The organism is Marinobacter sp. VGCF2001, from assembly GCF_049943275.1.
Classification (GTDB): domain Bacteria; phylum Pseudomonadota; class Gammaproteobacteria; order Pseudomonadales; family Oleiphilaceae; genus Marinobacter.
On the sequence record NZ_JBNFVX010000001.1, the window covers coordinates 629,453 to 686,959 of the forward strand.

Sequence of the window (57,507 nt, forward strand, 5' to 3'; positions counted from 1 at the left end):
CGACAGGCGCTGAGCGTGCGCCAGTTGAGACTGGAGTTGACGGGTTTCCGTCAGATCGGTGAGCAGAATCAACTGGCCGGGCTGGTTTTCCATGGTGCGAATTTCAATACTGACCCGGCGTCCGTCCTTGAGTGACACTTCATGGCCGTCGTCGTTTCGGGGAGCGAAACAGCGTCGGATAACATCAACCCAGCGCTCGCCCTCAAGAGGCTCGCCCAGAAGGGCGATGGCCGCCGGGTTACTCTGGCTGACGATGCCATGCTTATCCAGCACCACCACACCCGCCGGCAGGGCATTCAACAGCGTCGACAGACGGTCTGCCAACTGCTCTTTCTGCTCCAGTTCTTGCTGACGCTGGCGCGATTCCCAGGAAAGCTCACCGGACAATTGATTCACTCTGGATTCCAGTGTCCGGTAGGAGTCGGTAATCTGGCGGGACATTCGATTGAAAAGCTCCAGCGCAGAGTCTACGGCCTCGTCGTCCTGCTGTGGAAACAGCGCCGCCACCTTGTCGTTGACATCAGCGGCCGCGTTAGCGTCCGCCTGCTGGCTGGATCCCATAACGACATGTGCGTGACTCATAACCTATTCCCCCTGACCGGTCCGTGGGACCATCAACACTTTGGTTCAGGGGGAATAAAGCCAACACCATGCCAACATCAACTAATCCTTTAATTTCAGCGCTTAAGAATAACCGGAGAGAAATGCGTGACGGATTATCGTCATTCAGAAACAACAATGGCGCCAAAGGCTACAAACCTTTGACGCCATTCCGTCGCCCTAACCCGGTTTTCCCTCAGGACTCCTCAGAGTCGTCCCTCAAGCCATACTTGCGCACTTTCTCCACCAGAGTGGTGCGCCTGATGCGGAGCTTCTCTGCGGCACGGGCAACGACGCCACTGGCCTCGTCCAATGCCTGCTGGATGAGCTGCCTTTCAAGGTTAGACAGGTAATCTTTCAGATCGATTCCGTTTACCGGTAACAAAGCCGGTGCATCCAGCCCGATCAGCCCGGGTATGGCTGACGGCATACCGGAATCCTCAACCGGGCGATTTTCGTCGTAGTCATCCACGTAGCGGAATTTCTTCGGCAATTCCTGAACGCCAATCACCCCGTAGGGATGCATGATCGCCAAACGCTCCACAAGGTTGGCCAGTTCGCGAACATTACCCGGCCAGTCGTGACGGCAAAGGCTCATGATGGCGGCAGAGTTCATTCTCAGTGAGCCCCGCTTTTCCTTTTCCATGCGCGAGATGAGCTCGTTAATCAGCAGAGGAATATCCTCCACTCGCTCCCGCAGCGCTGGCATCTCGATGGGGAACACGTTCAGGCGATAATAAAGATCTTCCCGGAAATTTCCGGCTTCAATCATATCTTCCAGGTGTTTATGGGTTGCAGCGATCACACGGACATCGGCGGTCTGGGTCCGGTTGCCCCCCACCCGTTCAAATGTACGCTCTTGCAACACCCGCAAAATTTTTACCTGCATATTCAGCGGCATATCCCCGATTTCATCAAGGAACAGCGTGCCGCCCTCGGCCATTTCGAACCGGCCCACACGTGCGGTTATCGCTCCCGTGAATGCGCCCTTCTCATGCCCGAACAGTTCACTCTCCAGAAGTTCGGCCGGAATGGCACCGCAGTTCACCGGCACAAACGGTTTGTCGCGGCGCGAGGAATGGTAGTGCAGATTGCGAGCGACCACTTCTTTGCCGGTGCCGGATTCGCCGGTTATCAGAACACTGACGTCTTTATCCGCCACCTGCTCCATCAACTGGCGCACCTGCTGCACCTTGCGACTGGTACCCACCAGGCTCCGGAAAAGTTGCACGCCCCGCTGCTGGCCCCGTTGCTGGTTACGACTGAACTGGTCCCGGTATATCTGGGCCCGATACAGGGAATCAACAAACTTGGTGTAGTTCAGGGGCCACTCCATCCGCGCAATTACTCGGGCAGCGTCATCGTCGGACAGTTTTTTCAGGTCCGGATCTCCCACCACCAGAACCGGCACGCCGGTCATGGACTGGCACACCTGCTCGATGGCGGAACAGGCAGCAGGCTCGGTTCCGTTGACCACCGCCACGGCAACGCTGTCTCTGACCCCTTCGTCATCACTCGCCAAAAGCGCCAAAGCCTCGTTGCCGGCAGTTACCTGCTCTTCGCCGATAAACTCCAGAATAGTGATCAGATCACGCTGCCTGGATTCATCCTCACTCAGCACCAGCACTTTGTTATTTTTGGACATTCACAGGAATCTCTTCATGAATTTGTGCGGTATTTAAGACCGTATACAGTCTCGAGTCAATTTTATGACGCTATCTTTGACGATTGGATGAAACGTTCTGGTAGGTTTTCGCCGCGTTTCGATTCTGGCTCATGCCTTTCAGGGAAGCCCGCGCTTCGTTCCGGGCTTCCGTGGCCGCCGCATCGGCTTCCTCAACAAAGCGATTGAGCGCTTGCAGCCGCTCACGCACCAGGACAGCATCAATTGTCCCTTTCTCCAGCTCGGTCATCAGCGGCTCAATCGAAGGACGCACCCGGGCATTCAGTTGACTCAAGCGTTCCCAGTCCTGATGTTCCAGAGCTTCCCTGAGTTGATTTTCGAGCTGGTCCAGGTCGGACAGGAGGGTTTCGGGGGTGGCCATCAGCGATCTCCAGAATCTTCGAGGGAGGGGCTGGCCAACGAGACAACGCCACCGACAGGCGATGGCGTTGTCATCATGAACGACTACCGCCGCGCAGCGCGACGGGCCGCAGAGGCGGTAAATTCGTTACCACGATACCCCGGGGCAAAATCGTAAGCGGGATAACCGTTGTCCAGACCATCAATATAATAACGGTTCGCCTTCAGATCATACGTCATTTCCATGGTCGTCCAGAAGACCGGCTCACTGTAATAACTGATGTTGTGAGCTTCCGAGACGCGCCACAGCTCTCCCTGCTCGTTGTACTCTTCAGACACCAGAATCTGCCAGCTGTCTTCATCCAGATACAACACCCGGCGATCGTAAATGTGCCCGATGCCGGTGCGGCGGGTCGCTTCCACTACCCAAACCCGATGCAGCTCGTAACGGGCCAGAGTCTGATCGATATGGTTCGGTTGAATGATATCGTCAGGACGCACATCCGAGTCATGGAGCTTGTAGGCGTTGTAGGGCACCAGCAGCTCGCGCTTGCCCTTGAGCTCCCAGTCATACTGGTTGGGTGCGCCGTTGTACATATCCTTTTGGTCAACCGAGCGCAACGACGAGGAGTTCGGCAGGTCGGTTTCATAAGCCAGGTTCGGAGACCGGCGCAGCCGCCGTGAGCCTGCGTCGTAACGCCATGCCAGACGGGGCGAACGCACCTGATCCAGGGTCTCATGCACCAGAGTAATCGTGCCGGCCAGGGTTGTTGGCGCAATGGTCTCGGTTTTCAGATAAAAAATCTTGTTGTCGATATTCGCCAGATCCGCTCCCACCTGGCTGTAGGCAAAGAAATAATCGTAATGGTTAACCACAGGATTAAAGGAACCATCTTCCTGTGGTGTGGCCGCTGCACTCCGGAACGATACCTCCTCACCACGATAACGGAGGATGTGGTTCCAGATTGCCTCAAGGCCGTTCTGAGGAATGGGGAAAGGGCTGGTCATAATGGTGTCTCGCACCCCATTGCCGTTATCCAGCAGTTCAGCAGTCAGTGCATTCTGACGAAACTTTTCGTAAACGTGCTCGGGAAACGCTGCAGTGCGACGGGTCTCGTACACGGGCATAAAAAAGTCTGGACCGTACTGGTCCAGCAACTGGATATGGCCATCCGACAATTTGTCGCGATACAGGTCCAGGTTGTCCGCCGTTACCACATACAAAGCGCTGTCTTCAGGAAACGGATTGATTTCTACCGTGCCTTTGCGCCAGTTGGCCGGGGGGGTATCAAGACCGCCATCCCAGGCAGGTATCGTGCCGACTTCATTACCGGCACGTTCCGCCCCTACCGGGGTGAGATCGTTATTCAGACGTGCGGCTTCAGCCTGGGTTACCTTCGCGTGCAGCGGAGTGGAAGCTCCCATAACAGCAACTGCGATGGCAGCAATTAATCGGTTTCGCATCCTTTACCTCCAGCGTGAGTCTTTTGAGTGGTTATTACTCACCCAATCTGCCGACCTTTTTGCCAGTTTCAAACGATCGTTTCAAGTGGTTGTTTGTAGTTTCTTGTGAAAGCGTTTTTACCGAGGCTTCCAGGGCGGGAAATAATCCGCTGGAAATGGTACACTGGCCGGCTTTACTCAACCGCTCGTAGACAGTGATCTGACCACAGGTTTTCCAATGGCCTCTCAATGGCACTCTCTCGTTTGTCAAAAGCTGTTTCTTGCCAAGACCTTGGTGGCCAGAACGGAACACGCAGAGGAACTCCCGGCAGCCGACCGTGAGGCGCTGATCCAGGGCGCGGTGGAACTTATGCTGAGGGCTCGCCAGCTATTGCTGACGATGATTGCCCGATGTCATCAGAACAAAGCGGCAACGCCAACGACGGTAGACGAGCTTGAGACCCTGTTCAGCTACCCGATTGCAGAAATCGGAACACTGCGGGAGTTGATTGATACAACAGGGAGTTGGTGGCAACACCTGGACCAGTTGGAGAGGGCGCTCTCAGAGCCGCCGAAACCGCGAAAAACTGTTACCGACGAAAACATCATCGCGATTTCCGCAGAGCAGGGCCCCGATCGGTCTGCCGAAGCCTTGAAAAGCACACTGGCTGCAATCAGCGCCACAGCCAGAGCCATCGACGATCAGCACAGCGAGTGGTAACTCGCTACCCGACTTACACCATTAACGCATACAGACAGCAAATAAAGGTTGAATGAATGTCACCTTCGTTTTTTGAAATCGTACAACTTGCCGATGGCGACTATGCGCTTCGCCGTATCGATGACGACGCTGCGCCTCTGGTGCGAATTTCGTTCTCTGAAGAAGCCCGCGAAATGCTTGAAGACCGCGACATGAGCGTTGCCAAAGCCATGATCGCAGCAGGCATAGAGGCTGCAGGCAATATCAGCCATGACATTGACTGGGAAGACGACGAGAGTGACTTCGTAGACAGTCAGCCCCGCTACACCCTGCACTGATCGCTCTTTATCGCTGGCGCAGCACCACACCATGGCTGTTACCCCGGGCTGAAGCCGTCTGCAAGGTCTCCAGCGCTGCGCGCCCCAACTTCTGAGTCCAGAGTACCACTGCGTGGCAGGTTCCTGCCCCCAGAGCACGCTCCGCCAGATCCTGAGCCGGAAACTCGGTTGTCGACCGCAGCACCAGGATTTCGCCAGCAACAATGCCGTGCATCTTTTGCCATTTGGCAACCAGCGACTGGGGAGGATCTATCCAGGCCAGCCAGCGCTTTTCCTGGTTCAGCTGAGTCAGCATTGGCAGCAGCAACTGGAAGTTCTCCACCTGTTCTTCAGGCAGAATAATTTCGGTCACATTACCGCCAAAGCCCGTCGACGCATGACGCCCCGACACTACGCCGACGGTCGATACCTTCGTTCCTGCTGAAACCGCAGTTGCCGAAGCAACAGCCGACGGCTGAAACGCCATGTTCTGGGAGAAGCTCAACTGTTCCATTACTCACCTACCTGCGCTGCGCGCCTGTGAACACTGTTCTCAATGAAGATCTGACCGGCGGATAACCCCCACCCCAAGCCCTTCAATAAACAATTCCTGCTCCGTGAGATCGACTTCTATCGGAGCGAACTCTTCATTTTCTGCAATCAACCAGACCTTGCTGCCTTCCTTTCGGAACCGTTTTACGGTGACTTCCTCACCAACACGGGCGACGACAATCTGGCCGTTGTGAACGTCCTGGGTGCTGTGGACGGCCAGCAAGTCTCCGTCCAGAATCCCGACATCCTTCATGCTCATACCCCGAACCCGCAACAGATAATCTGCCGAGGGCGAGAAAAAACCGGGCTGCAGGGTACAGTGATCTTCAATATGCTCCTGCGCCAGTATCGGGCTGCCCGCCGCAACCTGCCCGATGACAGGCAACCCCGGATCTTCCTCAGCTTCCGGCAGCCGAATGCCCCGGCTTGCCCCAGGAACCATTTCGATGGCCCCTTTGCGGGCCAGGGCCCGCAGGTGTTCTTCTGCGGCATTGGCAGAACGGAACCCAAGCTCTGCCGCGATCTCTGCCCGCGTAGGCGGATAGCCAGTCTCATCCACATAACGGCGGATAATATCCAGTACCTGTGATTGTCTTGCGGTTAACTTCATTGGTCGGGCTCCGGGATTTCGATCCTGTTTTTTTATACAGTGAACTGACTATATACAGTGTTTTATCCAGTGTAAAGCCCCCGGCGTTTTCGTGTCTGTGCTGTAACGGGAGAGCGACAACCTGTATATGTTAAGGTGACTTAGTCCAGACACAGGGAAGCCGAGAATGACATGACTGCACACAATCGCTGTAATATGCCGGAACAGCAGACTACTCAGGCCGGGCCGGAAAGAAAGGTCGGTGTTGAAATTGAGCTGTCGGGACTGGCCTACGAGTCCCTGGTGGCCCATGTAGCCCGCTTGCTGGATGGTGAGCCCAGACTCACATCCCGATACGTCACCCGGGTGGATACGGAAGCCGGCGCGTTTACCATCGAGCTCGACTCGGACCCGATCAAAGACCTGGATCTTGCCGACCAGAGGCTCCCGGAGTCCCTCAGAGAGCTTGGCACCCATGCCATGGATGTGATCGACTTTGCCGCAGAGAAGATTGTTCCCCTGGAAATTGTGGCACCGCCGCTGGCAATGTCAGCACTTGGAATGATCGAAGATCTGGTCGACGAGCTTCACAGGCTTGGAGCAGAGGGAAGCCGGGAAGCCATTTATTTCGCTTTCGGGCTTCAACTGAACCCCGAGTTACCCGACCTGGAGCCGGAGACGCTGGTGCGCTACCTGCAAGCGTTTGCCCTGCTGTATGACTGGCTTAAATCCCGGCATCAGCTGGACATCAGCAGGAAATTCACCACCTACATTGAACCCTGGAGCAGTCGGTATACCGATCGGCTCCTGGCAGCCGACTACTCACCGGACATTGAAACCCTGATGCGGGATTACCTGCGCTACAACCCTACCCGCAACAAAGCGCTGGACCTTCTGCCGCTGTTTGCGCATTTGAATAAACCGCTGCTGGAGGAGTATGTCCGGGACCCCAGAATTAAAAGCCGTCCCACGCTGCACTATCGCTTACCCGACTGCGACATAGACAACCCGGCATGGCATTTCTCCACCGTCTGGAACGACTGGGTAGTGCTTGAGCAGCTGGCGAACACCCCCCGGGACCTTGCAGATCTGCGCCAGGAGTTTCACAAGGCTCGGGAATTCAACTTCCACAATCTCACCCACTCCTGGCGCGAGACAACCGATAACTGGTTGCGCCTGCACGGTTATGTCTGAACAAACCGAAGCACCGGAAATTCCGGGCCTGACCATCGGCATCAGTGGTCCGGCGCGGCGCTCCATGGCTCACCGCCTGATTAGCCTGGGGCTGCGTTTGCACGGCGCAAGAACCCACTACATCAGGCCCGGTGACCGGACCAACGTCGCATTACTGGACGGACTGGTACTTTCCGGCGGCACCCATGTTCATCCACAGCGCTACCAGCAACAATCTCAGGTAACCGCACGGTACGACCTGAAGCGCGATGCAACCGACACCCATCTGCTGGAGCAGGCCGAAGCCATCAATATCCCGGTGCTCGGTATCTGCCGGGGCGCGCAGTTCATCAATGTCTTTCATGGCGGTTCCCTGTGCCAGAACGTTACCCCTTTGCGGGTCAATACGCGGCACCGGCCCTTACTCCTGCCCCTGCAAACCGTTCGCCTGGTGCAAGACAGCCGGCTCGGCCAGCTTATGTACAGTCATGTCATCGGCGCCAACCGGATCCACAGCCAGGCGATCAAACGCCTGGGCCGCAATCTGCGAGTTACCGCCGTAGATAATGATCTTTTTGTTCAGGCCATTGAGAACACTGGCCAGCAATGGCTGATGGGCGTGCAATGGCATCCGGAATACCTTCTGTACCACACCGGGCACCGCCGTATTTTTGGTCACTTTGTTCAGGCTGCACGAGCCCGGAAACTGGAACGGCTGGACAACCTCGAATCCCCTGACGCTCGCTTACAAGGAGAATAACCATGGTCAAATTCCGCTCCGTTATGGCGCTGACCGCTGCTCTTTCCGTGCTGCCGCTCACCGTCAACGCCGGCGAACTGAGCCTGAACGGCCAGGGCATTGTGCGTTATGAGCCTGACAGTGCCAGGCTACAATTCACCGCCATGGCCGAGCACGACAACGCCGCGACGGCGACTGAACAAGTGTCAGCCATGATGGCGCAGTGGCGCGAGGCCATTGCCGGGTACCGCGACGAGCTCAACGACTATTCCGACGCCAACCTCAGTGTCTACACCCGCACAGTGCCTTCGAGAGAGCAGAACCAACCGCCCGAACAACGGTCGGTAGCCCGGCAGACAGTGAGTTTTTCGGTGCAGAATCTGGAATTACTGAACCGCCTGATCAGTAGCGCAAACGAAGTGGGCCTGCAGTACCATCTGGGTAGCCAGATGTTTTTCCATTCCGATGAACCGGCGCTTGAGCGCGAAGCTCTGGCACGCGCGATCAAAGATGCCAGAAAGCGGTGTGACTTTGCGGCGGAGCAACTCGATATGCGCTGCGGCGATGTGGTTTCCATGAACATCAACGGCGGCCACCGCCCCGCGCCGGTGATGATGGCAGAATCCAAAATGGCCGGCGACGCCGTTTCCAGCGTAGGGCCAAGAGAAATTCAGGCCTCGGTCAGTGCAACCTTCGAACTGGATTGACCGCTCCGGTCAACCGCAGAGCGTGTCAGAAGTTTCGTGTGTAGAAGATATCCAGGGAAGCCGCCAGACCACTGGCGGCTTCCAGATAGAAATAGCGGCCCAGGTCATAGCGCAGTGCCACTGTGGTGATCGGTTCAAATATACCAACCCCGTAACGGATGCTGAGATCATCGGTAATGTAACCACTGGCAACTACTGACGCCTGGTCTCCCGAGCCCTCAGCTTCCAGGATCAAGTTACGTATTCCCAACTCATTGCCAATACCCTGGGTAATCTTGCTGGCCTGAGTAAGCCCCAGAGAGAGAGCCGCCTGGCTCATCTGCCCCTCATCGCCCTGGCCCCTGGGTGGCCGCCCGAGAATGACATAAGACAGCGCATCGCTCTGGGGCATCTCGGGCTCGGAAAACACACTGGTTTCGGGCTCGTCTACCGGACCGGTCAAGCGTATCCCGGCAACCACGGTATCCACTTCCCGGACCGCTTCGATATCCAGATACGGGCGCGTCAGCGCTCCCACGAAAAGAATCCGGGCACGACGCAATTCCAGCTCCTGACCAAACGCCTCGTAGCGGCCCTCGACCAACTGCAGCGCGCCCCGGGTATCCATGTTGTTGCCAACCCGCAAAGTGCCCTCAAGGTTGCCGGTTACACCAAAGGCATCAAACGTAACCTGATCTTCACCCACCACCACCGTTACATCCATGGACAACGCCCGGATCGCAGGCTCTTCCCGCTCCACCCCCACGATGACCTCGTCTTCAGAAACCGAAACCGCCGACGGTGGCACACTCTCTATTTCAATCCCGCCACGGGGCACATCAACGCGGCCGGAGACCGATAGCGCCCCCTCCTTAAAGGTAATATCAAGATCCGGCTCGACCTCAAGCTGTGCGTAAGGCTCAAGCGTAACGGGCAAACGTTCACCTTTGATATTCACCTCGAACTGCGGCTCTGTCGACCAGTTCAGGCTGCCGGCAAGCTCGCCCTGGCTCCGATCGTTGCTTTGCCAGCGTCCGCTGAGCCGAGCGGACTGACCCTGAAATTCAAGCACCGCGAGCAATTCCTCAAGCGGCAACGGCAGCGCGGGATCGAAGACGCGGCCGTCGCTCAGCACCAACTCACCATAGACCTCCGGCTTCATCAACGGGCCGGATAATCGCCCATTTCCGTTGACCTGGCCCTGAACGTCTTCCAGACCAGTCAGGGCGGAAAGGAAAGCGAGATCGAGGGTTTCAAGGCGGAAGTCCCCCTGTACCGTGCGAGCGCTGGCCAGCGGATCCACAGCAAGGTCCATAGCAAACCGCCCAAGTTCCGGGCCACTGAAATCCAGGGTAATCCTGGCATCATCGGGCTTCAGGCGAGCCTCAAGAACCAGCGTGTCAAAGTCGAGGGACTGCCAGTCGTCACGCGCCAGTACGGCAAATGAGCCGGCGTTAGCATCAACACGGATTCGGCCATCGGGCCCTGCATCGGTGAGCGCCAGACTGATATCGGCATCAATTGCCGATTGCCACTGGAGTGTCTCTGGCAGTAACGGCGCCAAAGCAGAGGCCGGAAAGCCACGGATTTCGTAGGCAATCACGGGATCAGGCCACAATCTCTGATCGCCGGCGCACACGGAGCTTCGCTGCCACCGCCAGCAATGCTGCCCGAACGCCAGCTTTCCGTCGACATAGGTAAGCGCGGCCGGCGATGCCAGTTGCCACACCTGCCCGGGCTCGGGAACCGTCAATTGCCCCCCGGCCAACTGGCCCTGCCAGTCGGCCCATGCCTCGGTAAAACCACCAGCAAACTCCAACTCTATCGCGGCTTCGGAGTGTTCGGCCTGTACCGACAGGGTATGGCGTTGCCGGGTCCCGCTGAGCGAAGCCAGCACGTTGTCCAGCTCCCGGCCCGCCAGTTGAAGATCTGTCCCGGAAAGCTCCGCGGTCAGGGCCCCTTGCTGATTCAGTTCAGCCTGAAGCTTGGCATCGGCCGCCAGGAACTGCTTCTGCCAGCTGAGATCCTTCCCCTCCAATACAAAGTTACCGCCCGGAGCGTCCGGGGTACCGGACAACTGCAACCGGCCATTGGCCCGGCCTTCAAGCGCCGCCATCAACTGTTCCGGGGCCAACAAATCGAAACTCAGATCCCCCTCAAGAGACTGGCCATAACGCCCCTGCCCCTGCAACCGGTTATCACCAACCGAGACCGACAGATTTTCGACAACCCAGTCCTGCCCTTTAGTCAGTAATTGCCCCTGCGCTTTGGCATTCTGGTGTCGCCACTGGCCGCTGATATCGAGCTCTGCAAACAGTTCTGGCAAAGCATCCGCCGACAACTGGCCGCGGGTGCGGACCGTGCCATTCAAGCGTGCCTCCAGCAGCGGCAGCCAGTACCCCGGATTGAACCGGTCGAGTTGCAGTTGGGCATCCCAGGCCAGAGGGCCGGCAAAGGCCAGCGTACCTTCACCGGACAGCGAGCCGGCGCCTGTGGTCATGTTCAGCCGGGTCACGTTCACTGACGCCAGGTCGCCCTCCAGGTTCGATGTCAGTTCAGCTTCACCCAAAGGGCCATCCACAGACGCCTCCAGCTCTGCCTGGTAACGATCATTGCTGTATCGAACCTGACCATCAAGGCGATGAAGGTCAACTGGTGGCTTCTCAAAATCCGGAATAAGCCCATACCACGGAAACCGGTCCAGCATGACATCGGCATTGGCGTTGATACCCTCGCTCCATGACACACTGCCGTTTGCGCTAAAGCGCCCTTCCGTCGTTTTATCCGGATTGCGTGCCAGCAGCGAGACGGAGACCCCGGAAGCTCCCTGTGTTGTAACCAGGCCCTCAACAACCGCCTCCACCGGCCCGGTCGACGCCGGCAATGTTGCCTGGGTACGCACGTCGAAGCCGCTCGCCAGCGTACCGTCAAGGGCCAGTTGCCACTGGCCCAGCGTGAGGGTTTCGGGAAGGGAACGAAGAGCCAGAAATTCTTTGGACTGAAGCTGGAGCCGCGCCGGCAGCTCAGGATCCAGAGGCTGCACAGTGCCGTTTACCCGAGCCTCAAGATAACCGGTGCTGGCGCCGTTCACCCGGAGATCCCTGGCGCTCCCGGAAAGGTCAAGGGCGAGTTGCCAGTCATCCCCCTCAGGCGGCGGCAACTGAACAGCCAGCGCGAGATTCAGCGGCCAGTCACGCCGCATCTCAACCCGACCGTCGGCCTTCACCCGAATATTGCCACGCTCGTAAACCAACTCGTCAATCCCGACAGCGGCACCGGACGCCCGTGACGACAGTTCAAAACGGTTCCAGACCAGGTTCTCGTTCACGGTCAGGCTCCCGAGACGGACCTCCGTGATATTGATCGCCACAGGCAAGTTGATGGTCGGCAACTGAATAGTGCCCCGGGCCTGGTCCCCGGCCTCCGCCGTATCCTGCAGAGTGACGTCAATACGGGCCGCCTTCAGCGTGTCCAGACACAACTCAAGTTCAAACAGGCAAGACGGGGACCAGTCAATTTCCGGCTGATCAACCTCCACACCGAGACCATACCCGTGCCAACGCACCTGTTCGGCCCGCCATGCGCCGAACAACGACCCTGTCGCCGCCTGCGTTTGCAGGCCGGGTATCTGATCAATCACCCACGCCGTTCCAGTCTCACTGCGCAACGCCAGCAGGATGATGGCCAGCAAAATCAATGGCAAAAAGACCAACACAAGCACAACCACCAGCGGCCAGAACCAACAGCGCCGTTTTTTCGGGCTGCCGGGCGCTTGCGGCTGATTATTCTGGCGGCTGGTCTCGGTCACAGTTCCGGCCCCATAGAGAAGTGAATACGCCAGCCGCCCCCCAGGTCGTCGTTCAATCCCCGGGCTACGTCCAGGCGCAACGGGCCAACCGGGCTGACCCAGCGAATGCCTACGCCCGCACCGGTTGCCAGCGGGTCAAAAAGATCGTCGACAGCGTTGCCCTCGTCGACAAAGGCGGCTACCCGCCAGTTGCTGACGAATTCATACTGATACTCGGCGCTGCCGACAATCAGATACCTGCCACCGATGGCGTTGCCACTGCTGTCCTTGGGCGAGAGCGTCTCATAACCATAGCCGCGGACGCTCTGATCACCACCAGCAAAGAAACGCAACGAGGGGGGAACATCAGCAAAACTGTTGGTGGCAACTCCCCCCAAATTAAAGCGGGCCAGAAAACGGTGTTTGTCGGCAAAGGTATACAAACCCTTGGCCAGCACATTGACGTGTAAAATATCGGCATCCGAGAGCACCGCGCGGTGAGCCCCGGTCAAATCCAGCTGCACACGGAAGCCCCGGGACGGATCCAGGGGGGAGTCGGCCTGAAGTTTGGAGTAGCTGACACCAGGCAACAGCAGGCTCGATGTTTCGCGCCTGTCGTCGCCAAATCTAAAGCGCTCGCCCTCCCAGCGCATCGATAGCACCTGCATCCAGCCATTATCAAGCTGATGATTCCATTGCTGCCCCAGGGTCAGCCGCTCGGACTCGACATCTTCCACGTGCTCCCTCTGGTAGCCCGTACCCAGACGAATAGAATCCGTCATGGGTGGGTCCAGCGGCAGTTCGTACCAGCCGCTGATGCTCTGGCGCAGTTCAGACAATTCGGTATCGGCGCCCCGCTTGTATCCCTCCGGGTTAATATAGTGTTCCCGCCAGTTGCCCCGAAACCGAGGCCCCACATCAGTCGAAAACCCGACACCTGCAGACACCGATCGTGGCGGCCGGGGATTCAGACCAATGCTAACCGGAATAACGCCATCTTCGGCCCGGGACGGTGAGGCGTTGATGTCTACGCTGGAAAAATACCCGCTGTTGGAGAGGTCCCGATTCAGTCGCGCGACTTTATCGGCATGAAACGGTTCACCCGGTTTAATGGTTACGAAGCGACGCAGCAACTGCTCGTCAAAACCATGCCCCTCCTGGAAGCTGACCTCCCCCAGCCGATAGCGCTCGCCGGTCTTGAAACCAATTCGTATATCCGCCGTCCTGGCATCCGGATCGACCGCCAGCCGGCGCTCTGTAAACTCACCATCAAAATACCCCAGACGGCCCGCCCGATTCCGAATGGCCTGGCGCAGACTGTCGTATTCTCCGTGATTCAGGATATCGCCCTCCCTGGGGGGCTCCGGGAGGCCCCGAATCAAGCCCGGATCGTCGGCGCCCGGGCCCTGGATGTCAATTTCCCGGGAACGCACCCGCACTGGCTCCCCGGGCACAACAGAGAGCACCAGTTCCGCTGGCGCTGCGTCTGGCTGATCAACCCGCCAGCGAATCTCCGGATTGTAATACCCCAATGCCCGGAAAGCCTCTCTCACAGTATCTACCGCACTGGAGGCATAACGACGGAGGCCATCTGCGGTCCTGTCCTCAACCTCACCCAGCAATATTTCGGCATTTTCCTGCAAAGGGCTGTAGTCACCCTCAACCTCCACCCGTACCTGATTGGCAAAAGCCAGCCCGGACTGCCAGAACAGTAGCCACACGCCCAATCTGATTACTGCCTGGCTGTGAGTCACGAATAACCGCATCTAAGGAAGGCCGCCCTGAGGTAAAAACATAAGAATTTCCGGTCGCGGACCCGGGGGCATCTCTCACAGCCCTGAACACTATCCACGCCCGCATTACCAAGACTAGCAGCATACTGCATCCGGCGATGCCCCGCCCACTCTCGCTCCGGTTCTGGAAATAGGCTAACCTGTCAGGCACTTATAGAGCTACAGACAGGCCTTACGGATGCTTCATGTAAACCGCGAAAATCTGAAATCCAGCCATCAATTAATCTGGTTTCTCATCGATTTTCTGATGCTTGGCCTGCTGATCATCAACCTTTCTTTCATCATCTGGGACTCTATCTACGGGTTTGTCGCCGTGCAGAACCTGCTCCGGGATTATACCCCGGCTCTTCAGGCGGCCTATCATCCCATCCACGAGCGATTTATCTTCTACGACCTGATCTTCGTGTCCATATTTCTGAGCGAGTTTGTGGTGCGCTGGGGCTATTCCATCAAAGCCGGGATCTATGACCGGTGGTATTTCTACCCGTTCATTCACTGGTACGATCTGGTCGGTTGTATTCCGGTCGGTAGCCTGCGATTCCTCAGAATCCTGCGCGTCATCTCGATCATATACCGGCTGCATCAGTACAAAATTATCGATTTCACCAAAACCCGGCTGTTCCAGTTTGTGAGCTTTTACTATGAGGCTTTCATGGAGGAGTTGTCTGACCGCATCGTGATCAAAGTCCTGACCGGAGTTCAGGAGGAGGTAAAAAAGGGCTCGCCTTTGTTCGATCGCATTCAGCAGGACATTCTTTACCCGCGCCGGGCAATGCTGGCCGATTGGCTATCGGAACGGGTAGCCTTGGCCGCTCAGGAGGGTTACGTACCGAATCGCGGTGCTTTGCGGGCCTACATGGAGAATCGGGTCGATGAAGCCCTGAAGCAGAATCTGGAGCTTTCCAGGCTGAAATACCTGCCGGTGGTGGGGCCCACCATACAGGATACCCTTGAGAACGCCGTCGGCGATATCGTCGCCAATGTCATTCACCAGATACTCGAAGACCTGGGTTCGACCAGTAATCACGCGTTCGTCGAGGACATCGTCAACGTCTTCCTGCCAGAGCCTGATCACGAATTACACGAGCAGTCCCGGAACGATGCTCTCATTCAATTGATCGTGGAAGTCGTCGATGTCATCAAGGACCAGGTTCGGGTAAAGCGCTGGCGGGAAAATCTTCCCTAACCCGCCAGGCCATCAATGACCGCCTGGCACACCTGTTCCTGATTCAGGCCCTGGCCATGAATGGTGAGGTCTGCGTAGCGGTTGTACAGCGCCAGGCGTTCGGCAAACAAGGCTTCCAGTGACTGATCCGGACGCCGGGAAATGCCGCGCAGACTGTAATCGCCAATACGCCGCTGAACCTCGTCCAGCGGAATGTCGAGGAAGACCACCGTACCATTCCGGCCCAGATGACTCATCGCCTGCTGGCTGTAGACGGCACTCCCTCCCGTACTGATAACCTGCCCCTCAACGTCGAGCCCCAGCAACACCCGCTCTTCAATTCGGCGCAGGGCCAGGTAACCATCCTCGTCAACAATCTCCTGAAGCGTTCGCCCGGCGGCTTCCTGAATCAGCAAATCCGTGTCTACGAACCCGAGCCCCAATCGCTTGGCGACCAGCACCCCAACCGTACTTTTTCCGCTACCGGGCATACCGATAAACACCAGATTCTGGCGGCCGGCGGTCATGATACTTCACGAGCCTCTGCCGAACGGCAGGCTGCTGCCGTGAACAACACATCGGTTGATGAGTTCAGTGCCGTTTCCGTCGAGTCCTGGACCACACTGATCACAAAGCCGATGGCAACGACTTGCATGGCCACCTCAGTGGAAATACCGAAAAGGCTGGTTGCTAGCGGGATCAGCAGCAAAGAGCCACCAGCCACGCCGGACACGCCACACGCTGCCACAGAGGAAACCACACACAGCAACAGCGCGGTCGGGAAGTCAACGGCAATGCCCAGCGTATGGGCCGCGGCCAGCGTGATAACGGAAATAGTGATGGCAGCGCCGGCCATATTGATGGTGGCACCCAGGGGAATGGAGATCGCATAAGTGTCAGGATCAAGGCCGAGGCGGTCACATAAATTCAGGTTGACCGGAATGTTTGCGGCCGAACTGCGGGTAAAAAAGGCGGTGATGGCACTGCCACGCAAACAGGCAAAAACCAGCGGGTATGGGTTCTGGCGGGTATGCAGAAAGACAATCAGAGGGTTGGTTACCAGCGCCACGAACAACATACAGCCGACAATCACACCCAGCAAACGACCGTATTCCAGAAGCGCAACAATACCGGTGTCAGCCAGTGTGTTGGCGACCAGCCCGAAAATCCCCAGAGGCGCAAACCGGATAACCGCCCGGACAATGCCGGAAATGGCATCAGACAGATCATTAACCACATCGCGGGTGCTCTCACTGCCATTGCGCAACGCCAGCCCCAAACCCACGGCCCAGGCCAGAATGGCGATGAAATTACCCTCCATCAATGCGTTGACCGGATTCGTCACCGCACTCAGCAAAAGATTTCGCAAGATCTCGAGCACCCCTTCGGGCGGGTTACCGCTCACTTCCGGCAACTCCAGTGTCAGCTCGGTCGGGAACGCAAAACTTGCGACTACGGCCACCACGGCCGCCACCAGAGTACCGATAACGTAGAGCAACAGAACACCACGGATATGGGTTGGTTGCCCCTGGCGATGATTGGCAATGGCCGCCGTCACCAGAGCAAATACCAGTATCGGAGCCACAGCTTTCAGGGCGGAGATAAACAGTTGCCCGAGAAGAGAAACCGAGTGGGCTGTACCAGGCAGGAAGACGGCCAGCAGTATGCCGGCCACAATGCCGATGGTAATCTGGGGGATCAGCCCCATCTGCAGCAGGGGGCGTACAACGCCAAGTAGCCGAGTGAACATCAGAGGGCTCCTTTTGCTCGTTCAGAAAGGGGCATCATCCAGCGACACTGGCCACAGAAAATATTTGCCACCCAGAAAGCAAAAAAGGCAGATCAGTGAAGTTGACTGACCTGCCTTTCTTTTTTTTGGTAGCGGGAGCTGGATTCGAACCAACGACCTTCGGGTTATGAGCCCGACGAGCTACCAGACTGCTCCATCCCGCATCAAACTTGTCATTAACCGGTAACTGCCCGATCAACGTGGCGCGAATAGTATAGACCTGACGCCTCGCTGTCAAAGCCTGCCTCGGTTATTACCTATCCTTTCAGAATCAGCGCTCCAGAATAGCCGTCACGCCCTGGCCACCGGCGGCACAGATCGAGATCAGGCCGCGGCCACTGCCCTTCTGCTCCAACAGCCTGGCCAGGGTGGCGACAATGCGCCCGCCAGTCGCGGCAAACGGGTGCCCCGTGGCAAGGCTGGAGCCTTTTACGTTCAGCTTGTCCCGGTCAATACTGCCCAGCGGCTTATCCAGCCCCAGCCGCTCCCGGCAAAAACCGGGATCCTCCCAGGCCTTGAGCGTAGACAACACCTGCGCCGCAAATGCCTCGTGAATTTCATAGAAGTCGAAGTCCTGCAAAGTCAGGCCGGCCTTTTCCAGCATTCGCGGCACGGCATAGGCCGGCGCCATCAACAACCCTTCTTTCTTATCAACGAAGTCCACAGCAGCCACCTCGGAGAAGGTCAGCCAGGCCTGCACCTCAAGATTGTTAGCCTTCACCCATTCTTCGCTGGCCAACAACACAGCCGATGCCCCATCAGTCAGCGCCGTGCTGTTGGCCGCTGTCATGGTGCCATTTTCACGGTCAAAACAGGGCTTGAGTGTCGCCAGCTTTTCCAACGTGGTGTCCGGGCGCAGAATGTTGTCTTTATTGAGACCCGCCATCGGCGTAACCAGATCCTCGAAGAACCCCTCATCGTATGCCCGCGCCAGCTTTTGATGACTCTCCAGCGCAAGACGATCCTGATCCTCCCGGGCAATATTCCACTCCTTGGCGGTGATCTGGCAGTGATCCCCCATGGACATTCCGGTACGCGGCTCTCCGTTCTCGGGAATTTCCGGCACCAGATGTCCTGGCCGGAAACGGCCCAGAATTTTCAGGCGCTCTGTCGTGGTTTTGGCCCGGTTGAGATCCAGCAGAATTTGCCGAAGACCCTCGCCTACTCCGATTGGCGCATCGGATGTCGTATCAGTGCCGCCGGCAATACCACACTCGATCTGACCCAGAGCAATTTTATTGGCCACCAGAATAGCGGCCTCGAGCCCGGTTCCACAGGCTTGCTGGATATCATAGGCCGGGGTTTCCGGCGCCAGGCCACAACTGAGCACAGCTTCACGGGTCAGATTGAAGTCACGGGAGTGCTTGATCACTGCCCCGGCAACCACTTCGCCCATTCGCTTTCCGTCCAGATTGAAACGATCAACCAAACCTCTGAGTGCCGCCGTTAACAGTTCCTGATTGCTGATCTTGCTGTAAGCGGTATTGGAACGGGCAAACGGAATCCGGTTGCCACCGACAACCGCCACTCGCCGTACGCCGGGGCTTGCCGCTGCCGGGGTTGCTGACGCTTTCTTTGTCTTTGCCTGTGCCATCGCAATGCTTCCTTGTGAGTCAGATAATTCTGTTTTGATAAGCCAATACTGTTAGTGAGTCTAGCGCCTGCCGGCGGTCTCTCATTGGCAACGCTGACAACGCACAACCTGCGTTCAGTCAATACAATAGCCAGCAGATCCCTTACCCTTTAGGCTAAGTTGCAAACAACCAGGTATACAAGGAAGAACATATGTCTGACCTCTATCTCAAGCTCGTGAATACCCCGGTAGGCAAAACCGCCGCCCAGTCCCTGGGCTTGCCTTCGCCCGCCCCACTGAAACGCCTCAAGCGTGTGGACCAGCCCTTTATTGAAGGAGATATCCTGGTGGGCGCCGGCCAGGGTGCGCGCGCCATCGCGAACCTTGGCAGTATTGTCAGCGCCAGCCCGGCGACCCTGCATCACGCGTCTGGCCCGGAGAACCTGTCAGAGTCGGCCAAGGCCAGCACGAGGGCCCAGGCACTCGATGTTACCGGCGATATCGATGGCCGGTTCTCGGCTCTGATTTTCGACGCATCGGGCCTCCAGAAACCCGGTGAGCTGCGCGCCCTGTATGACTTCTTCCATCCCACCATCCGCAAACTGGCCGCGAACGGCCGGGTACTGATTATCGGCCAGGACCCGCACACTTGCCGAAAAGCCCCGCAGGCTGCAGCACAACAAGCACTGGAGGGGTTTGTACGGGCCGTCGGCAAAGAGATCGGAAAAAAAGGATCCACCGCGAACCTTCTGTGGATTGCCCCCAACGCCGAAAACCAGCTCGACGCCTCTGTTCGCTTCTTCCTGTCTGCTCGCTCTGCCTACGTTTCCGGGCAGACGGTGCGCATCGGCAAGGCCAGCGACGCCAAAGCCGGCAACCCGGTCGCGCCGCTGGCAGGGAAAGTGGCCCTGGTCACCGGCGCCTCCCGCGGCATCGGCGCTGCCATTGCCAGCACCCTCGCCCGGGACGGCGCGACCATCATCGGGCTGGACATTCCACCGGCACTCGACGAACTCCAGAAAGTAACCGGCCCACTGAACGGTAAAGCACTGGCCTGTGATATAACCGATGAAAAAGCGCCCAAGCTGATCGCCGATTTCATTGAGAAAGAAACCGGCGGCGTAGACTTTGTCATTCACAACGCCGGCATTACCCGGGACAAGACTCTGGGCAATATGCCGGAGCACTTCTGGGATATGACCATTGCCGTCAACCTGACAGCAGAAGAGCTGATTGATGAAGAACTGGCAGAGCGCAATCTGATGCGGGAGAACGGCCGGATCGTGTGCATTTCCTCGATCAGCGGCATTGCCGGTAATTTTGGCCAGACCAACTATTCCTGCGCCAAAAGCGGGGTGATCGGTTACGTTGAATCCATGGCCCGACACCTGAAGAACGGCATCACCATCAATGCCGTCGCGCCAGGCTTTATCGAGACCCAGATGACCGCCGATATGCCGTTCACCATCCGAGAGGCCGGCCGGCGCATGAACAGCTTGTCTCAGGGCGGCCAACCGGTGGATGTCGCAGAGACCATTGCCTGGTATTGCAACCCGGCCTCGGCTGGCGTAAACGGAAACGTCGTCAGGGTGTGCGGCCAGTCCCTGATCGGCAAGTAGCCCAGGGAAGGCTGTTGGAGTAAAGGTCGGCGCACCATTCTGCTCTGCGTCGACCTTTCTGCAGGCAATCAGCGCCCGGCACTTTTTTCGAGGCACAAAAAAAGCAGACCGCGAAGGTCTGCTTTTTTCAAATCTGGTGGGTGGTGCAGGGATCGAACCTGCGACCCTCGCCTTGTAAGGGCGATGCTCTCCCAGCTGAGCTAACCACCCAGAATAAGGTGGCGGAGCGGACGGGACTCGAACCCGCGACCCCCGGCGTGACAGGCCGGTATTCTAACCAACTGAACTACCGCTCCGCATCGATTCAGAAAGACTGAACCTTGCTGCTGCTTTGAAAGTGGTGGGTGGTGCAGGGATCGAACCTGCGACCCTCGCCTTGTAAGGGCGATGCTCTCCCAGCTGAGCTAACCACCCACTTTCATGGCCTTACTCTTTTTCAGGCCCAAAACAGCCACTTGTTGCGCTTCGCGCTTGCTGATTCAGCGTTGCTGTCTCAACCAAGTGAGACGCGCATTTTAAGCATTTCGCTCACAGTGTCAAACGTTTTTCCGAAAATAATCAAAGTTTTTTTGGCGACACCACAAAGTGCACATTTATTGCTCAAAATCAGAGTCTTGTGACGCCTTTTCCTGCCCGGGAAAGGCGTGAATCTTTGCCGACCCCTGCCCCGCCTGCTGGCCTTTACTCCTCAAAGCCAGCTCGCTTACCCGGGCTCGGCGCTCACCGGGCACCGCCTGGCTGGCCAACGCCTGATTAAGGTCATCTATACGTTGGCGCGCATCTCGCCAGGATTCTTCAAGTAACGGACCCACTTGGCCCGCCAGTTTTTCAATACGAAGCAGGAACTGTTCTTTCAATGACATTGTTTTTATCTCACAGCACGGAACCTTCCCAGTGTAGACAGCACCTAGAAAATCCACCAGCCGGTCGATTCGGCTTCCTCCCGGCGTTCGCGCTCCCGCTCCAGCTGCGCGTATTCCTGCTCCAGCGCTTTCAATTTGCGATCCGCCTCCAGGGCGACCGCCGGCCCGCCGCCGAACGGCCAGAACCAGGAGGGCTCCTCATATTGGCCCGCTTGCTGCAGCCGTTCTAACTCAATCTGCCGCTCCTGCTCCAGCGCCTCTTTGCGCTTTTCATAATCGGTATCTTCGTTGACTTCAACGATAGAGGTAGCGGCGTGGTTGGGCGCCAGCAGGTCGCTGTTGAGAAATAACGTGGAAACAATCTCTTCAGCCTGCATGGCGTACTCCCGTGATACCAACTGCAGATCGCCTGCGGCCAAAGGATGTTCCGGGTCGAGATCCGGATGTGGTCGCGCGGGCTCAGCCAGTTCGTTGTACCGCAGGTAATAAATTTTGCCTGGCTCCACTTTCAGCGTGGCGTCTGCGATCAGGCTGAGACTGAAAGAGTTCAACCCTTCCAGCCCCAACAACGGCCGACGCATGGCAATATGGCGTTCGCCCGGGCTCACTTCCAGCCAGGTAAAACTGTTATTTCGTATATTGAAGTAATGCTTGTCGTCTATGTAAACGCTCGGAGATTCAATTTCGTCTGCCGCCCACTGGGAGTGGGTCCGATAAAAATAAAGCAGGGCGTTGTTCTGGTTCCACTGGTCAGTATCAATGTGAACAAAGTCATGACCAGACACCGGATGCAGGAAGCCGCCCACGCTCTTGCCGATGGACTGGTAAACCGTGCAGCCGGACAGCACCAGAAAACACGCGGCAACGGCAGCTTGTTTTGTGAAAGGCACTCGGATTTTCATTGTTATTCACTCTTCATCCCTTATCGAGTAGAGACGATCATAACAACTGACCACCGAGAGAAATGAGAGCTACCGCAAGGGATGAATACAAACCGTTACATTCACCCCTTCCGTCGCTACTGCCCCGGGCCAGACGCCCTGAGCTGATTGACCTCTTCCGACAGGCGGACCAGGCGCGACGTCAACTGGGCCCGGGAGGCATCAATAGACTCCACCGTTCTGGCCAATTCTGCCAATCGGTTTTGCAGCGCCCGGACATCGCTGGCACCAGCCAGGCTTTCACTGCGGGCTTCCAGCGCCGATAGACGGCTCTCAACGCCATCCATGCCCAGCGCCTGCTCTTGTTCGAAGCGGCGGAGACGCCCCTCCACCACCTGATCCACATCGCCAATCTGCCGGCTCAACTCCGCAAGTTGCGACTCGGCCTTCCTGTCTGCCTGTTCAAGGGCCGGCAGTGACGTATCCAGGCGCTGGCCCAACTGAGCGATATCATCACCCAGGCCGGTTTGAACCTTGTCGACCGTGGTGGCCAGATCAGACACGGATTTTCCGGTTTCCGCCAATTGCTGCTCCAGCACTGAAAGCCTCTGACCATGCTCGTCGAGCTTTTTCCGATTACGCTCATTGGCCACTACCCAGAGCTTCCGGATTTCGCTGTTGGCCACGCCCACCTTTTCCGCATTGGCTGCAATCTTTTCGTCCAGCGAAGCACCACGTTCCTGCAAGGATTCGCCGGTTTCCGACAATTCACCCTCGAAGCGCGCCAGTGCCAGCTTACTCTGCCGGGCCCAGTAATCGGCCTCTTCCAACTGGCTTTCCAGCACCGCAATCCGCTGCCCCTGGCCATACCAGCCCACGCCAGCCACCACGCCCAGCCCGAGAATTGCCACCCAGACCAGCATTCGCCCGCCGCCCTTACCCCCGGGCCGACCGCCGGAGGCTGCGGGCGGCCGGGAGCCACCATTGCCAACCCCGGGCTCGTTACCACCCCGAGGGGCGCGGGCTTCTGCAGCGCCTGCCGGAGTTTCTGCTCGCAGCTCGTCTTTGTCTGGGCGAATGGGTTCCATTACAGCTCCTGAGAATGGATAGTTGAATTGTATAACCTGCGATAATACCCGCACTTACGCACCGGTTAAAATGACGACCCGGAAAGAAAGCCCCCCGGTGCCAGACAGCGCGGCTTGTCGTGTTGCACGGCAACTGGGCAGAACATACAATGGCCGGCTTTCCAATTATCACAGGACTGTTGCTTATGCAGCCGCTTGTTGGACTTATCATGGGCTCGAAATCTGACTGGCCCACCATGGAACACGCCGCCAATATGCTCGATAAACTTGGCGTGCCCTACGAAACCCGGGTCGTCTCAGCCCACCGCACGCCGGATCTTTTATTTGACTACGCCAAAACGGCCGCTGAACGCGGGCTGAAAGTTATTATCGGTGGTGCCGGTGGCGCAGCGCATCTGCCGGGCATGGTGGCCTCACAAACGTCCTTGCCGGTGCTGGGTGTGCCTGTTCAGTCCAAGGCACTGAACGGGCTCGACTCGCTGCTCTCTATCGCACAAATGCCCGGCGGCATTGCCGTTGGCACTTTAGCCATCGGCAAGGCCGGTGCCACCAATGCCGGCCTGTTGGCGGCTCAGATTATCGGCGCCTTCGACGACAAGGTCCGCCAGGCTGTGGAAGAGTTCCGGAGCAATCAGACCCAGACGATTCTGGATAACCCTGACCCCAGAGACCAATAACACCTCGCTGACAGTCGGCGAGCCGTGATACAGCAGGAGATTTCGAATGAAAATCGGTGTGCTCGGAGCCGGGCAACTCGGGCGGATGCTGGCGCTCTCCGGATATCCTCTGGCCAAAGAATTCGTCTTTTACGATATGTCTGGCAACCCCAGCGCGGGCCTCGGTGAAGTGATCGTCGATCGCGACGGCCAATACCTGGAGGATTTTCTGTCCCGGGTTGACCGGGTGACCTACGAGTTTGAACATCTTCCCGTTGACGTTGCCGAACAACTCGCGCAACACAAGCCGGTTCACCCCTGCCCCCGTGCGCTGCAGGTTTGCCAGAACCGGGAGGCTGAAAAAACGCTCTTCGGGCAACTGGGCATCCCCACCCCGAAGTGGCAGGTGGCCGATAGTGCCGAGTCGCTTCAAGCCGCGGCGGAAACGCTGGGCTGCCCCGTGGTTGCCAAGTCCATCACCGAAGGTTATGACGGTAAAGGTCAGGCCGTGCTTAAAAACCCGGAACAGGCAGAAGAGGCCTGGGCCGCCATCGGGCATCCGAGGGTCATCGTCGAAAAATTCGTCAACTTCAGGCGCGAAGTCTCAATCATCGCGGTTCGCGGCGAAGATGGCGATGTGGCCTTTTACCCGATCGCCGAGAACACCCATCACGAGGGCATTCTGCGATACTCCATCGCACCGGCACCGGGCCTTCAGCCACACGTTCAGCAAGATGCCGAGAAATACATCAAGGGGCTACTGAACGAATTGGACTATGTCGGCGTACTGACACTTGAGCTGTTTGAAACAGACGACGGTCTGGTTGCAAATGAAATGGCACCCAGAGTTCACAACTCGGGCCACTGGACCATCGAAGGGGCCATGACCAGCCAGTTCGAGAATCACATCCGTGCCGTGAGCGGCCACCCGCTCGGCAACGTCGCCGCCCGGGGCGTAAGCTGCATGATCAACATCATCGGCGAGCATGGCGACATTGAACGGATACTGGAACTGCCCTACGCTCACCTCCACCTTTACAACAAAGGGGAGCGCCCGGGCAGGAAGCTCGGCCATGTAAATATACTGGCAGACAACTATCAGGAACTGGTCTGGCGGGTAAGGAACTGTGCCCAGTTCCTGCCCGGCAGCCCCGAGTTTAAAAGCTCTCTCACAACAAAGGGTTGATTTAGCTCAAACCGCCCTTATATTGCGAGAGAGTCAACACACATAAACAGAGAGAACCAGGGAGAACGACCTCATGGCATTTGAACTTCCCGCATTGCCTTACGAAAAAAACGCACTGGAACCGCATATCTCTCAGGAAACCCTGGAGTACCATTACGGTAAGCACCACAACACCTACGTAACCAAGCTGAATGGCCTGGTTGAAGGTACCGAGAATGCCAACAAGTCGCTGGAAGACATTATCAAAAGCGCCAGCGGCCCGCTGTTCAACAACGCGGCACAGGTATGGAACCACACCTTCTACTGGCACTGCCTGAGCCCGAACGGCGGCGGCGAGCCCACAGGCGCAGCCAAAGAAGCCATCGAGAAGGCTTTCGGCTCTTTCGAAGACTTCAAAAAAGAATTCAACGACAAGGCCGCCAACAACTTCGGTTCGGGCTGGACCTGGCTGGTCAAAAAGGCTGATGGCAGTGTTGCCATTGCCAACACCAGCAACGCTGAAACACCGCTGACCGGTGCCGACAAGCCGGTACTGACCGTTGATGTCTGGGAGCACGCCTACTACATCGACTACCGGAACAGCCGTCCGAACTATCTGGAAGCTTTCTGGAACCTGGTTAACTGGGACTTCGTTAACGAAAACCTGGCTTGATCCAAGTCCAGCAGAGGCAGGTGCAAGACGCGCCTGCCCGCACCGGAAACGCCCGCACGGTATGCCCTGCGGGCGTTTCTGTATCTGATGGCGACAAAGCGAAACAAATCAACACACGGCCAGGCACGATTCTCTGAAAAAATCGGCCATACTCCATGAACTTGAAAGGAATCTGAACCATACTGTCACTGGTGCCTGACCGAACCCTTCACGGCGTGCTAATGAATCAATCCGACAGATGAGCCAAAACAGCGGATGCAACAAGCATTTGAAGTAGAAAACCACCTTGGATCCCGCATTCTCCGATGGGTACTTATCGTGGCCTTGCTCAGCGGCACGCTGGTAAGCGCTATACAGGTGGTGCTCGATGCGGAACGCGTGTCGGAAGAGCTCGAGCGCGAGGCGGCACAAACCCTGTCGATGGTAGAAGACTCCGCCACCCAGGCCGTATTCAGCATCGACGACACACTGGCCCAGCAAGTGGTCGACGGGCTTTTTGCCCTTGAACCCATTCACATGGCCCGCATCACCCATCCGGACGGCGATGAACTCGGCGAGCGCCTGCGTCCTCTGCAGGACACGCCTTATCGACCTCTGACTGACCCGATTTTTGGGCAGGTCAGGGAATATCGTGAAACCCTGACCCGCAATAGCAACCCGGATCAGATTTACGGTTTCCTGGAGGTCCATTACGACACAGCGCCCTTCGCCCGCACCTGGTTGAATCGAGCGCTGGTGACCTTCGCCTCGGGAATTGCTCTGGCCATGATTCTTGGCATTGTCCTGTTCGTGGTCTTCCACCTGTTGCTCACCCGGCCGCTGCTGCGCATTGTGCAGTCGGTCAAGAAAGTCGATCCGGCACACCCGGACGATCGGCTGGTAACCATGCCTGACGGTCATCGTGCTGACGAACTGGGCCTTTGGGTAAATGCCACCAACAATATGCTGGTGGCCATTGGCGACACCCAGAAGAAGCACCGGGAGGCAGAAGACAGAATCAACCGGCTTGCCCGGTACGACACCCTCACCGGGCTGCCGAGCCGCGATGCCTTTATGGAAGAGCTTCAGCAAGCCATTGAACGCGCTCAGGAAAAACACGGCGCCCTGGCGCTGACTGTATGCGGCATCGACGATTTCAAATCCGTTAACGAACAGTGCGGCTTCCGCACCGGCGACACCATCCTACAGACCGTTGCCAGCCGCCTTCGGGCCAACCTTTGCTCTGACCGGTTCAACATTGCACGGTTAGGCAGCGATCAGTTCGTTGTTGTTGAAAAGCACCTTCGTGATGGTTTCCAGGCAGCAGAAACGGCGGAAAAACTCCTTGCCACAATCGGTTCGCCTATTAGCTCGGGAAATCACCGCATTTCGATGACCGCCACACTGGGCATCTCATTATTCCCCTCCGATGCAGACCAGGCGGACCGTCTGCTCCAGAGCGCGGAACAGACCATGGCACTGGCCAAGCAGGCCGGGCACAATCACTTCCAGTTTTACGTGGCCAGTATCGACCAGGAAATCCGCGAACGCAGGCAGATGGAGAAAGACCTGGCCCAGGCGCTGGTCAACCACGAATTCCATCTTGTGTACCAACCGCAAATCAACCTGGAAACGCGGCGCGTGATTGGCGCCGAGGCGCTGCTTCGCTGGGAGCACCCCGGTCGTGGCATGATCCCCCCGGACGATTTCATTCCGGTAGCCGAAGCCAACGGCTCCATTGTCGAGATCGGCCAGTGGGTACTGGATCAGGCTTGCTGGCAGGCCGCGCGCTGGGCCAGCGAAGGCAGGCATTTGCGCATTGCGGTGAACTTATCGGCGGTCCAGTTGCGCCAGGAATCCATTGTCGACGATATCCTGAACACCCTTGCACGGCATCGAATTCCTGCTGGCCGGCTGGAACTGGAAGTCACCGAAACCAGCTTTATGACCAATCTCGCGGATGCCGTTGCCAAGCTTCACCGACTGCACCGTGCCGGAATCAGTATTGCAGTTGACGATTTCGGTACCGGCTATTCCTCTCTGACATACCTGAAACAGATGCCGGTGCAGCATCTGAAAATCGACAAACAGTTCATCCGCGATCTCCTGATCAACGAGGAAGACACCCGCATAGCCAATACGATCATCGATCTGGGCAGAAGCCTGAATCTGACGGTGATCGCCGAAGGGGTGGAAACTGCAGAGCAGGAGTACTACCTCACCCAGCGGGGGTGCGCCCTTGCCCAGGGGTATTTCTTCTCCAGGCCGCTGCTGCCCAAAGATTTTGAGAATTTCATACAGACTTTTCACGCCCGAATCGTGGAAAATAACGCCTGAACCTTCAGCCCTTAGGAGTAGTCATGGGAACGACTGTTATCGGTCTCGTAGTTATTGCCGTCGTCATCCTCTATCTGGTGTTCATCTATAACCAGCTGGTTTCGTTGCGTAACCAGTTCAAAAACGGTTTCGCGCAGATTGACGTTCAGCTGCAACGCCGGCACGACCTGATTCCGAATCTTGTGGAGTCGGCCAAAGCGTATCTCGATCATGAAAAGTCTACGCTCACCCAAGTGATGGAAGCCCGCAACAATGCCGTCAGCGCCCAGAAAGATGCCGCCCGCGACCCCGGTGACGGCACCAAAATCCAGCGGCTGGGCAGTGCTGAAAACCTGCTGACCAAGGCCCTTGCCAATTTTTACGCCGTCGCCGAAAACTATCCGGAATTAAAAGCCAACGAGACCATTCAGCAATTAATGGAAGAGCTCTCCAGCACCGAAAACCGGGTAGCGTTTGCGCGCCAGGCCTATAACGACGGTGTGATGTCATACAACATCTTCCGGGAGAAATTCCCCAATAACGTGATTGCCGGGCTGTTCGCATTCAAGGAAACTGCGCAATTACAACTGGAGTCTCCGGAGGCTCGCCAGGCTCCCAAAGTCAGTTTCTGAGGCCTGATTCATGGCAAGCCCCGGTTTTTTCCAGCGCCAGGCCAGCGCCCGACGCAATACCGGCCTGTTAACCATTCTGTTCCTGACGGCCGTCACGCTCATTACGCTTGCCGTTTGCGTGGTGGCCTATATGGTTACCCGCAGCCAGACTTCCGGCCTTCCCTTTCAGCACTGGCTGCTCTCCAGCCATGGCCTGACCACCGCAGGAGCGGTCATTGCCCTTATCGGCGTCGGCTCGCTGGTGCGCTGGGTGGACCTGGCGGGCGGCGGCTCTCGTGTCGCCCGAATGGTCGGCGCACGCGCCATCGACCCGGATACAAACGACCCGGAGGAGCGCAAACTTCGCAATATCGTTGAAGAAATGTCGATTGCCAGTGGTGTGCCGGTGCCGGATCTTTACGTGATGGATCAGGAAACCGGAATCAACGCCTTTGTGGCCGGTTACACGCCGGGCGAAGCAGTGATGGTGGTCACCCATGGCGCATTGACACAACTCGACCGAGATGAACTGCAAGGCGTTGTGGGGCACGAGTTCAGCCATATACTGAATGGCGATATGCGCATCAACGTGCGGCTGATCGCCCTGCTGGCCGGTATCCTGATGATCGGGCAGATTGGCCAGTTTCTGCTTCGCGCCGGATTCTACAGCAGTGGCTACCGCCGCAACCGGGATGGCCGGGCTCAGGCCGCCATGGGGCTGATCGGCCTGGCCCTGATGATTATTGGCTACCTTGGCGTGTTTTTTGGCCGATTAATCCAGTCGGCTGTCTCCAGGCAGCGGGAGATGCTGGCAGACGCGTCTTCGGTTCAGTTCACCCGCAATCCGGAAGGGATCGGCTCGGCGTTATTCAAGATTGGCATGAAAGGCGGCTATCTCGATACCACCAGCCACGCCAGCGACATGAATCATATGTGCTTTGGCGAGGCCGCCCGGATGAAATTCACCTCGCTCCTCGCCTCCCATCCGCCGGTTGATGAACGAATCCAGGCAATCCAGCCCGGGCTGATCGCACGGCTGCGCAGCCGTTTGCGAGACACACACCCCGTATCGCGCGGGCAAGGGCACAACCAGAGCGCAAAGAAAGGCGGCTTCGCCGATCTGGTAGGCCAGGTTGTCGAGCCTGCACAAAGCACCGGCAAATACAGCCTTTCTCCGCTGTCGAGCCACGTTGCAGAACAACCTTCCGCCCCGACCGCCGCGCTGTCAGGCCGGGTGGGCACGGTGTCGGCAGACAGCGAACGCTTTGCCAGCGGCCTTCTGAAGCAGCTACCGGCCACCTTCCGCAACCTGCTCTATACCCGGGCCGGTGCGATTCAGCTTTGCTATGGCCTGATCATCCATGAATTGGACCCGGCCGAACAAAGTGAAAAGCTGACGTTGATCGACGAGCATCCAGTACTGGGCGCCCAGCCCGACCTGCTCGCCAAACTGGTGCCTGCCTTGCGCCGACTTGGCGAGCGGGCACGCTTTCCGGTGATGGAGCTGGCGATGCCGGCGCTGAGGAAACTGGATCCCGAGGAGCGCAAAGTTCTTCTCAGTAATGTGCAGATACTGGTTCAGGCCGACAATCGGGTGACGTTGTTTGAGCTGGCACTCACAACCTTTCTGTGGCGCCACCTTGGCAATGGCGCCGGGCAGGCTATTCCTGTGAAGTATCGCAGTTTCCGCCAGGTGAAACCCGCGGTGGAAAAGGTTCTGAGCCTGTTTGCCCGAGCCGGCACTGGCGCCCCGGACGCCGCTGAGCGGCTTTATCGGGAGGCCCTGTCAGGGTTTGGTGACGGGAAACAGGAAGCCATACACCCCCGGGTAACCCAGAAAGACCTCAGGCAGGCACTGAACACGCTGAATCAGCTTTCGCCGCTGCTGAAGCCCGCGATTATTGATGCCTGCGGGCATTGCATCAGCCACGACGGTAAAGTGGATGTAAAAGAATATGAACTGATGCGGCTGGTGGCCGATCAACTCGACTGCCCCATGCCTCCGCTGTAGCGGGACCTGATCTGGCAAATCATGAGCAGGCTGCCCGGGCAGCGTTCAACCACGCTACCCGGGCTGAGAACTTACTGTCGGCGCCCTTCGAACAGCATATCCACCGACGGATCGGCCGCTCCCGCGGGCAGGCCAAGTTTCTCACGCACTTCCAGATTGACGTTCCAGAGACGGTTAAACTTCTCGGTTGTGGCCGCCGTCGCCTCGGCCTTGCCCAGCATAATGGTGGGGCGCAGAAACACCAGCAGATTGCGCTTGACGCGGGTTTCGCTCTCCGATGAGAACAGTCGGCCCAGCACCGGGATGTCTCCCAGCAAAGGCACCTTGCTCTTGCTTACCTGATAATCGTCTTTGATCAAACCACCCAGCACGACCGTCTCGCCGTCATCGGCCAGCACCGTGGTCTTGATTTCGCGCTTGTTGGTAATCAAGTCCGATGCGTTGGCCACGGCCGTGGTGGAAATATCTTCCGTGGTTTGTTCAACCACCAACCGGACCAGACCATCGGCACTGATCGTCGGGGTCACTTTCAGGCTCAGGCCCACGTCACGCCGCTCAATCGTTGTGAATGGATTGGTGGTGCCATCGCCGGTCACTGTGGATTCACCGGTGCGGAAAGGCACATTCTGGCCAACGATAATCTCCGACTCCTGGTTGTCCAGGGTAATGATGCTTGGGGTAGACAGCAGGTTGGCCGCCGAGGAAGAGGAAAGCGCCTGAATCAGAACGCCCCAGGTAACGCCGTTTTCATCCCGTTGGCCAGCACCCACCGTCAGGCCTCCCCCGAGCTGGGGGATAGTGTCACCCACCAGAGCACCAATGACCGAATTCAGCCCCACCATCCCCTGACCGCTGGTCAGGTTGGTTCCCAATACCGGGAACGAGCCTGCAGACTCATCACCCGCCGCCAGCTGCACGCCAAGCTGGTCTCCCAGCTCATCACTGATTTCAACGATAGCAGCTTCAATCATCACCTGAGCGCGGCGCACATCGAGCTGCGCCACGATCTCTTCCGCTTCCTGCATCAGAGACGGATCACCGCGTACAACCAGAGCGTTCAGCCCCTCATCCGCGAAGACCGAAAAATTGCTGTTCGGGTTGCCAGCGGCCCCACTGGCAGCGCCGCCAGCACCGCCCTCTTTGGCCACCGCTCCCATCACGCCTTTGAGGATTTCAGTCAGCGCTTTGGCGTCTGCGTGGCGCAAACGAAGTACCTTGGTGGTCCCGCCACTGGCCGACGGTTGGTCCAACTGGCGGATCAGGCCGCGCATCTTGTCCCTGAAGGTCTGATCACCCCGCAGAATCAGGCGATTACTGCGCTCATCGGCGGTAACACTGTATTTGCGCGCGGCGTTGTCGCCACCGGCCCGCCCCAGTTCCTCGGGCGCCAATTCCTGAAGGAGGGTTACCATGTCGCCGACCCAGGCTTCGTCGAGCTGAATCACTTCCACTTCATACTTTGATGGGCTGTCCAGCTCGCGGACAATCTGTTCGATGCGGCCAATGTTGGAAGCGTGATCGCTGACAATCAGGGCATTCGCCGCCGCAACGCCCGCCAGGTGGCCGTATTTGGCGACCAGTGGCCGCAGAATCGGCACCAGTTCCAGCGCATTGGCGTTATCAATCTGGATAACCCGGGTGATCAGTTGTTCGGAAGGGGTTCGGGGAAACCGGTCGAGATTTTCCGCAGACTGTTTGGCATCTACCTGCTGGACAATTTTGACCACTTCTTCGCCCGGGATGGCCGTAAAACCATGCACATTGAGTACCGCGAGGAACAGGTCGTAAATCTCATCCTTGTTCATGGGTGCGCTGGACAGCACGGTAACCTTGCCTTTAACCCGGGGGTCGACCACAAAACTGTAACCGGTGATATCGGCCACCTGGGTGACAAAGGCCCGGATATCGGCATCTTTCAGGTTAAGTCTCCAGGTTTCACCCTGCGCCTGGGCCAAAGAGGCCAGCGGCAGCAACAGCGCAAACAGAAGGGCACGGAAAAGATGGATCTTATGATTGTACATCTGGAGGTTTCGTCCTGTTTGTTTTAAGTACCCCGTCAACGCCATTGCTCGGGTATGGCGTAACTGACTGTCAGCAGGGTTCCGTCACGTTCAATTTCAATATCCAACCGGGGCTGGCTACGCCAGCTGTCCAGCAATTGTTTATCCTGTTCAATATCACCCAGAGGCTGGCCGTTCACAGCCGTGATGACATCGCCCGGGCGTAGATTCACCGCGTTCAGCATGGCATTGGAGCCATCATACACATAGCCTGCCTGATTCTCGCCGGGTCTCAGGCCATAGGTTGCCAGCGCTGCCGCGCCCTCGCGTTCGAGCCGCGCCCTGGCATTTGCCAGGTAGGTATCCGGCGACTCAGCCTGCGGCGACGACGCTTCAGCAACCAGCGTTTCCATGTCGGCCTCTTCCTCGAAGGCCAGCGACTCGTAACGGCCCCCGCGGCGAAGCAGTATTCTGCCGGCCTCCACCTCCGCCAGCTCCGCGTTGCCGGGCAATTGTTCGCCGACACGGTAATATTCGGTTTCACCGTTGCTTCCGGCAACTATAGCACCGGAGTCCTCCGGCCGCTGCCCAACCAGCACACCTTCCAAGCGCAGCCGCAGGCCGGTCTCGGGCGCGGAACGCCGAACCACCTCCGCCACGCCCATCTGGTTCTCCGGTCGCCCGAAAAACTCATAGCCTGCAAGTGGGGCATCCACGAACCGGTTATCTGCCGCGATCACGCCCGAGGCCTGGCCGAAGACCTCCGGCACCGGCCGGTCATTCCAGGCAAACAGCCAGGTGACTCTGGCGAGCTCCACGGCCAGAAAAACCACCAGCACAACCAACAACAGATGGGCCAGTGTTCTCAACCGGCGTTCCAGACCATCCACAGAGCGCTTCGGCACCTTATAGCCCCCCTGGCAGCAAAGGCTGCCGGACACGGAACACCACATCCCCGGGCCTTGCGCTATCGGGCCAGGGCTGCTGTGCCAGATCAACCATACGCTTGTATACCCTGACCTCCATCATGCCATCCCAGAGAATACTGGCATCAGCAGCCGGCCCGTCACCCTCCTGCTCACTGACGATCAGGGCAACGCCGCCTTCGACGGTGTCCAGGTTGGCCTGCATGGGGGGAAATTCGGCCTGGCCCCTCCGGTTGCCCATTGGCCAGGTGACGGTACCCCCGCCCCAACGCCCGCGGCCATCGGCAGACTGCAGCCGGCCATCGGCCAAGGACAGGGTGAACCGATCAATTGTGACCGATCCCTCAATCATGGCCCCACCGCTCTGGCGAATCAGCGGTTCAAATTCGGCAACGGTGACCAAACCAGTGGCCCGGACATCCAGGCTGCCCGGCCAGCCAGCCAGAGCAGACCCTTCAACCCGGGATTGCGATGAGGAAACGGAAAACGCCAGCGGCATAGTCAGTCCAGATAACGATGGCCATTCAAGCTGCCATTGCACTCTGACAGGAAATCCCGCCAGAACAACCACGGCGGCGCCATCCCATAAACGCCCGGAGACCTGCTGAACGCTGACTTGCTCCGGCAATTGAACCCGCCCAGACGCCTGCTGCCAAAGCCAGCCCGCCGGAACCAGTGCGATCAGGGCACCCCCGTAAACCAATACGCCAAGCAGCAACAGGACAAACAGCCTGCCCGGGCCGGGAAACGATGTTGGTCGGGATTCAGTCATTGCAGCTGGCACGTTTAAAAACTGGTAGCCGAGTCTAACAAAGCCATGGCGCAAGTTCATGACAAAAAAACGAAAAACCCCGCGCCAGTGTGAACCAGCGCGGGGTTTTCAGGGTAGATCGGTCCAGGCCTCAAACATTGTGGGCTGGCCGGGATCTGGCCGGCATTACATCATGCCGCCCATGCCTCCCATTCCACCCATGCCGCCCATGTCCGGCATACCGCCGCCGGCAGACTCGTCCTGCGGCTCGTCCGCAACCATCGCCTCAGTGGTGATGATCAGGGACGCCACAGAAGCGGCCGCCTGCAGCGCGGAACGGGTCACCTTGGCAGGATCCAGGATACCCATGTCCAGCATATCGCCATAGGCTTCGGTCGCGGCGTTGTAACCGAAGGAACCTTCGCCTTCGCGAACCTTGGCAACCACAACGGAGGACTCACCACCTGCGTTGTAAACGATCTGACGCAGCGGAGCTTCCATGGCACGGCGCAGGATGTTCACACCGGCTTTCTGCTCTTCGTTGATCGCGTCTACGCCTTCCAGAGCCGCGATGGCACGAATCAGGGTGACACCACCGCCCGGTACGATGCCCTCTTCAACCGCGGCGCGGGTAGAGTGCAGTGCGTCTTCAACGCGGGCCTTCTTCTCTTTCATTTCCACTTCGGAACCGGCGCCTACCTTGATAACGGCAACACCGCCAGCCAGCTTGGCAACACGTTCCTGCAGTTTTTCCTTGTCGTAGTCGGAAGAACTGTCTTCGATCTGCTTGCGGATCTGCTCAACACGAGACTCGATGTCCGCCTGCGCACCGGCACCGCCAATGATGGTGGTGTTTTCCTTGGTGACGTTAACGCGCTTAGCCGTACCCAGGTCATCCAGGGTGGTGTTCTCAAGCGTCAGACCAACCTCTTCGGAAATCACGGTACCACCGGACAGAATCGCGATGTCCTGCAGCATTTCCTTGCGACGATCACCAAAGCCAGGCGCCTTCACGGCGTTGACCTTCACGATGCCACGCATATTGTTCACGACCAGAGTCGCCAGCGCTTCGCCTTCAATGTCTTCGGCGATGATCTGCAGCGGCTTGCCGGCTTTGGCAACGGATTCCAGCACCGGCAGCAGTTCGCGGATGTTGGAGATCTTCTTGTCGACCAGCAGAATGAACGGATCTTCCAACTCGGCAGACATATTGTCCTGGTTGTTGATGAAGTACGGAGACAGGAAGCCACGGTCGAACTGCATACCTTCGACTACGTCCAGCTCGTCTTCCAGGCCACGGCCTTCTTCAACCGTGATCACGCCTTCCTTGCCAACTTTCTGCATCGCATCGGCAATGATCTTACCAATGGTTTCGTCGCCGTTGGCAGAGATGGTGCCAACCTGGGCAATCATCTTGCTGTCATCGCAGGGCTTGGCCATCTCGCGGATTGCCTTCACCGCTTCAGTCGTAGCCTTGTCGATGCCGCGCTTCAGATCCATCGGGTTCATGCCGGCAGTCACCGCCTTTACGCCCTCGTTAACGATGGACTGGGCGAGAACCGTTGCGGTAGTAGTACCATCACCGGCCGTGTCGTTGGCCTGGGACGCTACTTCTTTCACCATCTGGGCGCCCATGTTCTCGAACTTGTCAGACAGTTCGATTTCCTTGGCGACGGAAACACCATCTTTAGTGATGGTCGGCGCGCCGAAGGACTTCTCCAGAACCACGTTACGGCCTTTCGGGCCGAGGGTCACTTTAACCGCGTCTGCCAGAACGTTGACGCCTGCGACCATACGCTTACGTGCGCTATCACCGAATTTAACGTCTTTTGCTGCCATGTCTTCTATTCCTGTTCGTTAAACCGAAATCGTTGAGTCAGTCGGAATAATGAGAGTTCGTGCCGGTCGCCTCAGCGATCACTCAAGCACGCCGTAGATGTCGTTCTCGCTCATGATCAGGAGCTCTTCGCCGTCAACCTTTACGGTGTTACCGGCGTACTGACCGAAAACCACGGTGTCACCCACCTTGACCGCCAGTGCACGGGTTTCGCCGTTATCGAGGATACGGCCATTGCCAACGGCAATTACCTCACCCTGGGACGGCTTTTCCTTGGCGTTGCCCGGCAGCACGATGCCACCTGCAGTTTTCTCTTCTTCTTCCTTACGGCGCACGACAACACGATCGTGTAGCGGACGAATTTTCATTGCTCGGTTTCTCCAATAGTCAGATTGATGTGGCAATGACAATTGCTGTTAAAAATGTCTGGCCGGATATCCGGACCCGACAAATTGCCTCTGCATCCAACCTACTGATAGTCAGTCGTTTTCAGCCTGAGGCGAATCTGTGGTGTGTAAATGGGGCTGGCCGGAAGGTTTTCAACACCCGCCCCCAAAAAAAATTCACTTTTTTTCGTCGTTATTCCAATCACCGGAACCGTGCTGAAGACGGTCGCGATCGCTCTGGGTCTGATCCTGATACTCGCCCTCGATAATGTCGCCGTTGGCATCCCGGTCGAACGGGCGCTGGGGGCCGAACGGACCGCCTCCGAATGGCCCGCCGGTACCTCCGGCACGGAAAAAGAAGCTCTGGCCCTGGCCCGCCACTTTCATCCTTTTCAGGGCCTGGGATGCCAGCCAATGCCTTGTACCAGGCAGCAAGCACAGGAACCCGAAGGTATCGGTGATAAAGCCCGGCGTGAGCAACATCGCTCCGCCCACCGCGAGGATCAGCCCTTCGGCCACCTCCTTGGCGGGCAACTCACCACTGTTCAGCCGCTCATTCGCACGCAACAGGGTTGCCAGCCCCTGCTGGCGCAGCAACCAGGCACCAATAACAGCGGTCAGAAACACCAGGCCAACGGTATTCATGACGCCAATCATGCCCCCGACCTGAATCAGCACAGCCAGCTCGGCGATGGGCATAACAATGAAAAGAAAAAAGAAAACGGGCAAAATGCCTCCCATAACAACGATGCAGACACACAGAGAACGATAAACACCTCTGAACTTAATTAGGGCAAACCATGAAACTTCAAGATTCTGTGATTGCAATCACCGGCGGTGGCCAGGGCCTCGGCCGGGCGATGGCCGAATATCTGGCCGCCAAAGGCGCCCGACTGGCCCTCATCGACCTGATGGAAGACAAGCTCGCCGAAGCCGCTGAGGCCTGCAAACAAGCCGGCGGCGAGGCCCGCACCTACGTCTGCAACGTCGCCAGGGAAGAAGATGTGGAGACCACCTTCCAGGCCATCATCACCGATTTCGGCCAGCTCAATGGCCTGATCAACAACGCCGGCATCCTGCGTGACGGCTTGATGGTGAAATTCAAGGACGGCCAGCTGCAAAAGCGCATGGAACTGAGCCAGTGGCAATCGGTGATCGACGTCAACCTGACCGGTGTATTCCTGTGTGGCCGCGAAGCCGCCACCCGGATGATTGAAAACGGCGACCAGGGCGTGATCATCAACATCGCCTCCATCTCCCGCGCCGGCAACATGGGCCAGAGCAACTACTCCGCCGCCAAGGCCGGTGTCTCGGCACTGGTGCCAGTCTGGGCCAAGGAGCTTGCCCGTTACGGCATCCGCTGCATGGGCATTGCACCTGGCTTTATCGAGACCGAGATGACCGCCTCCATGAAGCCGGAAGCCCTGGAGAAAATGACCGCAGGCATTCCGCTCAAGCGCATGGGCAAGCCGGAAGAAATCGCCTCGGCGGTGGCGTTCATCTTTGAGAACGACTACGTTTCCGGGCGGATGATCGAAGTGGATGGCGCTCTGCGCCTGTAACCCGGACACTCCGGAGCTCTGAATGGACGAGTTCGCAAAAGAACCGACAAAAGAGCAGAGAATCTGGCAGGTAGTGGCCGCTATTCCGGAAGGAAAAGTGGCCAGCTACGGCCAGGTAGCGGCCATGGCCGGCCTTGTCCGCCAGGCGCGCTTTGTTGGCCGGGCCTTGGGCAAGCTGCCTGCCGGCCACAACATTCCCTGGCACCGGGTCATCCGGAGCAACGGCCAGATTGCCTTTCCGGAAAGCTCAGAAATCCGCCAGCTACAAACCGAGAGATTGAGACTCGAAGGGGTGGAGGTCTACAAAGGCAGGGTAAAGATGAAAAGCTTTCAGTGGCAGCCCTGAGCAGAACACCCAGGGCTGCACTGATTCTACCGCAGTGTCAGATCAAACCGCCTTGGCAGCAATGATCTTGTCGTGCCACTCGACCGGGCCGGTCTGGTGCACAGAGCTGCCACGGGAATCGACCGCCACGGTTACTGGCATATCTTCTACTTCAAACTCGTAGACCGCTTCCATACCCAATTCTTCAAAGGCCACCACTTCTGCGCCCTTGATGGCCTTGGAAACGAGATAAGCCGCACCGCCCACAGCCATCAGATACACCGCGCCGTGCTTCTTGATCGCGTCGATGGCCACCTGCCCACGCTCGGCTTTACCGATCATGCCGGTCAGGCCGGTTTTCTCCAGCATGGTGTCGGTGAACTTGTCCATGCGGGTGGCGGTGGTGGGGCCAGCGGGGCCAACCACTTCTTCACCCACGGGATCCACCGGGCCGACGTAATAGATGAAACGGCCTTTAAGATCCACCGGCAGCTCTTCGCCGCGCTCGATCATGTCGACCATTTTCTTGTGAGCGGCATCACGGCCGGTCAGCATCTTGCCGGACAGCAGAACGGTTTCACCCGGCTGCCAGTCTTTTACGTCTTCCGGGGTGACGGTATCCAGGTTCACGCGGCGAACGTTCTCACCCACTTCCCAGGTGATTTCCGGCCAGTCGTCCAGGCTCGGCGGCGTTTGCAGGGAGGGGCCAGTGCCATCCAGCGTGAAGTGCGCATGGCGAGTCGCGGCGCAGTTCGGGATGATCGCAACCGGCTTGTTGGCGGCGTGAGTCGGGTAATCTTTTACCTTCACGTCCAGAACTGTGGTCAAACCACCCAGACCTTGAGCACCAATACCCAAGTCGTTCACTTTCTCGAACAACTCAAGGCGCAGCTCTTCAGAACGGTTAGAGGCACCGCGCTCTTGCAGGTCGTGAATATCGATCGGGTCCAGCAGAGACTCTTTCGCCAGCTCCATCGCCTTCTCAGCGGTACCACCGATACCAATACCCAGCATACCCGGCGGGCACCAGCCCGCACCCATCTGCGGAATCATTTTCAGAACCCACTCTACAACCGAGTCAGAGGGGTTCAGCATGGCAAACTTGGACTTGGCTTCCGAACCGCCACCCTTGGCTGCCACGTGCACTTCCACGGTGTTACCCGGCACCATCTTGTAATGAATGATGGCGGGGGTGTTGTCTTTGGTGTTCTGGCGCTTGCCGTCCGGGTCGGCCAGAACCGAGGCACGCAATACGTTGTCCGGATGGGTATAAGCGCGGCGCACGCCTTCGTTGATCACGTCATCCAGGGGCTGATCGCATTCAAACTTCACATCCATACCGATGTTCACGAATACGGTGACAATGCCGGTGTCCTGGCAAATCGGGCGATGGCCCTGGGCACACATACGGGAGTTGATCAGAATCTGGGCCATGGCGTCCTTCGCCGCCTGAGACTCTTCCCTTTTGTAGGCCTCATATACGCCCTGAATAAAATCCTTCGGGTGGTAATAGGAAATAAACTGCAGCGCGTCCGCTACGCTTTCGATCAAGTCGTCCTGGCGGATTACGGTGGTCATAGTCGCCTCATCAGCTTTCTGATTATCGGGGTGCCGGAGCCGCAAGCAGCTCCCGTCATTTAAAAAGAAGCGAGAGTTTATCAGAAAATCGTCCTAACGAGGGATGCGACAAACGATGACCCTGCCGGCATAATCGGCTTCTTGGCCGACACAGGCAAACCGACAAAAACAATGGAAAGACGCCAGGAGGCTTCATGACCGACCCTGTGATTACCGAACTTCACGACCGGACGCTTCGGGTACGAATCAACCGCCCGGAACGCAAAAATGCGCTCACTCACGCCATGTACACGGCTTTGGGCGATGCACTTGAAGAAGCGGCAGCAAACGACCACATCCGATGCGTCCTGTTTACCGGCAGTACCGACTGCTTCACCGCCGGCAACGACCTCGGCGATTTTGTGCAGGGCCTGCCCGGCGATTTTGCCAGCACCCCCGTTGGCCGCTTCCTGCTCTTGCTGGCCACGGCCCCCAAGCCGGTGGTCGCCGCCGTAAACGGCCCGGCCATCGGCATTGGCACCACCATGCTGCTGCATTGCGATCTGGTGTTTGCCGGCGACAATGCCCGCTTCCAGATGCCTTTTGCCAATCTCGGCCTTTGCCCCGAAGGTGGCTCCAGCCTGTTACTGCCGAGCTGGCTGGGGCGCGTGCGCGCGGCTGAACTGCTAATGCTGGGCGGCGCCTTTGATGCCGACAAAGCCAGAGAACTGGGGCTGATCAACCGCACCTGCAACCCGGAAGACACCGAGCAACAGGCACTGGCCGCCTGCCAGCAGCTGTCAGAACAGGCACCATCTGCCATCCGGGCCACCAAAGCCCTGCTCAATCGCCCAACGGCCGAAGCGGTACAGGAGACCATGCTGACCGAAGGCACGCTGTTCGCCGAGCGCCTGAAAAGCCCGGAGGCCGCCGAAGCCTTCCGGGCCTTCATGGAAAAACGCAAACCGGATTTTTCGTCCTTTCGCTAGCGTATAAACCGCGGAGCCAGAATCTCGACAAACGTCTCTTTTAACACTACTTTAGGGATGTGCGTGACCCTGAAACCCGGCACGGTATGAAACGCCAGAATCACACTTTCGGCTGATCAACACTTGCGACTCTGTCGCTATAGTCGAAGCTACAGAAATTGGCTTTAACGTGCTGGCTACAATTTCAGACAACCAACAAATCAGAAAAGGCAATGCGCGGAATCCTGGGGCCGACCGGTTCCGTCTACGCCGGATATAACGACACAACAACAGGAAAAGGTTCCACCCATGTTCAAGAAAACTCTAATAAGTCTTGCCGTGGCTTCTTCCCTTGGGTTGACGGGCTGCCTGAGTGGCTCCAACAGTGGGGGCAATGATAATCCTAAGCCGCAGTATGCTGCTGACACTCTTGGTAAAACCTACCCGATTTTCAACCCTGCCACGGGTGCGCTGCCGCTCCCCAATGACCTGATTTTTGATTCGGAACAAGGGGATGGAACCTTCGGCGTTAAAGATACCTTGCCGCCGGTAACAACAGCACTGAACGAACTTTCGGGCGCCTCCACGGTCGCGCCTGCCGTCATTCAAACTAGTGGCCAATTGGACGCAAGCACGGTTGTTGCCGGCAAAACTGTGCATCTTATTGAACTTTCCTACGCCAGTGGTGACCCCGTAAGAGGCCTGGCGGCCCAAGAACCGGCCACCCTCGAGCTGGCGTTGAGCGGCCCCCAGAGCCTGCCAAAAATACGAGCCGATGTGGAATCGCTTGATGGCAATTCGGCTATTCGTATTCTGCCGCTTGAGCCCCTTAATCCTCAAAAACGCTACGTTGTCTTGATCACCACTGGCGTCAAAGACGTTAACGGCGACTCAATCATCCAAGACCCTGTTTATGCCAACGCGACCGGCAGCGGGACTGCCGATGACCCTGCTCAGGGCCTGGTCGACGGCGCTCTTCTGCCCGTCAGGACACTCATTAATAAATTGTGGGAACCGATTGCCGTCAATTATGTAAAGGCGCTTGGCGGCTCTCTGACGGAAGAAGAGATCGCTCTCACCTACAGTTTTACAACCTCCAACGATGAAAAAGTCCTGCAGTACATCGCCGAGCCGGCCAAATGGGTAAGCGATCAACTTACAACTTTCGTGAAAACCTCAGCAGTTGCAGGCAAAACCAGCTACGCCGAGGCCGCAGCTGCGGCAAAACAAGCGGTCGACACTTTCCCCATGAGCTTGCCGCCGAATCCGAAATCACCGCTCAACGGACTATTTGCAGAAAACGGCCCCTGTGCGGGCCTCACCGGCGCTGAGGCCATCGAATGCGTCGGTGTAGCTCTGGCATCTCAGTTCGCACAAGCCCTGCCCACCCCGCTGCCAGGAGTTAACCGGAGCCTCCCAGATGGCACCGGCAAAATCGACTTTACCGGAGCCTCTCCGAGCCCGGTCGGCCTGGTTTCGGCGGTGGCAGGCAATATCCCAGGCTCTGAAAACGTTCTGGCGATTGAAGGCACGGTAGAGCTTCCCTACTACCTCGGGTCCGCACCTGACGAGATCGCAGGCCTGGCTTCACTGAACTGGGAAGCCGACGATGAGTTGGCGACCGATATGAACGCGGTTCTTGAGGCACTCGAGTTGTCTCTGCCCCAAGCCGACTCGAGTGTGTCGAAGGCTGTTAACTACAATTTCCCGTTCCCGAAACTGCAGTCGCGCAGAACCGTTCCACTCTTGTCGCTTTATCCCTCCGACGGCAACATTAAAGGCGCGGTCATTTATCAGCACGGCATCACCACTGACCGCAGTGCCGCACTGACCTTTGGCACCGCTCTGGCCGCGCAAGGCTACGCGGTGTTTGCGATTGATCAGCCACTTCATGGTGTTGCGCCATTCTCTGAGGAAGAGCAGCTATTGCTTGCGGAAGCGCTCATTGAAGCCGCAACGATCAGCGCCCTGCTACCAGACGGCGTGGAAGATATCGAAGATCTGCCTAAGGAAAATGCAGAGCAAATCCGAACTCAGGCTGCCTCTGTCGCTGAAGCGCTAGCTCCGGCTGCGGTTGCAGCATTGACTGCCAACGACCGCATCGCTTCGTTCACCACTCAAGTCGAGGCTGTGGAGAACCAGTTGAATGCCCCTGGCCTCATCACTGGCGACCCAACCTATCCGGCAACAGCTACCAGCCTTCTGGCAACTGTGGAGAACGCCGGCAGCACAGTCCCCGGTCTGGCTCCTGCGACCAACTCCGAGGATGCCCTGATTGAGCGCCACTTCGGCCTTTACGCTACAGCCTCTGGCGCACCGGCGGCGATGGACTTCACATCGGCGAACGCTGCAGGTACCGAGGGATCCGGCAGCTTCTTTATCAACCTGGAGAACTTCCTTGCAACGCGCGACAACATCCGCCAAGGTGCTCTGGATCTGATGAACTTGCGAGCATCACTGGTCGGTATTCCCACGGCCAACATTCCGGGCGCTTCGCTCCCGCTGCCCTCTAATGGCCCTGCCGAGGTCACCGCCGCTACCCCGGTATACTTCGTGGGTCACTCCCTCGGCACCATCACCGGCGCACCGTTTATGGCTGCGGTGAACGAAAACTCCATCGAAGACAGCATCTACACCGAACAGGATTTCAGCGACACTCTGCCTTCCGCCTTCAACGATGTGAATGCAGCAAGCTTGTTGACCCCGGGCGGTGGTGTTGTTCGACTGTTGGAAAACTCACCTTCATTCGCACCGCGAATCCTGTTCGGCTTGCAGGATGCCAATGCTGCGTTGGTGCAAGGCAGCTCCAGTCTTGAGAGCTACCTCAACATTTTGCAGGCAGCGATCGATACTGCGGATCCCATCAACTTCGTCGACCAACTCAGCGAAGACATGATTCTGCTGTCGGAGGTTGCCGGAGAGACGGTGATTCCAAACGCAGCCGACGAAAACGTGTGGGGCATTGCGCCGCTTAACGACACCCTGCCTCCGAGTGAGACTGGCCTGCCGGTCAATATCACCATCGAGAGCTTCCCAGCTCCGCTGTCTGGCACCAAGCCCTTGACTCTGGGCATTCCAGAGATCACCACCTACAGTGCTGGCTCTCACGGCACTCCGGTATCTGTGGACAACGAAGAGGTGTTCGGTCAAATGGTGTGCGAGACACTTGTCACGTTTGGTGCCGAGATCGGAGATCTCCCACCATTCTGCTCAGGTGAATAATTAAGGCCACCTCAAAAAACCCGGCTCCAAGCCGGGTTTTTTGTTACCTCAGATAAGCTTCAACGGTGAACCCAACTGCCTCTGTCCTACACCATCTCCCCGATCTCTCTCAACCACCATCCCCCTCGCCTTCAACTGCGGATGTTCCGCCGCCTCCTCAATCGTCAACACCGGCTCTACACAGGCATCGACATCGGCAAACACCGCCTGCCAATCAGCCAATGAACGCTCCGCGATCTTCTGTTCGATAGCGGCTTTCAGCTCCCTCTGATGTTCAGGTTTCTGGCTCAGGGCATAGCTCTTCAGTTCGCCCAACCCCAGAGTGTCGCACAGGCGCGAAGAGAACTGCGGCTCCAGGCTGCCGACAGACAACCAGCGGCCATCGCCGGTCTGGTAGTAGTCGTAGAAAGTACCACCATTGAGCATTCCAGCCTCGGGCTTCTGAGGCTGCCCACCCGCCAGCGCGGCAGCGCCGGCCATGGCATTCAGGGCGAAGGCGGCGTCGGTCATGCTGATGTCGATGAAGGCGCCCTGCCCGGTTTGCTGGCGTTTGATGACCGCCGCGAGGATGCCCATCACCGCGTGGTGGGAGCCACCGGCGACATCGGCAATCTGGATGCCCATGGGGGGCGGGCCGCTGTCGGCGCGGCCGCAGTGGCTGGCCACACCGGAGATGGCCAGATAATTAATGTCGTGGCCGGCCCGGTCTTTGTAGGGGCCGGTTTGCCCGTAGCCGGTAATGGCGCAGTAGATCAGTTTCGGGTTGATGGCTTTGAGTGCCTCATAGCCGATTCCGAGGCGGTCCATCACCCCCGGGCGAAACTGCTCCACCACAATGTCGTACTCCTGAATCAGCTGTTTGACTTTCTCAATGCTCTCCTCCTGCTTCAGGTTCAACTGCAGCGTCTGTTTCCCGCGCCCAAGGTAAGAAAAGGTGGTGCTGAATTTACCGTCGAAGGGCGGCATCACTTTGGCCAGGTCCACCCTGTCGGGCGCCTCGACGCGAAGCACTTCTGCCCCCATATCCGCAAGCATCATGGTGGCGTAGGGGCCAGGCAGTAAGGTACTGAAATCCAGAACTCTCAGGTTCGCGAGCGGGCCTGCCATAGAGCATCTCCTTGTTGTCGTGTTCAGGCATGGAATCCTTTCAATGCTGACGGGTTTTGCTGGCCCGGCCAACTGCCGGTTCCGTCATTCCTATTGGCCGTTTCTGCCATCTATCCAGGATTCAAAGGGTTGCATTGTGGAGCCCGCCACTTATGATGAAGTTCCACTGTTTTTTTGGCCTGTGTATGTCAACGCTGACCGTCTCGCGACATTTTGTCGACGCTTCCCTGTCCGGTGCCAGGCGCCTGGGGCTTGATAGCCGCGCGCTGCTTGACGAAGCGGGTATCTCCCCGGATCTTCTGCGCATTGAAATGGCTCGGGTCAGCAGCCACCAGTTCAGCAAACTGATGCAGGTTATCTGGCTGCGCACCGGGGATGAGTTCATGGGCATGGGCCCCCGGCGCGCGCGCTCCGGCACGTTTGCAACCATGTGTGCGCTGGTGGTTGGCTGTCAGACCCTCGAAGAGGTGTACCGCCAGGCGTTCAGTTTTTCTCGCTTGTTTGAGCCCATGGCTTCCATGGAACTGGAGATCCTTGAGGACCGCGCCCGGCTGGTGTCGCGAATTGAGGGCACCATTCACGACCCGGACTATTTCCTGCGGGAAAGCCTTCTGGTGATCTGGCACCGGCTGGGCAGTTGGCTGATTGGCCAACCCGTGGAACTGGAAAAGGCGGAATTCGATTACCCAAGGCCAGACCACGGCGACGAATACCGGCATATTTTTCACTGCCCGCTGTCGTTCGAGTCTGACTGCACCGCTTTAACCTTCAACAAACGTTTCCTGTCGGCCCCGGTGATCCGGGACAAGCCGGAGATGCGCCAGTTCCTGAAAACCTCTCCGGCAGACCTGTTGTCGCGGCCAGACGAAAGCAATACCTGGACGGGGCGCATCCGCGGCCTGATTGGCCGGGATTTCTCCAAGCCCATGCCGGACTTCGACTGGATAGCCCAGGAGCTGCACACCAGCCCGCAAACCCTGCGGCGCCGGCTGAAGCAGGAGAATACGTCGTTTCAGGAGATCAAGGATTTATTGCGTCGGGATATGGCCATTTATTACCTGGCCCAGCCGGAGATGCCCATCAACGACATCGCCGAGCGGGTGGGCTTTACCGAACCGTCCACGTTTCATCGGGCTTTCAAAAAATGGACCGGTGTTACCCCGGGCGCCTGGCGGGAAGGCGAACGGGGCGACCTGAAATAGGGCCTCAGCTGCCGGAGCTGCCTTGCTGCAGATTGCGGATCAATCGCCCTAATGTGCGGGCAATGTCCTGCGTCTGCTTCCGGTTATCCGCCAACTGAAACAACCGGGAGCCGTCCCGTGGATCGTATACCCAACAGGCGCCGACAACCGGCTCGCAGTCCCAGCGTAATTGCGGGTTCACACCAAACACACTCAAAGACCGTGTTTTGCGCACCAGCGCGCCATCGGGATGACGCTCGATGTCCTGTATGTTGATATTACCGCTACCCAGGGCGACCTGATACTGCTTGTCTGCCGGTCGATCCAGCCGCACCATGGTTTTGTCACGACGCCAGCCGGCGGTATCCAGCAACGTATTCAGATGAATAACCAGGGCCTCCCTATCGGAGTCCGCCAGGTACAGGGTGCGTAATGTCTTCAGGTCCTGCCCGTCAGCGGGCTCGATCACCGCGACAGGCTCTTCAGTATTTGTCTGTCCTTCTGCCAGGGCACGTATACTGGCGCGGCTGGCTTTTTCAATATCGGTAATCAGCTTCAGGCTCTGCTGATAATACGCGCCCTCGGCCCCTGCCAGCGTAATGTATTGCTCCAGCGCTGAACGCGCTTCGTTCAGATGGCTGGCCTGCAGCATGGCCCGGCCGCGGTAGTAGAAATACTCCGCCGGCTTTTCTCCCTCCATCGCCCGCAGGCGATTGAGGTACTCTCCGGCCTCACTCCAGCTCTCGGCGGCTACCGCTTCTTCGGTTGCGAGCATCAGCCGGCGGATCTCGTGCTCCGGGGCCAGCGCGTAGGCCATGCCCGTAGACACCGTCAGCACAGACGACAACATCAACCCCGCAACCAATTTGCGGCCCGACACTCGTCGTATTTTCCTGGATAACAACATACCACTACTCCTGTTGGTCCTCTGCGTGGGCTTTACCGGGCACCCGCTCCATCGCGGGCGTGCGCCCCGGCTCGTCCACATCTCCGGCATCCACTTCCGCCTGGTCCACAATCGACTTCGGCAATTCTTTTTTCACCCGAACCCCGAGCTCCACAAACCGGTTAGCCTGGGAGATAAGATTACCACGCCCCCGGGTCAGGGTATTCATGGCGCTATCATAGGTGCCCTGCGCCGTATGCAGCTGGCTTCCCAGCTTTTCCATCGCCTCAACAAACACCCGTAACTTGTCATACACCGCACTGGCGCGCTCGGCTATGCGGCGGGCATTCTGGCTTTGGCGCTCGTAACGCCAGATGTTCTCGATGGTTCGTAATGTCGCCAGCAAGGTGGTGGGCGTCACTACAATAATTTTACGCTCAAAGGCTTCGGCGAACAGATTTTCATCCTGTTGGAATGCTGCCACAAATGCCGGTTCAATGGGCATGAACAACAGCACGAAATCGGGCGAATGCAGGCCGTTAAGCTGACTGTAATCTTTTTCGCTCAGGGTCCGGATATGATTGCGAACGGCTTCAATATGCTGCTTCAGCGCCTCTTCCCGTTCGCCGTCTTCGTCCGCCGTCACCCATTGCTGGTAGGCAACCAGCGACACCTTGGAGTCGATCACCAGGTTGCGCTGATCCGGCAAATGCACAATCACATCCGGGCGCAGGAGCTGATTATCTTCTCCCCGATAGCTGCCCTGAGTCTCATACTCCACTCCCTTGCGCAGGCCGGAGCGCTCGAGTACCCGTTCAAGAATCAATTCCCCCCAGTTACCCTGGATTTTTTTGTCGCCTTTGAGCGCGCGTGTCAGGTTGGCCGCCTCTTCGGTAATCTGCCGATTCAATTCCTGCAACGACTTGATTTCGCTGCGCAGGGCCTGGCGGTCACGGGTTTCGGTGGTGTAGACATCCTCTACCCGCTTGCGAAAATCCTGGAGCTGGTCACGGAACGGATTCAATAGCGAATCGAGACTGGTGCGGGTTTGCTGGCTGAAGCGTTCGCTTTTCTGTTCAAAGATCCGGTTGGCCAGATTCTCGAATTCCTGCTTCAGCGCATCGCGGTTTCTTTCAAGCAGTTCCAGTTTCTCGGCGGCGTTGCGTTGCTCTTTTTCCAGTGTCACCTGCTGTTCGCGAAGTTCGACTTTCAGTTCACCCAACTGGTCGGCGAGCGACTCGGCGCGCAGACGATGCCGCTCACTTTCGCCAACCACCTGAGCAATGCGCTCCTGCCTGGCGGTTAACTCCGATTCCAGCGAGGCCAACCGGTTCGCCAGCGTGGCTGACTTCTGGCGCCATTGCTCTGCATCCTGCTCCAGGCGTTCGCAACGGGACTTCTCGTCTGCCAATGCCGAACGCAGATGATCAACTTCCTGCTCATGAATTGCCCGGGATTGCCCGAACGCCTGCAACTGGGCATCGCGTTCCTCGAGATCTTCCGCTAATTCCGATAGCGCAGTCTGATTCCGCCGCCGTTGCCCAAGCAGCCAGACCACGCCTCCCAAAAGCAACAAGGCGGCGGCAGACAGAGTGACGAACCAGCCAGCGAGCCAATCCGGGCGTTCTGCCATGGTGAGGGTGAGCGCATCTAGCACCTGCGAATTCTCCTTGGTTACGGGGATGTTGATTCGGGAACGCCGCCAATAAAGGCCCCACAGTCTAACCCAATGACTGCCCTTTTTTCCTGTTCCCCACCCTCACCGCGCACGGCGGGCATCGACTGTTTGGCATTTATCAACATTGCGACAATCCGGCTATGGACGCCGGACGTAAATTCATCTACAACGATTAAAAAGCACCCAAACAATGCGCCCCATGGGGGGAGGCATTGGTTCGCAGGTCAGCGTATGTTCAAGGAATTGTGGAAAAAATTCGGAGCAGACTTTCTCCAGACAAATTGCCCAGACGCTGAGCCGCCGTTTGCGCAGGCCGGGGACAGGGTGCGGGCACTCCCTCACATCACCCACACTGGCGAGTTCCACCTTGAACGCCTGACCCAGCTGCTGAAAAGCCGGTATGGCCGGCATTTTTCACTCCCAACCGATACAGACTCCAGCGACCAGGCCCTGAAAGACGTCATTTCCTATGCGGCTCGCATTCAGGACAAAGACATTCAGAGAGAATTGCTGCTGTTCTATCTGAATTGCTCGCCGGTCATACAGGAATACCTGAGAGCCGAAACCTCCCTCGGCAAAGGTCCGCTGGCGGGGGGTTAACCCGCGCCTTAACCATCTGTAAAGACACCCGGCAAGCCCGTTGTAGTATACTCTCCCGCCTGATTGACAATCACATCCAATGGCTGTGGCATCCATGCCGATCATACGCTCAGCCGGTTCAGGGGATATTCATGGGGTCCAGGTTTTTAACAGCCCGCTCGGTCTGCACAGTCGCGTTCACGGGGCTGGCCTTCGTGCTCTCAGGTTGCACATCTGATCGTTATCTTATGGTTCAGAAAAGCGATCTCGAAGACGTTCGCGCCTCGGTGCAAAGCCAACGCGCGACACTCGTAACCATGGAGCAGAACGCCAGCGTAAGGCAAGAAAAGCTTTTGCATCAAAACCAGGAATCCACCCAGACGATTCTGCAGGCGATTTCGACCCAGGTTCAGAAACCCTCTTGCCCGCCGCCCAAGGCCGCCCCCAGGTGCCCCACCCCCGGTAAAGACAAAGGCCGCGCTGATCGCCTGAAAGGCAAAGTGGTGGTCGGCGAAGTCGAAAAGTTTTTTCTGGCCGGGCCGAGCCTGGTGTATACCGCCCGCATCGACAGTGGTGCCGAGACTTCGTCGATGCACGCCCGCAATATCCAGAGGTTCGAACGCGACGGTAGCAACTGGGTCCGTTTTGAGGTGCCGGTTCCCGGCTCAGACCAGAGCCAATGGGTCTCGATGGAGAAAGAGATTTCCCGCCGCGTGAAAATCATCCAGTCCAGTGCTGATGAGTCAGAGCGACGGGTGGTGGTGGAGCTTCAGTTTGCCATCGGCGACCATCAACAGGTGGCCGAGTTTACCCTGGCGGACCGCGCCAACCTCACTTATGAAGTCCTCATTGGCCGTAACGTATTGCGCGACGTGATGTTGATCGATGTCGGCAAGGAGTTCGCCACAGAGCTGCCGGAGTCTTATCTGGAACAATCCACCAGCGGTGACAAAGAATGACGGTTCGCTCCCGAGTCCCCTTTTATGCATTCGTATTTTTGCTGATCGCCGCCGGCATTGCCATGGCGACATGGCGCCATGTTGAGCTGGGCATTCCCTGGATGACCGGCGAGCAGCGCCCGGTCTGGATGATCGAGGCGCGAGTGGATTTCGAGGCCCTTGGCAGCCCTGCGGAAGTCAGTCTGCACATACCCGAACAACCGCCCGGGTTCCGGATTCTGACAGAACAGGCCGCCTCACCCGGGTACGGCTTTTCCATTCTGGACAGCAACAGCGGGCGCCGTGCCGAGTGGACCAAGCGGGAAGTAACCGGGCCCCAGACGCTCTACTTCAAGGCCCAGTTCATACCCGATGAAGACGCAAAACCGCAGCGGCCCACGCGAATCCCCCGGGCCCAAACCGTGTTCTGGGAAGAGCCTCAGGCAACTGCCGTCCGGGAGCTGCTGAGCCAGGCCTCCGAACGCTCAAGCTCCCCTGAAAGCATGACCCGCGAACTGATCCGCCTGATGCAACCCGATCAGCGTACCCAGAACACCACGCTGCTGATTTCCGACGACAACTACCTGCAGCTGTTGGTGAAAATGCTGAACCACGCCGGCATTGCCGCGCGAACCGCCGATGCCCTCAGGCTTGAGGATGCGCGGCGGCGCCAGCAGCTGGTGCCTTTTCTGCAAATCTACAACGGCGAACGCTGGCTGTCCTTTGATCCTCGTACTGCCGAACAGGGCGTCCCCGAAAACCTCCTGCTCTGGCGGCAGGGGTCCGAATCCTTGCTGGATGTTGTGGGCGGTGACGACTCTCAGGTCAGTTTTTCCATGCTCCGGCAAACGGTGCCTGCCTTACAGCTGGCCACACTTGAGTCTGACGCCAACGGCCTGAGCGTTCTCGGCTTCTACCAGTTGCCGATCGAAGAACAGAGTATGTTCCGAATGCTGCTTTTGCTCCCGATTGGCGCGCTCATTGTTGCCTTCATGCGGATCGTTATCGGTATCCGGACATCGGGCACCTTCATGCCGGTTCTGATTGCGGTCGCCTTCGTTCAAACCACGCTGGTGCCCGGGCTGATTGCTTTTCTCTCTGTCGTGGCCATCGGCCTGGTATTACGGGGCTATCTGTCGAGCCTGAACCTGTTGCTGGTGTCGCGCATCTCGGCGCTGATCATTCTGGTTATCTTCATCACGGCCGGCCTGAGCATCGTTGGTTATCAGATGGGATTCAATACCGGTATGACCGTGACCTTCTTCCCGATGGTTATCATCGCCTGGACCATCGAGCGTATGTCGATACTGTGGGAAGAAGAAGGGGCCCGTGAGGTGTTGGTTCAGGGCTCCGGCAGTCTGTTTGTAGCCATCTGTGCCTACCTGGCCATGAGTATGCCCCTGGCTGGCCATTTGACGTTCAACTTTCCAGAATTACATCTGGTTGTCCTGGGCCTGATTCTGTTAATGGGTCAGTACACCGGCTACAAGCTCAGCGAGCTCAGACGGTTTACTCCCATGAAGGCCTACGACTGATATGGACTGGATTTCTCCCCGCCAGCTGAAACGGCTGGGCATGCTGAACATGAACCGCCGCAATGTGGATTACATTGCGCGGTACAACGACCGGTCCTCGTACCCCCTGGTGGACAACAAGCTCAAAACCAAGCTGGCGGTGAGCGAATACGATGTGCAGACCCCTCGCCTGCTGCAGGTGGTTCGTCAGCAGCATGAGATATCCCACTTCCGGGACATGGCGGAGGATCTGGCCGGATTCGCCATCAAACCGGCCAAGGGATCTGGCGGCAAAGGCATTACCGTGGTTACCGGCCGGGACGGAGATGAATTTATCAAAGCCTCCGGGGCCCGCATCCCCACAGCGATGCTGGAGCGTCATCTCACCAATATCCTCGCCGGGCTGTATTCTCTCGCGGGTGCCCCCGATGTAGCTATTGTGGAGAGCCTGGTGCAATCATCGCCGACCCTTGCGCGCTATTCATTCCAGGGCGTACCGGATATTCGTATTGTTGTGTTCCAGGGCTATCCGGTAATGGCGATGCTACGCCTGGCTACAACCGCTTCCGACGGTAAAGCCAATCTCCACCAGGGCGCCGTTGGCGTTGGCCTGGATATCGGCTCCGGCCAGAGCCTGAACGCCGTACAGTTCAATCGGCCAATCAGCCTGCATCCGGATACCGGGCTGGCCCTGGAAAACATCAAAATCGACGACTGGGAAAATATGCTGGAAATGGCGGCCCGCTGTTTTGAAGCCACCGGTCTTGGCTATATGGGCGTAGACCTGGTAGTAGACGCTAATGAAGGCCCGCTACTGCTTGAACTGAATGCACGCCCCGGCCTGGCTATCCAGATGGCCAACGGCTGCGGGTTATTGCCGAGACTCCGGACCATTGAACATCTCAAACGCCCACACTTCAGCCCCCGTGAGCGGGCAGCGTTTGCCATGGAAAGCTTTGCCCGGCTCTGAACACCGACCAACCGGCATAAAAAAACCGGAGCGATTAACGCTCCGGTTTTTTGTAAGCACCTGCTGATCAGGAGGCTAGCTCGCCCCGTTGCAACAGTAACTTTCTTTCGTGGGTCAGGCCTTTCAGCAAGCCCCAGGTCATCAGTAGCAAAATGACCGTAAACGGCAGTCCGGCACTGATGGCCACAGCCTGGATCGCGCCCAGGGCGTCATCACCCCCGCCAAAGATCAGGGCAGCCGCGATGGCACCTTCCATTACAACCCAGAACACACGCTGGGCGGTCGGAGCGTCGGTTTTACCGCCGGCCGTGATGCTGTCGATAACCAGCGAGCCAGAATCCGAAGAGGTCACGAAGAACACCAGCACCAGAATAATGCCAATGAATGACACGATACCGGTCAGAGGCAGCTGCTCAAACATCTGGAAGGTAGCCAGAGACACCTCTGTCAGACCTTTCTCGGCGAGCACCCCGGCACCCTGCTGAATCTGTTCCAGAGCTGTTCCGCCGAAACCACTCATCCACACGGAAGTGATAACGGTCGGGATGATCAGCACAGCGGTTACAAACTCCCGCACCGTGCGGCCTTTGGAAACCCGCGCGATAAACATACCTACGAACGGCGACCAGGAGATCCACCACGCCCAATAGAACACAGTCCAGCCCTGGAACCAGGCCTCATCTTCACGGCCAAACGGGTTACTGAGCGGAATGACGTTTGCAACATAGCTGGAAGAGGTTATCCAGATAGTTTCGAGGATTGTCATGGTGGGGCCGGCAAAAAGGATGAAGAACAACACCACGGCAGCTGTGCCCATGTTGATGTTACTCAAAATCTTTACACCGCCGTCCAGGCCACGCATAACCGATATCAAAGCCACGGCAGTTACACCGACAATAATGGCCATCTGAACATTGGTGCCGGAACCGACCTGGAACAGGTAGTCGAGGCCAGAAGCCGCCTGCTGGGCGCCAAAACCAAGAGACGTGGCAAGGCCGAAGATGGTTGCAACTACCGCCAGCACATCAATGATGTGCCCGGGCCATCCCCACACTTTGTCTTTCAACAACGGGAAGAATGCTGAGCGGATTGTCAGCGGCATATTCTTGTTGAACGAGAAGAACGCCAACGACAAGGCAACAATCGAATAAATGGCCCAGGGGTGAAGGCCCCAATGGTACATGGTAGCGCCCATGGCGAGATCCTGCGCCTCCGGCGTATTCGGAGTCACGTTGAACGGGGTCTCGTACCAGCCGGTGTAGTAGGCCACGGGCTCGGCTACGGCCCAGAACATCAGGCCGATGCCCATACCTGCCGCGAACAACATGGCAAACCATGAGAGCGTCGAGAATTCCGGTGTCGCCTGCTGGCCGCCGAGGCGGATCTTGCCAACCGGCATAAAGATCAGCGCCAGGCTGACAACCACAAACAGGTTGGCACTGAGCAGGAAGAACCAGTCAAAAGTGGCAATGATATCCCACTTGGTGCCATCCAGGGTTTCCTTGGCCGCGGCCGGAAACATCAGTGTTGCAACTACAAATAAGACAACAATGATTGCCGATACCGGGAAAACCCAGTTATGAAGATCCAGGCCGAACGGATTGATATTATCCTGGCCTGCGACGTAATCCGTCTGATATTCGTCTTTCACTACCTCGCCCACGTTGGCGCCTCCTGGTTTGGTGTGATCACTGAATATACTGAGTGAATAGATAACGGAATGAGATTCGATTCATTCGTTACAAGCCGTTTAGTTTATTATTTTGAGCTCAAAACATCAAAAGCAAAAAAAAATGCCTTTTTTATGGATGGGGGCGACCGCGAACGGAGAAGTCCACTGGTCGCGTCAGTGACGTAGGTTATACTGCGCCGCTGCCAAATCCCGATGCAACCAGACAGCAAGAGGTTTCCATGGAAAAAACCACCACCTTCCCTTTGCGCTATACGGCTTATGCTGTCAGTGTCGCCGGACTGGTTATTTCACTACCCGTCAGCCTTTGGCTGGGCACAGGCTATCTGTTTCCCCTCGTATTCGGAGCACTGGCAGCGATTGGCACGCGAGACCTGTTGCAGCGGAAGCACACCGTCAGCCGAAACTATCCGATTATGGCCAACTTCCGATATCTGTTTGAATCGATCGGCCCCGAAATTCGCCAGTACTTCATCCAGTCAGACACCGAAGAGCGCCCCTTCTCGAGGGAGCAGCGCACCATCGTTTACCAGAGGGCCAAGAACGTTCTGGACAAACGCCCTTTCGGTTCCCAGCTGGGTATGTATGACGAAGGCTTCGAGTGGATGAACCACTCCATGACGCCGACACGGCTCAGCAGCAGTGATTTCCGGATTCTCATCGGAAGAAACTGCGACAAGCCATACAGCGCCAGCGTCTTCAACATCTCCGCAATGAGTTTTGGCTCACTCTCGGCCAATGCTATCCTCAGCCTGAACACCGGCGCCAAAAAAGGCGGGTTCTACCATGATACCGGCGAAGGTTCCATTTCCCGCTATCACCGGGAGCCCGGCGGCGACCTGGTGTGGGAAATCGGTTCCGGTTACTTCGGCTGCCGTCACCCGGACGGTTCCTTCAATCCCGAAATGTTCGAGCGAAACGCCACGCTTGAACAGGTGAAAATGATAGAGGTCAAACTATCTCAGGGCGCCAAACCCGGCCACGGCGGTATTCTGCCCGGTGCAAAAGTCACTCCGGAAATCGCCGAGGCACGCGGCGTTCGTGTAGGTGAAGATTGCGTATCGCCCGCCAGCCATTCCGCATTTTCGACACCCATCGAATTACTGGAGTTTCTGGACCAGTTGCGCCGCCTGTCGGGCGGAAAGCCCGTTGGATTCAAGCTGGCTATCGGCCACCCCTGGGAGTGGTTTGCCATCGTCAAGGCCATGCTCAAAACCGGGAAGAAGCCGGATTTCATTGTCGTTGACGGCGGAGAGGGCGGCACAGGCGCTGCGCCACTGGAATTCATCAATCGCCTGGGCATTCCAATGACCGAGGCCTTGCTGCTGGTGCACAACACACTGGTGGCGACCAACTTGCGGGAAGACATTGCCATCGGCGCCGCCGGCAAAATTACCTCGGCCTTCAACATCGCACGCACACTCGCGCTCGGTGCCGATTGGTGCAACTCCGCCCGCGGCTATATGTTTTCTCTGGGCTGCATCCAGGCTCTGAACTGCCATACCGGCCGCTGCCCCAGCGGCGTAGCGACCCAGGACCCGCGTCGCGGCAACAAGCTGGACGTGCCGCCGAAAAGCGAGCGGGTATACAACTTCCACAAAAACACTCTGGATGCCCTGCAAAACCTGCTTCAGGCCGCCGGTTTGCACCACCCCTCTGAGCTCGGGCCCGAGCACATTGTCCGCCGCGTCTCCAAAACCGAAGTGCACAGCTACATGGACTTGTTCCCCTTCCTGGAGCCCGGAGCCTTGCTCAAAGGCAAAACCGGCCTCGGGGTGTTCGACAAGTACTGGGAGAGTGCACAACCGGAGACTTTCGAGCCGCCGGAGTTCGTGCTGGCGTTGCGGGAAACCAAATTGCGCTGATTCAGGCAGAAATTCCTCGGTGCGGTGTTTATTTTTATTTTGGCCTGGTGTAGACTTCGCTCCCGCTAAGCCACTGAGATAAACCTTGTTTCTCGGTAGTTAGCAAATTACGGGGCGTAGCGCAGCTTGGTAGCGCACTTGCATGGGGTGCAAGGGGTCGTAGGTTCAAATCCTACCGTCCCGACCAGATTTATCAAACACTTAGCCCGGTCTCGAAAGAGCCGGGCTTTGTTGTTTCTGCAAAACAGCCTTTCTCGTCACCGTTTGGTCACCGTTTCTCAAACCCTTAAAAATCTCGTCACCACTCGGCCACCGTTTCGCGTGCTTCGCAAACATCCCTTTAGTTAAGAACGACTCCACCAGTCGGCCAAAATCTTCACGCCCCATTTTCTCAAAATCCCTCTCAAATTGTCTGCAGCGAATGCGTTCTTGCTTCAACTGTTCCTGCAATACCTGATTGTGTAGAAACAGCAACCCCGCCAGATCGCTTATACGCGACGATTCCGGCTCTACCCTGGCAACGACACCTTCTAAGCTAGAACACCGGTCACGAAGCTCCTGTAAACCCTCCCAACCATCGAATTCTGGGAGTGTTAATTCATCTACGTATTTCATAACCTTAGCCCAACACATCCGAGCATCAGCAAGCCGACGCGGCGCACGCTCTTTGCAGACTTACCTGTAACCATCCCCTAAAATCGGCGCATGCGTAATTAGAGTTCTCCGGCCTACAATGAGGCAAACGGAGAACGACATGAAGAAATCACGGTACAG

At 57.6% G+C, this 57,507-nt stretch carries 49 protein-coding genes and 5 tRNA genes (1 of these 54 running past the window's edge); 24 read left to right on the forward strand and 30 right to left on the reverse strand.

Going from position 1 to position 57,507, the window contains the following annotated elements:
• The 4 genes from ACP2AU_RS02940 to ACP2AU_RS02955 form a co-directional block, all read right to left on the reverse strand.
• Positions 1-582: the start of a sensor histidine kinase gene (locus ACP2AU_RS02940; protein WP_426374320.1), read on the reverse strand. It extends 654 nt beyond the left edge of the window; 582 of the gene's 1,236 nt are visible here — the first part of the coding sequence; it begins with the start codon at positions 580-582; its stop codon lies beyond the left edge, outside the window.
• 214 nt (positions 583-796) lie between these two features.
• A complete protein-coding gene (locus tag ACP2AU_RS02945; RefSeq protein ID WP_426374322.1) occupies positions 797-2,245 on the reverse strand; it encodes a sigma-54 dependent transcriptional regulator in 1,449 nt (482 codons plus the stop codon).
• Between the two features lie 70 nt (positions 2,246-2,315).
• On the reverse strand, positions 2,316-2,645 hold the full coding sequence (locus tag ACP2AU_RS02950) for an SOS cell division inhibitor (protein ID WP_426374324.1): 330 nt from the start codon (positions 2,643-2,645) through the stop codon (positions 2,316-2,318).
• 83 nt (positions 2,646-2,728) lie between these two features.
• On the reverse strand, positions 2,729-4,087 hold the full coding sequence (locus ACP2AU_RS02955) for a DUF1329 domain-containing protein (protein ID WP_426374326.1): 1,359 nt from the start codon (positions 4,085-4,087) through the stop codon (positions 2,729-2,731).
• 217 nt (positions 4,088-4,304) lie between these two features.
• Here ACP2AU_RS02955 and ACP2AU_RS02960 point away from each other — a divergent pair, with 217 nt between their 5' ends.
• A complete protein-coding gene (locus tag ACP2AU_RS02960; protein ID WP_426374328.1) occupies positions 4,305-4,787 on the forward strand; it encodes a DUF6586 family protein in 483 nt (160 codons plus the stop codon).
• A 56-nt stretch (positions 4,788-4,843) separates the two neighbouring features.
• Positions 4,844-5,104: a hypothetical protein gene (locus ACP2AU_RS02965; RefSeq protein WP_426374330.1), complete on the forward strand. Its 261-nt coding sequence runs from the start codon at positions 4,844-4,846 to the stop codon at positions 5,102-5,104.
• A gap of 7 nt (positions 5,105-5,111) precedes the next feature.
• Here the strand turns inward: ACP2AU_RS02965 and ACP2AU_RS02970 are convergent, their stop codons facing one another.
• Positions 5,112-5,597, reverse strand: a complete 486-nt coding sequence (locus ACP2AU_RS02970; protein WP_426374332.1) for a cell division inhibitor SulA — start codon at positions 5,595-5,597, stop codon at positions 5,112-5,114.
• Positions 5,598-5,636: 39 nt separating this feature from the next.
• On the reverse strand, positions 5,637-6,245 hold the full coding sequence (gene lexA, locus ACP2AU_RS02975; RefSeq protein WP_426374334.1) for a transcriptional repressor LexA: 609 nt from the start codon (positions 6,243-6,245) through the stop codon (positions 5,637-5,639).
• A 171-nt stretch (positions 6,246-6,416) separates the two neighbouring features.
• Between lexA and ACP2AU_RS02980 the strand changes: the two genes are divergently transcribed.
• Genes ACP2AU_RS02980 through ACP2AU_RS02990 form a run of 3 tightly spaced genes read left to right on the forward strand, consistent with a single transcriptional unit; the run spans position 6,417 to position 8,843 of the window.
• On the forward strand, positions 6,417-7,418 hold the full coding sequence (locus tag ACP2AU_RS02980; RefSeq protein WP_426374336.1) for an amidoligase family protein: 1,002 nt from the start codon (positions 6,417-6,419) through the stop codon (positions 7,416-7,418).
• Complete coding sequence (locus ACP2AU_RS02985; protein WP_426374338.1) at positions 7,411-8,157, forward strand: gamma-glutamyl-gamma-aminobutyrate hydrolase family protein; 747 nt, start codon at positions 7,411-7,413, stop codon at positions 8,155-8,157. Before ACP2AU_RS02980 ends, ACP2AU_RS02985 begins: the two co-directional genes overlap by 8 nt.
• Before the next feature lie 2 nt (positions 8,158-8,159).
• The gene (locus tag ACP2AU_RS02990) at positions 8,160-8,843 is read left to right on the forward strand and encodes an SIMPL domain-containing protein (protein WP_426374340.1); all 684 of its coding nucleotides are present in this window, start codon (positions 8,160-8,162) and stop codon (positions 8,841-8,843) included.
• Between the two features lie 25 nt (positions 8,844-8,868).
• Here the strand turns inward: ACP2AU_RS02990 and ACP2AU_RS02995 are convergent, their stop codons facing one another.
• Together ACP2AU_RS02995 and ACP2AU_RS03000 are read right to left on the reverse strand one after the other, a co-directional pair.
• Positions 8,869-12,630 carry a translocation/assembly module TamB domain-containing protein gene (locus tag ACP2AU_RS02995; protein ID WP_426374342.1) on the reverse strand — a complete coding sequence of 1,254 codons (3,762 nt, stop codon included), beginning with the start codon at positions 12,628-12,630 and terminating at the stop codon, positions 8,869-8,871.
• A complete protein-coding gene (locus ACP2AU_RS03000) occupies positions 12,627-14,375 on the reverse strand; it encodes an autotransporter assembly complex protein TamA (RefSeq protein WP_426374344.1) in 1,749 nt (582 codons plus the stop codon). The genes ACP2AU_RS02995 and ACP2AU_RS03000 overlap by 4 nt, the downstream gene beginning before the upstream one ends.
• Positions 14,376-14,580: 205 nt before the next feature.
• Here ACP2AU_RS03000 and ACP2AU_RS03005 point away from each other — a divergent pair, with 205 nt between their 5' ends.
• Positions 14,581-15,588, forward strand: coding sequence for a hypothetical protein (locus tag ACP2AU_RS03005; protein WP_426374346.1), 1,008 nt, complete (start codon positions 14,581-14,583; stop codon positions 15,586-15,588).
• Here the strand turns inward: ACP2AU_RS03005 and ACP2AU_RS03010 are convergent.
• The 4 genes from ACP2AU_RS03010 to ACP2AU_RS03025 form a co-directional block, all read right to left on the reverse strand.
• On the reverse strand, positions 15,585-16,094 hold the full coding sequence (locus ACP2AU_RS03010) for a shikimate kinase (protein WP_426374348.1): 510 nt from the start codon (positions 16,092-16,094) through the stop codon (positions 15,585-15,587). The genes ACP2AU_RS03005 and ACP2AU_RS03010 overlap by 4 nt on opposite strands.
• A complete protein-coding gene (gene sstT / locus ACP2AU_RS03015) occupies positions 16,091-17,317 on the reverse strand; it encodes a serine/threonine transporter SstT (RefSeq protein WP_426374350.1) in 1,227 nt (408 codons plus the stop codon). Before sstT ends, ACP2AU_RS03010 begins: the two co-directional genes overlap by 4 nt.
• A 126-nt stretch (positions 17,318-17,443) precedes the next feature.
• Positions 17,444-17,520: transfer RNA gene (locus ACP2AU_RS03020), tRNA-Met, on the reverse strand.
• Positions 17,521-17,627: 107 nt separating this feature from the next.
• Positions 17,628-18,950 (reverse strand): acetyl-CoA C-acetyltransferase, encoded by a 1,323-nt coding sequence (locus ACP2AU_RS03025; protein ID WP_426374352.1) that lies wholly within the window; start codon positions 18,948-18,950, stop codon positions 17,628-17,630.
• A 191-nt stretch (positions 18,951-19,141) separates the two neighbouring features.
• Here ACP2AU_RS03025 and ACP2AU_RS03030 point away from each other — a divergent pair, with 191 nt between their 5' ends.
• Positions 19,142-20,548, forward strand: coding sequence for a 3-oxoacyl-ACP reductase (locus tag ACP2AU_RS03030; protein WP_426374353.1), 1,407 nt, complete (start codon positions 19,142-19,144; stop codon positions 20,546-20,548).
• A 134-nt stretch (positions 20,549-20,682) separates the two neighbouring features.
• On the opposite strand, the gene ACP2AU_RS03035 is transcribed toward ACP2AU_RS03030, so the two are convergent.
• The 6 genes from ACP2AU_RS03035 to ACP2AU_RS03060 form a co-directional block, all read right to left on the reverse strand.
• Positions 20,683-20,758, reverse strand: a tRNA-Val gene (locus ACP2AU_RS03035).
• A 9-nt stretch (positions 20,759-20,767) separates the two neighbouring features.
• A tRNA-Asp gene (locus ACP2AU_RS03040) sits at positions 20,768-20,844 on the reverse strand.
• 42 nt (positions 20,845-20,886) lie between these two features.
• Positions 20,887-20,962, reverse strand: a tRNA-Val gene (locus tag ACP2AU_RS03045).
• Positions 20,963-21,141: 179 nt separating this feature from the next.
• The gene (locus ACP2AU_RS03050) at positions 21,142-21,411 is read right to left on the reverse strand and encodes a hypothetical protein (protein ID WP_426374355.1); all 270 of its coding nucleotides are present in this window, start codon (positions 21,409-21,411) and stop codon (positions 21,142-21,144) included.
• 44 nt (positions 21,412-21,455) lie between these two features.
• A complete protein-coding gene (locus ACP2AU_RS03055) occupies positions 21,456-22,313 on the reverse strand; it encodes a DUF2846 domain-containing protein (RefSeq protein ID WP_426374357.1) in 858 nt (285 codons plus the stop codon).
• Positions 22,314-22,429: 116 nt separating this feature from the next.
• A complete protein-coding gene (locus ACP2AU_RS03060; RefSeq protein ID WP_426374359.1) occupies positions 22,430-23,380 on the reverse strand; it encodes a hypothetical protein in 951 nt (316 codons plus the stop codon).
• Positions 23,381-23,565: 185 nt separating this feature from the next.
• On the opposite strand from ACP2AU_RS03060, the gene purE reads away from it, so the two are divergent.
• The 6 genes from purE to ACP2AU_RS03090 all read left to right on the forward strand — a co-directional run bounded on the left by purE (position 23,566) and on the right by ACP2AU_RS03090 (position 30,791).
• Entirely contained in the window at positions 23,566-24,057 is a 492-nt protein-coding gene (gene purE, locus ACP2AU_RS03065; RefSeq protein WP_426374361.1) for a 5-(carboxyamino)imidazole ribonucleotide mutase, read from the forward strand.
• A 46-nt stretch (positions 24,058-24,103) separates the two neighbouring features.
• The gene (locus ACP2AU_RS03070) at positions 24,104-25,222 is read left to right on the forward strand and encodes a 5-(carboxyamino)imidazole ribonucleotide synthase (protein WP_426374363.1); all 1,119 of its coding nucleotides are present in this window, start codon (positions 24,104-24,106) and stop codon (positions 25,220-25,222) included.
• A gap of 73 nt (positions 25,223-25,295) precedes the next feature.
• Positions 25,296-25,874 carry a superoxide dismutase [Fe] gene (gene sodB, locus ACP2AU_RS03075; protein ID WP_011785497.1) on the forward strand — a complete coding sequence of 193 codons (579 nt, stop codon included), beginning with the start codon at positions 25,296-25,298 and terminating at the stop codon, positions 25,872-25,874.
• Positions 25,875-26,129: 255 nt separating this feature from the next.
• Entirely contained in the window at positions 26,130-28,190 is a 2,061-nt protein-coding gene (locus ACP2AU_RS03080) for a putative bifunctional diguanylate cyclase/phosphodiesterase (protein ID WP_426374366.1), read from the forward strand.
• A gap of 23 nt (positions 28,191-28,213) precedes the next feature.
• The gene (locus tag ACP2AU_RS03085; protein WP_426374368.1) at positions 28,214-28,801 is read left to right on the forward strand and encodes a LemA family protein; all 588 of its coding nucleotides are present in this window, start codon (positions 28,214-28,216) and stop codon (positions 28,799-28,801) included.
• A 10-nt stretch (positions 28,802-28,811) separates the two neighbouring features.
• Positions 28,812-30,791 (forward strand): M48 family metallopeptidase, encoded by a 1,980-nt coding sequence (locus tag ACP2AU_RS03090; protein ID WP_426374370.1) that lies wholly within the window; start codon positions 28,812-28,814, stop codon positions 30,789-30,791.
• Positions 30,792-30,862: 71 nt separating this feature from the next.
• On the opposite strand, the gene gspD is transcribed toward ACP2AU_RS03090, so the two are convergent.
• The 6 genes from gspD to ACP2AU_RS03120 all read right to left on the reverse strand — a co-directional run bounded on the left by gspD (position 30,863) and on the right by ACP2AU_RS03120 (position 37,420).
• Positions 30,863-32,812 carry a type II secretion system secretin GspD gene (gene gspD / locus ACP2AU_RS03095; RefSeq protein ID WP_426374371.1) on the reverse strand — a complete coding sequence of 650 codons (1,950 nt, stop codon included), beginning with the start codon at positions 32,810-32,812 and terminating at the stop codon, positions 30,863-30,865.
• Positions 32,813-32,847: 35 nt separating this feature from the next.
• Positions 32,848-33,696, reverse strand: coding sequence for a type II secretion system protein N (locus ACP2AU_RS03100; protein WP_426374373.1), 849 nt, complete (start codon positions 33,694-33,696; stop codon positions 32,848-32,850).
• Position 33,697: 1 nt separating this feature from the next.
• A complete protein-coding gene (gene gspN, locus ACP2AU_RS03105) occupies positions 33,698-34,489 on the reverse strand; it encodes a type II secretion system protein N (RefSeq protein WP_426374375.1) in 792 nt (263 codons plus the stop codon).
• A gap of 165 nt (positions 34,490-34,654) precedes the next feature.
• On the reverse strand, positions 34,655-36,307 hold the full coding sequence (groL, locus tag ACP2AU_RS03110; protein ID WP_426374377.1) for a chaperonin GroEL: 1,653 nt from the start codon (positions 36,305-36,307) through the stop codon (positions 34,655-34,657).
• Positions 36,308-36,385: 78 nt separating this feature from the next.
• On the reverse strand, positions 36,386-36,673 hold the full coding sequence (gene groES, locus ACP2AU_RS03115) for a co-chaperone GroES (RefSeq protein ID WP_011785505.1): 288 nt from the start codon (positions 36,671-36,673) through the stop codon (positions 36,386-36,388).
• Between the two features lie 195 nt (positions 36,674-36,868).
• Entirely contained in the window at positions 36,869-37,420 is a 552-nt protein-coding gene (locus ACP2AU_RS03120; RefSeq protein WP_426374379.1) for an FxsA family protein, read from the reverse strand.
• 71 nt (positions 37,421-37,491) lie between these two features.
• Here ACP2AU_RS03120 and ACP2AU_RS03125 point away from each other — a divergent pair, with 71 nt between their 5' ends.
• Together ACP2AU_RS03125 and ACP2AU_RS03130 are read left to right on the forward strand one after the other, a co-directional pair.
• On the forward strand, positions 37,492-38,253 hold the full coding sequence (locus tag ACP2AU_RS03125) for an SDR family oxidoreductase (RefSeq protein ID WP_426374381.1): 762 nt from the start codon (positions 37,492-37,494) through the stop codon (positions 38,251-38,253).
• Between the two features lie 22 nt (positions 38,254-38,275).
• Complete coding sequence (locus ACP2AU_RS03130) at positions 38,276-38,599, forward strand: MGMT family protein (protein ID WP_426374383.1); 324 nt, start codon at positions 38,276-38,278, stop codon at positions 38,597-38,599.
• Positions 38,600-38,641: 42 nt separating this feature from the next.
• Here ACP2AU_RS03130 and ACP2AU_RS03135 read toward each other — a convergent pair whose 3' ends face one another.
• Entirely contained in the window at positions 38,642-40,156 is a 1,515-nt protein-coding gene (locus tag ACP2AU_RS03135; protein WP_426374385.1) for a fumarate hydratase, read from the reverse strand.
• Positions 40,157-40,350: 194 nt separating this feature from the next.
• Between ACP2AU_RS03135 and ACP2AU_RS03140 the strand changes: the two genes are divergently transcribed.
• Both ACP2AU_RS03140 and ACP2AU_RS03145 read left to right on the forward strand, forming a co-directional pair.
• A complete protein-coding gene (locus tag ACP2AU_RS03140; protein ID WP_426374387.1) occupies positions 40,351-41,124 on the forward strand; it encodes an enoyl-CoA hydratase in 774 nt (257 codons plus the stop codon).
• Between the two features lie 288 nt (positions 41,125-41,412).
• A complete protein-coding gene (locus ACP2AU_RS03145; RefSeq protein ID WP_426374388.1) occupies positions 41,413-44,325 on the forward strand; it encodes a hypothetical protein in 2,913 nt (970 codons plus the stop codon).
• A 48-nt stretch (positions 44,326-44,373) separates the two neighbouring features.
• Here the strand turns inward: ACP2AU_RS03145 and ACP2AU_RS03150 are convergent, their stop codons facing one another.
• Entirely contained in the window at positions 44,374-45,432 is a 1,059-nt protein-coding gene (locus ACP2AU_RS03150; RefSeq protein ID WP_426374389.1) for a CaiB/BaiF CoA transferase family protein, read from the reverse strand.
• A 185-nt stretch (positions 45,433-45,617) separates the two neighbouring features.
• Here ACP2AU_RS03150 and ACP2AU_RS03155 point away from each other — a divergent pair, with 185 nt between their 5' ends.
• On the forward strand, positions 45,618-46,634 hold the full coding sequence (locus tag ACP2AU_RS03155) for an AraC family transcriptional regulator (RefSeq protein WP_426374390.1): 1,017 nt from the start codon (positions 45,618-45,620) through the stop codon (positions 46,632-46,634).
• A gap of 4 nt (positions 46,635-46,638) precedes the next feature.
• Here the strand turns inward: ACP2AU_RS03155 and ACP2AU_RS03160 are convergent, their stop codons facing one another.
• Both ACP2AU_RS03160 and rmuC read right to left on the reverse strand, forming a co-directional pair.
• Complete coding sequence (locus ACP2AU_RS03160; RefSeq protein WP_426374392.1) at positions 46,639-47,493, reverse strand: hypothetical protein; 855 nt, start codon at positions 47,491-47,493, stop codon at positions 46,639-46,641.
• Positions 47,494-47,524: 31 nt separating this feature from the next.
• Positions 47,525-49,132 (reverse strand): DNA recombination protein RmuC, encoded by a 1,608-nt coding sequence (rmuC, locus tag ACP2AU_RS03165; protein ID WP_426374437.1) that lies wholly within the window; start codon positions 49,130-49,132, stop codon positions 47,525-47,527.
• 276 nt (positions 49,133-49,408) lie between these two features.
• On the opposite strand from rmuC, the gene ACP2AU_RS03170 reads away from it, so the two are divergent.
• The 4 genes from ACP2AU_RS03170 (at position 49,409) to ACP2AU_RS03185 (ending at position 53,178) form a co-directional block, all read left to right on the forward strand.
• Entirely contained in the window at positions 49,409-49,777 is a 369-nt protein-coding gene (locus ACP2AU_RS03170; protein WP_426374393.1) for a hypothetical protein, read from the forward strand.
• Positions 49,778-49,908: 131 nt separating this feature from the next.
• Complete coding sequence (locus ACP2AU_RS03175; RefSeq protein ID WP_426374395.1) at positions 49,909-50,715, forward strand: ATP-dependent zinc protease; 807 nt, start codon at positions 49,909-49,911, stop codon at positions 50,713-50,715.
• A complete protein-coding gene (locus ACP2AU_RS03180; protein WP_426374396.1) occupies positions 50,712-52,229 on the forward strand; it encodes an inactive transglutaminase family protein in 1,518 nt (505 codons plus the stop codon). The genes ACP2AU_RS03175 and ACP2AU_RS03180 overlap by 4 nt, the downstream gene beginning before the upstream one ends.
• Position 52,230: 1 nt before the next feature.
• Positions 52,231-53,178, forward strand: a complete 948-nt coding sequence (locus ACP2AU_RS03185) for an alpha-L-glutamate ligase-like protein (protein WP_426374397.1) — start codon at positions 52,231-52,233, stop codon at positions 53,176-53,178.
• 67 nt (positions 53,179-53,245) lie between these two features.
• Here ACP2AU_RS03185 and ACP2AU_RS03190 read toward each other — a convergent pair whose 3' ends face one another.
• A complete protein-coding gene (locus tag ACP2AU_RS03190; RefSeq protein ID WP_426374399.1) occupies positions 53,246-54,841 on the reverse strand; it encodes a BCCT family transporter in 1,596 nt (531 codons plus the stop codon).
• A gap of 248 nt (positions 54,842-55,089) precedes the next feature.
• Here ACP2AU_RS03190 and ACP2AU_RS03195 point away from each other — a divergent pair, with 248 nt between their 5' ends.
• Both ACP2AU_RS03195 and ACP2AU_RS03200 read left to right on the forward strand, forming a co-directional pair.
• The gene (locus ACP2AU_RS03195; RefSeq protein ID WP_426374401.1) at positions 55,090-56,733 is read left to right on the forward strand and encodes an FMN-binding glutamate synthase family protein; all 1,644 of its coding nucleotides are present in this window, start codon (positions 55,090-55,092) and stop codon (positions 56,731-56,733) included.
• Between the two features lie 110 nt (positions 56,734-56,843).
• Positions 56,844-56,920 (forward strand) — tRNA-Pro (locus ACP2AU_RS03200).
• Between the two features lie 14 nt (positions 56,921-56,934).
• Here the strand turns inward: ACP2AU_RS03200 and ACP2AU_RS03205 are convergent.
• Positions 56,935-57,348: a hypothetical protein gene (locus ACP2AU_RS03205; RefSeq protein ID WP_426374403.1), complete on the reverse strand. Its 414-nt coding sequence runs from the start codon at positions 57,346-57,348 to the stop codon at positions 56,935-56,937.
• Positions 57,349-57,507: the final 159 nt, after the last annotated feature.

Bases quoted from the DNA above. Each gene is read 5' to 3' on its own strand.
- ACP2AU_RS03060 (WP_426374359.1), bottom strand. From the start codon at position 23,380: ATGGAACCCATTCGCCCAGACAAAGACGAGCTGCGAGCAGAAACTCCG.
- ACP2AU_RS03170 (WP_426374393.1), top strand. From the start codon at position 49,409: ATGTTCAAGGAATTGTGGAAAAAATTCGGAGCAGACTTTCTCCAGACA.
- ACP2AU_RS03145 (WP_426374388.1), top strand. From the start codon at position 41,413: ATGTTCAAGAAAACTCTAATAAGTCTTGCCGTGGCTTCTTCCCTTGGG.
- rmuC (WP_426374437.1), bottom strand. From the start codon at position 49,132: ATGGCAGAACGCCCGGATTGGCTCGCTGGCTGGTTCGTCACTCTGTCT.
- groES (WP_011785505.1), bottom strand. From the start codon at position 36,673: ATGAAAATTCGTCCGCTACACGATCGTGTTGTCGTGCGCCGTAAGGAA.
- gspN (WP_426374375.1), bottom strand. From the start codon at position 34,489: ATGACTGAATCCCGACCAACATCGTTTCCCGGCCCGGGCAGGCTGTTT.
- ACP2AU_RS03005 (WP_426374346.1), top strand. From the start codon at position 14,581: ATGCTTCATGTAAACCGCGAAAATCTGAAATCCAGCCATCAATTAATC.
- ACP2AU_RS03070 (WP_426374363.1), top strand. From the start codon at position 24,104: ATGAAAATCGGTGTGCTCGGAGCCGGGCAACTCGGGCGGATGCTGGCG.
- ACP2AU_RS02985 (WP_426374338.1), top strand. From the start codon at position 7,411: ATGTCTGAACAAACCGAAGCACCGGAAATTCCGGGCCTGACCATCGGC.
- ACP2AU_RS03195 (WP_426374401.1), top strand. From the start codon at position 55,090: ATGGAAAAAACCACCACCTTCCCTTTGCGCTATACGGCTTATGCTGTC.
- groL (WP_426374377.1), bottom strand. From the start codon at position 36,307: ATGGCAGCAAAAGACGTTAAATTCGGTGATAGCGCACGTAAGCGTATG.
- ACP2AU_RS03030 (WP_426374353.1), top strand. From the start codon at position 19,142: ATGTCTGACCTCTATCTCAAGCTCGTGAATACCCCGGTAGGCAAAACC.
- lexA (WP_426374334.1), bottom strand. From the start codon at position 6,245: ATGAAGTTAACCGCAAGACAATCACAGGTACTGGATATTATCCGCCGT.
- ACP2AU_RS03125 (WP_426374381.1), top strand. From the start codon at position 37,492: ATGAAACTTCAAGATTCTGTGATTGCAATCACCGGCGGTGGCCAGGGC.
- gspD (WP_426374371.1), bottom strand. From the start codon at position 32,812: ATGTACAATCATAAGATCCATCTTTTCCGTGCCCTTCTGTTTGCGCTG.
- ACP2AU_RS03140 (WP_426374387.1), top strand. From the start codon at position 40,351: ATGACCGACCCTGTGATTACCGAACTTCACGACCGGACGCTTCGGGTA.
- ACP2AU_RS02980 (WP_426374336.1), top strand. From the start codon at position 6,417: ATGACTGCACACAATCGCTGTAATATGCCGGAACAGCAGACTACTCAG.
- ACP2AU_RS02945 (WP_426374322.1), bottom strand. From the start codon at position 2,245: ATGTCCAAAAATAACAAAGTGCTGGTGCTGAGTGAGGATGAATCCAGG.
- ACP2AU_RS03055 (WP_426374357.1), bottom strand. From the start codon at position 22,313: ATGAAAATCCGAGTGCCTTTCACAAAACAAGCTGCCGTTGCCGCGTGT.
- ACP2AU_RS03025 (WP_426374352.1), bottom strand. From the start codon at position 18,950: ATGGCACAGGCAAAGACAAAGAAAGCGTCAGCAACCCCGGCAGCGGCA.
- sstT (WP_426374350.1), bottom strand. From the start codon at position 17,317: ATGTTCACTCGGCTACTTGGCGTTGTACGCCCCCTGCTGCAGATGGGG.
- ACP2AU_RS03185 (WP_426374397.1), top strand. From the start codon at position 52,231: ATGGACTGGATTTCTCCCCGCCAGCTGAAACGGCTGGGCATGCTGAAC.
- ACP2AU_RS03205 (WP_426374403.1), bottom strand. From the start codon at position 57,348: ATGAAATACGTAGATGAATTAACACTCCCAGAATTCGATGGTTGGGAG.
- ACP2AU_RS03090 (WP_426374370.1), top strand. From the start codon at position 28,812: ATGGCAAGCCCCGGTTTTTTCCAGCGCCAGGCCAGCGCCCGACGCAAT.
- ACP2AU_RS03180 (WP_426374396.1), top strand. From the start codon at position 50,712: ATGACGGTTCGCTCCCGAGTCCCCTTTTATGCATTCGTATTTTTGCTG.
- ACP2AU_RS03050 (WP_426374355.1), bottom strand. From the start codon at position 21,411: ATGTCATTGAAAGAACAGTTCCTGCTTCGTATTGAAAAACTGGCGGGC.
- ACP2AU_RS03155 (WP_426374390.1), top strand. From the start codon at position 45,618: ATGTCAACGCTGACCGTCTCGCGACATTTTGTCGACGCTTCCCTGTCC.
- ACP2AU_RS03000 (WP_426374344.1), bottom strand. From the start codon at position 14,375: ATGCGGTTATTCGTGACTCACAGCCAGGCAGTAATCAGATTGGGCGTG.
- ACP2AU_RS02970 (WP_426374332.1), bottom strand. From the start codon at position 5,597: ATGGAACAGTTGAGCTTCTCCCAGAACATGGCGTTTCAGCCGTCGGCT.
- ACP2AU_RS03150 (WP_426374389.1), bottom strand. From the start codon at position 45,432: ATGGCAGGCCCGCTCGCGAACCTGAGAGTTCTGGATTTCAGTACCTTA.
- ACP2AU_RS03135 (WP_426374385.1), bottom strand. From the start codon at position 40,156: ATGACCACCGTAATCCGCCAGGACGACTTGATCGAAAGCGTAGCGGAC.
- sodB (WP_011785497.1), top strand. From the start codon at position 25,296: ATGGCATTTGAACTTCCCGCATTGCCTTACGAAAAAAACGCACTGGAA.
- ACP2AU_RS03175 (WP_426374395.1), top strand. From the start codon at position 49,909: ATGGGGTCCAGGTTTTTAACAGCCCGCTCGGTCTGCACAGTCGCGTTC.
- ACP2AU_RS03130 (WP_426374383.1), top strand. From the start codon at position 38,276: ATGGACGAGTTCGCAAAAGAACCGACAAAAGAGCAGAGAATCTGGCAG.
- ACP2AU_RS02960 (WP_426374328.1), top strand. From the start codon at position 4,305: ATGGCCTCTCAATGGCACTCTCTCGTTTGTCAAAAGCTGTTTCTTGCC.
- ACP2AU_RS03010 (WP_426374348.1), bottom strand. From the start codon at position 16,094: ATGACCGCCGGCCGCCAGAATCTGGTGTTTATCGGTATGCCCGGTAGC.
- ACP2AU_RS02955 (WP_426374326.1), bottom strand. From the start codon at position 4,087: ATGCGAAACCGATTAATTGCTGCCATCGCAGTTGCTGTTATGGGAGCT.
- ACP2AU_RS03080 (WP_426374366.1), top strand. From the start codon at position 26,130: ATGCAACAAGCATTTGAAGTAGAAAACCACCTTGGATCCCGCATTCTC.
- ACP2AU_RS02990 (WP_426374340.1), top strand. From the start codon at position 8,160: ATGGTCAAATTCCGCTCCGTTATGGCGCTGACCGCTGCTCTTTCCGTG.
- purE (WP_426374361.1), top strand. From the start codon at position 23,566: ATGCAGCCGCTTGTTGGACTTATCATGGGCTCGAAATCTGACTGGCCC.
- ACP2AU_RS03085 (WP_426374368.1), top strand. From the start codon at position 28,214: ATGGGAACGACTGTTATCGGTCTCGTAGTTATTGCCGTCGTCATCCTC.
- ACP2AU_RS02965 (WP_426374330.1), top strand. From the start codon at position 4,844: ATGTCACCTTCGTTTTTTGAAATCGTACAACTTGCCGATGGCGACTAT.
- ACP2AU_RS02950 (WP_426374324.1), bottom strand. From the start codon at position 2,645: ATGGCCACCCCCGAAACCCTCCTGTCCGACCTGGACCAGCTCGAAAAT.